Consider the following 55,279-nt stretch of genomic DNA (forward strand, 5'->3'; position numbering starts at 1 on the left):
GCTCCGCAGGCGGTCGCGAGTGAGCCAGCCGGCCCCCGCGTTCCAGTGCAGTCAGCACGGACGCCTCAGCCCACCGGCTGGCCACAGCGGCCCCCGCGGTCCTCCAGCAGGCCGGCACGGTCCTTCCCGACGGCGACGGGACTGGCCCGGGCGCGGGGGGACCCGTCCCCCTACCGGGCCCGGGGTTCTCCCCGGCCACCCCCCTGCCGGGCGCCGCGACCGCCCGGCTGACCACAGCGCGACCACGGCACCCAGCCGCTGGACGCCGTCCCCCGCACCGCCCCGAGCACGCCGTGACCGGTCACTCTCCTTCCCCGGGTGACCGCGACCGGGACTCGGCTCCGAGCACTTCCGCACCCTGCACGCGCACTTCCTGGCTCCGCCCCGACGGTGTTCCTCCTGCCGCCGACCGACTTCTCCGCAGTACGCATCTCGCCTCGACCCACCGCCGACTGCTCCTCGCAGCGCGCGGACCCTCCAGGGAGGCAGAGATCGACGCGGCGCCGTCGGCACGGCCGGCCGGATCCGTCGCCGCGGCGGACCACAGGTCCTTCCGGTGTCCGGGAGGGACGACGCGGTCGTCCCCGGATCTCTGACCGGACGGAACCTGGCCGGGCGGCGAACGTCGTGCAGACCGCCGGTCCCCCGACCGGACGGGACGGAAGCTCGAGCAGCCGGATCCGGTCCCTGGTCCGGCCGCCACGGGAGCGTCGATGCGCGGACGACGTCGGATCGGCCGGAACGACGAGGAAGACGCACCGCGAGGCGGGCGTCCATCCGGGAACGGACCCACACCGGGTCCGGCTCCGCGGAGGGGCGCCCGCCTCGGCGTCGTTCGGGGGCCGGGTCCACCACCCCGGGATCCCGACCCGACAGGCGTGCCCGGCTCCTGCGGGCCGGCGGATGCGGATGGGACGGACGTCCAAGGCACCGGGTGGTCCCCTGCGTCGCGTGTGGCGACCGGCCCGTTGTGGAAGGAACCACGGGTGAACGCCTCCGAGCCCGTCCCGGGCTCCGCCGACGAGGCCGGTGTCCGGGCCGAGGCGATCGTCGAGCGTGACCTCGACGCCCTGGCGACGGAGTTCGAGGCCCGACGGCTGCGGTTCGAGCTGGCGATCGAGGCGGCGGAGATCGGCAGCTTCGACTGGGACCTGGTGGCCGGGAGTCTGACGTGGGACGACCGGCTCATCGAGCTCTTCGGCTATGACAAGGGAACGTTCGAGGGCGCGATCGAGGCGTTCTTCGCCAGGCTGCACCCCGACGACCTGACGCGGACCCAGGACGCCATGCAGGCCGCGATCGCCGAGCAGGGTGCCCTCGACATCGAGTACCGCATCGTCCTGCCGACCGGTGAGACCCGCTGGGTGCAGGGCCGCGGGCGGGTCCTCGCCGATGACGACGGGGTCGCGGTGCGCCTGCTCGGTGCCGCCTACGACACGACCCGGCAGCGGCACGGTGACGCCCGGGTGGCCCGGGTGCTCGAGGCGATGAACGCCGCGTTCTTCGCCCTCGACCGCGACTGGCGCTTCACCTACGTCAACGCGGAGGCCGAGCGTCTGCTCGCCCGGGGACGCGAGGAGCTCCTCGGCGGTTCGATCTGGGAGCTCTTCCCCGCCGCGGTGGGGAGTGCCTTCGAGGTTCACTACCGGGGGGCCGCAGCCTCCGGCGAGGAGCGGGTGTTCGAGGCCCACTACCCGCCGCCGCTGGACGCCTGGTATGAGGTCCGCGCCTGGCCGAGTCCCGACGGGTTGTCCGTCTACTTCCTGGACGTCACCGACCGGCGGGCCGCCGAGGAGCGGGCCCGGCGCAGCGCCGCTCGGCTGACGTTGGTGGCCGAGGTGAGCGCGCTCATGACGAGGAGCCTCGGCTCAGGCGTCCGCGAGGACGACGCGAGCCTGCAGGTCGCCGAGGCGCTGGTCCCCGAACTGGGTGACTGGTCGGTCGTCGCGCTCCTCGAGGAGGACGGTCGCCTCCGGAACTACGGGACGTGGCATCGCGACGCCGCCGTCCGGCCGACGGTGGCCCGGTACGTCGAGCTGCGGGTCTCGTCGTTCCAGCCCACCCCCGAACTTCTGCAGATCCTGCATTCGGGGCAGGTGCTGCTGGTCCCGGACATGACCGAGATCGCGGCACGCCCCATTCCGGAGGCCGAGGCGCGGGAGCTGTTCGATCGGCTGGATCCCCGATCGGCGGCCTTGTTGCCGCTCACCGCGCGCGGGCGGGTGCTCGGCGCCGTCACCCTGTACAGCGGGGCCGACCGGCCACCCATGGACGACGAGGACGTCGCTGCCGCCCGCGAGGTGGCCGACCGTGTCGCGCTGGCGCTGGACAACGCACGGCTCTACGAGCAGCAGCGCCGCATCGCGGAGGGGCTGCAGCGCAGTCTGCTGACGGCACCGCCGGAGCCCGACCACGCCGAGATCGTGGTCCGCTACCGGCCGGCCATGGCGGCGGCGCAGGTGGGCGGCGACTGGTACGACGCCTTCCTGCAGCCGTCGGCGGCCACGGTGCTGGTCATCGGCGACGTCGTCGGGCACGACACCGAGGCGGCCGCGGCCATGGGCCAGCTGCGCGGGATGCTGCGGGGCATCGGCTACCGGGACGGCATCTCCCCGGCCGAGATCCTCACCGAGCTCGACGCGGCCATCCACGGGCTGGCAATGGGGACCATGGCGACCGTGGCGATCGCGCGGATCGAGCAGACCCCTGAGGATCGAGCGGCCGGCCGGACCCGGCTCCGATGGTCCAACGCCGGCCACCCGCCGCCGTTGCTGCTGCACCACGACGGCCGCATCGAGGAGCTGGCAGACGGGCGCGCGGAGTTGATGCTGGGCGTGGAGCCCTCGGCGCGGCGCACCGACTCGGTGGTCACGGTCCGCCGCGGTTCCACCCTGCTGCTCTACACCGACGGACTGGTCGAGGGCCGCAGGCTGTCCCTCGACGAGGGGACCACGCGGCTGCGCTCGGTCCTGGCCGAGCTCGCCGACGAGCCGCTGGCCGACCTCTGCGACGCCGTGATCGAACGGTTGCAGCCGGAGGGCCTGCAGGACGACGTGGCCCTCGTGGCCATCCGGCTCCACCTGGAGGACCGGCCGCGGCCCCGGGAGGCCGGCCCGGAGCGACTTCTGCCCGTGGACGGGTAGCCGCCGGTCAGTGCCGCGGCAGCAGGGCCCAGACGTGCTTGTGCGCATCGCTGACGTACCAGCCGTGCCGGGTGGACAGCTCGGCGATCAGGTACAGCCCGAGGCCCCCCTCGCTCGGATCACGGCCGACCGCCGGCGCCGGCGGGGCGGTCGCCGCCGAGTCGGACACCTCCAGCAGGTAGGCGTCGTGGGTCTGACGGACGCTGGCCTGCACGTTGCCCCCGCCGTGCCGCAGCGCGTTCGAGGCCATCTCGTCGAGGGCGAGGATCATCTGGTCGACCAGGTCGGGGTCCATCCGGCCGGCGGCCGGGCTGGTCGCATGCCGCCGCAGCTCCGCGCGGACCCGGGGGAGTTCCGCGACGTCCCGCAGCTCCCAGTGCAGGGCGGCCGTGGCCTCCGGAGGGGACGCCGACGGCCAGATCGGCTCAGCCGTCTGCCCTGTCACGTGGATTCCCCTTGCGCTCGGGCCACCGAGGAGGATGACCGGCCGAACAGTCCCGTATGCGTCTGCTGGCACGCTCCCAAACCTCCTGCGACGCGTGTCACCCCTCGGGGCGACGGCCGAGGCGGCGCGCGCCGGTCAGCCGGCGAGCTCCGCGAGCCTGACCACCGTGTTCCAGTTGCGGGCAGTCCCGGGCCGGCCGAGCAGCCGGTCCCACTTCCAAGAGGCCAGTGGCGTGTTCTGGATACCGTCGGGCAGCCACAGGTAGAGCTCGCGGCCACGGACCAGGTAGTCGCCGCTGTCGGTCTCGGGGAGGGCGTCCACACCGGCGGGGTCGGGCGGCTCGGTCATGAACGTGACCAGGTAGCGGGCCGGATCGGTGGCCACGGTGGCGAACGGATCGCCCGCCACCACGGCCGCCAGCTCCGTCCCGGTGCGGACGACGACCGGGACGTCGAAGCCGAACTCCTCGCCGATCACCGTGCTCACGTCGGCGGCGAGCTCGGCCTCGGCCAGCGGGCTGTCGAGGACGACGTTCCCGCTGCGCAGGTGGGTGCGGACCGCCTCGTGCCCGCGCGCCGTCAGGATCTCCCGCAGGCGGGTCATGTCCACCTGCCGCGCCCGGCCCAGGTTGATGCCGCGCAGCAGCGCCACGTAGCGGGTCGGGCTCACGAACGCACCGTAGCGCCGGTCAGCCGACGAAGATCGGTGACCACGCGCCGGCCAGCACGCTCAGCGTCACCGCGACCGCGCAGACACCCACGGTGCCCGCCACCAGGACGGCGTCCCGCCGGTGCAGCTCGGAGCCGCGGGCGTTCGTCCGGGGGATGCCGGAGTCGAAGCCCCGCGCGTCCATGGCCGTGGCCAGCCGGGAACCGCGGCGGACGGCACCCACGAGCAGCGCGAACGCGACGCCCGCGAGCAGCCGTGCCCGGGCAACCGGATTGCGGCCGGCCTCCACGCCGCGGGTGCGGCGGGCCAGCCGGACCGACTCGAACTCGGCGATCAGGAGCGGGACCAGCCGCATCGCCGCGAGCGCCCCGAACGCGAAGCGCGTGGACACCCGCCAGTGGATGGTGAGCGCGTCGGCCAGGCGCACGGGATCGGTGGCGGCCACCAGCAGGACCCCCGGCAGCGCCAGCCCGACGACGCGCAGGGCGAGCCCCACCCCGGTGACGACGGTCGCGTCGTCCCCGAGCAGCACGTTGACGATGCCGACCGATCCGGCGCCGAGCAGCAGCGGCCAGGTCCGCCGCCAGAGGTCGCGGAGGTCGGTGAGCCCCGCGGCGGGCAGCAGGCACAGCTCGGCGGCGACCACGACCGCGGGCGTGACGACGTCCAGGCTGGTGATCAGGACGAGCGTCACCACGATCATCGCGGTGAGCAGGGCGACCGGGTTCATCCGGCTCAGCGGCGTGCCCGCGACCGGCCCCAGCGTCAACGACGGGGTCACAGCGAGATCCGGTCGTCGGCGAGCACCTGGACGAGGTCGGCGTCGTGCGTGACGACGGCGACGGCGCAGCCGCGCGCCCGCTGCTCGGCGAGCAGGGTGACCAGCTCCCGCCAGGTCGCCGCGTCCTGGCCGAAGGTCGGCTCGTCCAGCACGAGGACCCGCGGCGAGGTGGCCAGCGCCGTGGCGACCGAGAGCCGGCGCTGCTGTCCCCCGGAGAGGGTGTACGGATTCGCGTCGGCGAACGCGGTCAGGCCCAGCCGTTCCAGCAGCTCCTCGGCCGTGGCCCGGGCCGCCGCGGCGTGCTCGCCCGACCGCAGCGGCCCGAGGGTGAGCTCGTCGTGCAGCCGGCCGGTGAGGAACTGCTGCTCGGGGTTCTGGAAGACGGTGCCGATCCGGGTCACCAGCTCCCCGGCCCGCCAGCGGTGCGGCTCACGGTGCCCCCGCCGCACCCCCTCGGTCAGCTCCGGCGCCGCCTCGACCCGCCCCGTGGTGGGCGCCCGAAGCCCGGCCAGCAGCAGGGCGAGGGTCGACTTCCCCGTGCCGTTGCTGCCGGTGACCGCGAGGGCCCGGCCGGCCCGCACCGGGACGTCGACCCGCGACAGGGCGGGAGCCGTCGCCCCCCGGTAGGTGAAGCCGGCCCCGAGTGCCGTGAGCAGGACCGGTCCGTCCGGGGGCGGCAGGAGGTGCAGGCCGGCCGTGCGCGACGCCGGGCGCCAGCCGGGGCCGTGCTCCACGACGCCGCCGGCCACGACCTCGACGACGCGGTCGACCAGCGGGAGCCAGGGAGCGGCGTCGTGGTCGACGACGATCGTGGTGGCGCTGCGGTCGGCGGTGGCCCGGGCCACCGCCGCGCGCACCAGGGAGGCGCCGGGCGGGTCGAGCTGGGCCGTGGGCTCGTCGAGCAGCACCAGGCCGGGCCGGCGGGCCAGCACGCCGGCCAGCACCAGTCGCTGCTTCTCCCCGCCGGACAGCGCCTGCGTGGGGCGGTCCCGGTCGTAGGGGAAGCCGACGGCGGCGAGCGCCTCGTCCACGCGCGGCCAGATCCGCTCGGCGGGGATGCCCGCGTTCTCCAGCCCGAAGGCGACGTCGTCCCCGGCGCGGGTCATGACGAGCTGGCTGTCCGGGTCCTGGGCGAGGATGCCGAGCCGGCCACGGGCGTCCCGGGGCGACGCGCCGTCGACCGTGAGCTCGCCGGCCACCTCGGTGCCCTCCGCCTCGAGGATGCCGGCCAGCGCCGCGAGCAGCGTGGACTTCCCCGCCCCGGACGCGCCGGTGAGCAGGATCCGCTCGCCGGGCTCGACGACCAGATCGACGCCGGTCAGCGCCCAGGCGTGCCGGGACGCGTGGCGGACGCCGAGGCCCCGGGCGACGATCCGGACGGGGCCGGCCTCCGTCCGGATCGGCGCGGGCCCCCGCGTGGTGGTCACCTGCCGGGTCAGGCGCGGGTGCGGCCTGCGGCGAACGAGCTGAGCGCTCCGGTGCGCGCCAGGGCACGGACGAGCAGCAGCCCGACGACGCCGGCCAGCAGCATGCTCGAGATCACGGTGAACACCGTGTACGGCAGCTGGTAGCCGAGGAAGGAGAGCTCGGCGTAGTAGAGGACGTTGTCGAGGATCGACGTCGACAGGCCCGCGGTCGCGGCGGCCAGGAGTGCGGTGCCCAGGCCGAAGGAGCGGTACCGGGTGAGCAGGAACCCGAGCTCGGCGCCCGCTCCCTGCACCAGGCCGTAGACCACGATGATCCCGCCGTAGGGCGAGCCGAGCAGGATGCTGACCGCCGCGGCGAGGGTCGAGGCGAAGATCGACGCGCCGGGCCGGCGGACCAGCAGCCCGGCGACCACGCCGGGCATCAGGTAGACGCCGTTGAGCATCGCCGACAAGGGCGGGAAGAAGTCGAGCGGCTCGGCGAGCACGCCGAACACGAGGTTCCACGCCCAGAAGACGACGCCGAAGGCGACGCCGAGGACGGCGGTGACGACGATGTCGACGGTGCGCCAGCGTGCTGCGCCGGCATCGGACGACGACGGACGGACGGCCTGACCGGCCATGATTCCTCCAGACTCCCTGCGCCGGCATGACCCGGATCAGGTTCGAGGGTCTGCGGTGTCCCGCACTCTCAGCGCCGAAGCGCTCCCCTGCTGTGAATGTTCGGTTGTGCCGCCGAGCGTAGCCCTGTCGTCCACGGCCGCGCTGATGAGCCCCTCGATGCGGCGGGCATGGGCGCCCTGCCAGTAGATCCGTCCGCAGGCGGCGCACCGGGAGAAGTCGTCGTAGCTGCGCCGGGTGCCCGGCTCGAGCCGGGCCGCGATCTCCGTCTTGGGGACCGGCTCCAGTCCGCCGCCGCACGCGGTGCAGCGGGTGAGCGGCGCCAGCGGGGGAGCGAACCGCGCGAGGACGTCGGCGAGCTGGTCGTCGGGACGGCTGCCACGGACCAGTGCGCCGGCGTGGAGCGCCCGCGGCATGAGCAGCCGGCGGTCCTGGGTGAGCAGCACCCGGTCCGCCGCGACCGCCCGGGCCACGAGTCCGGGGTCGTCGGCGTCGTTCGACCACTCCACGTCCAGCCCGAGCAGCCGCATCCGACGAGCCAGGGCGCCGAGGCCGACGTCGAGGAGGAAGCCGCCGGCCGCCGCCGGCTGCGGCCGGGGAACCTCGAGGACGTCGATCGTGGCGCCCGGCCGCGCCCGCGCGGCCACCGGTACGGGGTCGCCGTCCAGCCGGAGCCCGCCGGCCTCGGTCAGCGGCACGCCGGCGGCCTGCGCGAGGTGGCCCACGGTGGCGTCCGGGTCGAAGGCGAGCGCCCGCTCCCCCGACGCACGGTGCCGCGGCGGCAGCAGGAACCGGAGGTCCGGTGGGAGGCGCACGACGACGCGGTCGACCACGCGCCGGAGGTACCCACGGCCCGCAGCGGAATACTTGAACTCTAAAACATCTTGGAGGAGAGTGAACCCAGTCCCTCGACAGCAGGAGCCCGTCATGCCCGTGCAGCGCCTCAACCACGCCGTCCTCTACGTCCGCGACGTCGAGCGCAGCTTCGCGTTCTACCGCGACGTCCTCGGCTTCCGGGCGAAGGTCGAGATCCCCGGCCGCGCGGTCTTCCTGCAGGCGGAGGGCTCCACGAACGACCACGACCTGGGACTGTTCGCGATCGGCGCCGACGCCGGACCGTCGCAGGCCGGCCGCGGCACCGTCGGCCTCTACCACCTGGCCTGGGAGGTCGACACCCTCGCCGAGCTGGCCCGCATCCGCGGCGCCTTGCTCGAGGCCGGCGCCCTGGTCGGTGCCTCCGACCACGCCACCACCAAGGCCCTGTACGCCGCCGACCCCGACGGCATCGAGTTCGAGGTGTCCTGGCTGCTCCCGGCCGACCTGATCACCCCCGAGGTGTCCGCGCAGGGCGCGACCACGCGGCCGCTCGACCTCGACCGCGAGATCGAGCGCTACGGCGCGCAGACCCGCGGCGGCGTCGGGGTCTCCGTCCCCGCCTGACGCGTGGCCGTGGAGCGCACGGGGCAGGAAGGGGGCCGCTCCCGATCCCGCAGGAGGCCGCCGTGTCCGAGCCCGCCGTCCGATCGCTCGCCCTCGTCACCGGCGCCTCCAGCGGCATCGGCCTGGAACTCGCCAAGCAGTTCGCCGAGCACGGCTTCGACCTGTTCTGGCGGCGGAGGACGTCGAGCTCGACGACGCCGTCGAGGTGCTCCGGGGGTTCGGCGGGGCGGTGGCCCCGGTCAGCGTCGACCTGACCCGGCGGGACCACGTCGAGCGGCTCGTCGCCGCGATCCGGGGAGCCGGCCGGCCGCTGGACGCCGCGGCTCTGAACGCGGGGGTCGGGGTGGGCGGTGCCTTCGTCGAGACCGATCTGGACGCCGAGCTGTCTCTTGTCGAGCTCAACTGCGCCTCCACCGTGCATCTGGCCAAGCGGATCGCCCAGGACATGGCCGCGCGGGGCGAGGGGCGGATCCTCTTCACCTCGTCGGTCGTGTCCCAGGCGCCGGCCCCGTTCCAGGCCGTCTACGGCGCGTCGAAGGCCTTCGTGCACATGCTGGCGCTCGCCCTCCGCGAGGAGCTGTCGGACAGCGGGGTCAGCGTGACCGCCCTGCTGCCCGGCCCCACCGACACCGAGTTCTTCGACCGCGCCGGCATGCAGGACACCCGGGTGGGCGCCTCCGACAGCAAGGACGACCCCGCGCAGGTGGCCCGGCAGGGGTTCGAGGCTCTCATGGCGGGGGAGGCGCAGGTCCTCGGCGGCTCGCTGGCCAGCCGGGCGATGGGCGCCATGTCCAGGATCTCGCCGGACGCGCTCGCCGCGAAGGCCATTCGGAAGCTCTCCGAACCCGGGTCGGCCTGACCGCCCGCGGGGGCTCGGAGGCAGCAGGAGCCGGACCCGCAAGAATCGGGGCATGGACACCATCGAGCCGGTCGAGCTGGTCGCCGGCTCCCTGCGACTGCGGCCGTGGCGGCCGGACGACATCGACGACGTCTGGGCGGCACTGCAGGACCCGGACATCCGGCTGTGGAACGGTGGCGGCGTCGCCTCCCACGACGAGGCGGTGGCCCTGCTCGGGCGCCGCAGCGACTGGAGCTCGGGCACCCACGCCTCCTGGGCCGTGGTGGACGGGGCGGACGCCGTGCTGGGTTCGGTCTCCGTGCACTCGATCGACCGCGACCAGGCCGGCGCGGAGATCGGCTACTGGGTCGCCCCGGCCGCCCGGGGCCGCGGGGTGGCCGCCGTCGCGGTCGATACGGCCTGCCGGTGGGCCTTCCGGACGCCGGCGATCGACCGCATCGAGCTGTGCCACGCCGTGGACAACCCCGCTTCCGGGCGGGTGGCTCAGAAGGCCGGCTTCCGCTACGAAGGCCACCTGCGCCGCTCCTACCGCTACGGCGACGGGGTGAAACACGACGAACTGCTCTGGGCCCGGCTGTCCGACGACCCGGCTCCGCCGGCCCTCGGGCTGAGCTGCTAGAGAGGAACTGCCAGCCCTGCGGGACCGGTGCTGCGCGTGGCCTCGTCGATGTCGCGGCGCATCGGCTCGAGACCGGCCCCGGCCAGGACGACGTCCCGGACGAAGGTGTGCCAGACCTGTACGCGGCGGACCATGCTGTGCCCGCCCGCGACGGTGAACCGGGCCACGAGGGCGCCGGCCTCCTCCGCCCGGGCAGCGAACTCGGCGGACAGCGCCGCGGGCACCCAGCGGTCGCCCCGGCCGTGCAGGATCGCCACGGTCCGGCCGCGGAGGTGTGCGACCGGCTCTCCGGGCGGCGTCCACGGCGCGAGCGCGCACACGGCGGCCACCTGGTGCTCCCCGCCGGCCCGCAGCACCGCCCGGCCGCCCATCGAGTGACCGACGAGCACGATCGGCACGTCGGTGCCGTGCTCGGCGCGGATCCGGTCCAGGCTCCACCGGACGTCGGCGAAGGCGTCGGCGGCGAGGCCGTTCCAGCCGGCCACCCGGTAGCGGAGCAGCGAGGTGGCCACTCCCCGGGGGCCCGCTGCGGCGGCGACGAACTGCTCCATCGCGCGCATCCGCACCAGCGACAGCGCCCGCTCCCGGGGCGGCTCCAGGCTGGCCACCGTGCCGCCGTGGCAGAACAGGGCGACCGCCCGGGTGCCGGCGCCGGCGGGACGGCTCTCCAGGACGGGCTCGGTCACGGGACGCCCTCCCGTCCGGTAGGGGACGGGGATCAGTGTGCCCGGCGGCCGCGTCGCCGGGTCCGGTCGCCCAGCTCACCGGCCTTGAGCAGGGCCCGGCTGATCCCCGTCGAGCCGTTGCGCCGCTCGAGGGCGAGGCCGACCCGGCGCAGGATCCCGCTACCGAGCGGGACGAGGACGGTCAGGATCAGCCACATGCGCAGCCGGCGGGTGAAGAAGAGCCACATGACCCGGCTCTGCCCCGGACCGGGCGCCGGGAACCGGGAACCCCCGGAAGCTGTCGAAGATCACAGCCCGCCCACCGGCACGGTCAGTCGGCCAGCCGCACGATCATCTTCCCGGTGTTGCCCCCGCGCAGCAGGTCCAGGAACGCGGGGACGGCGTCCTCCAGGCCCTCGCGCACGGTCTCGCGGACGACCAGCTGCCCGGACCTCAGCCACCCCGGAACCGTTGCCTCGAACTCCGGGCGCAGGTCGTCGTGGTCGTAGACGAGGAAGCCGCGCAGGGTCAGCCGCTTGGCGACCATCATGGACATGTTCCGCGGGCCGGGCGGGGGAGTGACGGCGTTGTAGGTGGAGATCGAACCGCACAGGGCCGCCCTCCCGTTCAGGCGGAAGGCGCCGATCGCCGCCTCGAGGTGCTCCCCGCCGACGTTGTCGAAGTAGACGTCGATCCCGTCCGGGGCGGCTGAGGACAGCAGGTCGGCGACCGGGCCGTCGTGGTAGTCGAAGGCCGCGGTGAACCCGAGGTCCGAGGTCAGCCAGCGGACCTTGTCCGGGCTGCCGGCGCTGCCGATCACCGCCGAGGCGCCGCGGAGGCGGGCGAACTGGCCCACCAGGCTGCCGACGCCGCCCGCGGCACCGGACACGAACACGGCGTCGCCCTCGCGGAAGGCGGCGATCCGGAACAGCCCGGCATAGGCGGTGCGCCCGGGCATCCCGAGGACGCCGAGGTGGTAGCTGGGCGGGATGTCCGGGAGCTCCGGCAGCACGGCGACCTCGCGGGCACCGAGGACGGCGACGTCGCGCCAGCCCGCGTCGGTCAGCACCAGGGCGCCCTCGGGCACGTCGGGGGCGCGCGAGGCGACGACGCGGCCGACCGCGCCGCCCTTCATCGTCTCGCCGATCTGCCACGGCGGGGCGTAGGAGGGGGCGTCCCGCATGCGACCGCGCATGTACGGGTCGACCGACATGGCCAGCATCCGGACGACGACCTGCCCCTCGGCCGGGTCGGGTCGCTCACCTTCCACCAGGCGGAAGTCGTCGGGCGTGGGCTCGCCCTGCGGCCGGGCCGCCAGTTGCCACTCGCGGGTGGGCACGGGCATCGGAACCTCCTGCGTCGACGGCGACGGGCAGCCCGATCCTGCCCGGCGGGGATCCGGGCCGCCGTCCGGGGCCGGTCGGTGGCACGCAACCGGCTTGCGGCTCGGGCCTAGGCTTGGACCATGCTGTTCTCCCGGTCCAAGTCCCAGCCGGTGTCGGCCGACCAGGCCCTCCCCGGCCGTTCCGAGGCGTTGCCGCACGTGCCCGAGGTGCACGCGGTCAACGGCAACCGGATCCAGCCGCCCTTCCCGGAGGGCATGCGGACGGCGGTCTTCGGCGCCGGCTGCTTCTGGGGCGTGGAGAAGGTCTTCTGGCAGACCCCGGGCGTGTACTCCACGGCCGCGGGCTACGCGGGTGGGTTCACGCCGAACCCCACGTACGAGGAGGTCTGCTCGGCGCGCACCGGGCACACCGAGGTGGTCCTGGTCGTGTTCGACCCCGCGGTGATCTCCTACGAGCAGCTGCTCAAGGTCTTCTGGGAGGACCACGACCCGACGCAGGGCATGCGGCAGGGCAACGACATCGGCACCCAGTACCGCTCGGCGATCTACGTCGACGGTCCGGAGCAGGAGGCCGCCGCGCGGGCCACCCGCGACGCCTACCAGGAGCGGCTGACGGCGGCCGGCTACGGCGAGATCACCACCGAGATCGCGCCGCTGGGCGAGTTCTTCTACGCCGAGGACTACCACCAGCAGTACCTCTACAAGGTGCCGCACGGCTACTGCCCGGTGCACTCGACGGGCGTCTCCTGCCCGGTCGGCCTCCCGGGTGTCTGACCCCTCGACGGCCGAAACGGCCATGTCGGCCGTCGACCTGTTCGACCGGCTCCGCCGGGCCCCGGACGTCGAGGCGCCCGACCTCGTCGCCGTCGACGCCACCGACCGCCTGCTGCTCGACGAGGCCGCCGACCTCCTCGTGACCTGCCGGCCGGGTGAGGTCGCCGTCGTCGACGACAACTACGGGGCGCTCACCCTGGGGGCCGCGGCACTGCACCGGAACGCCGACGTGCGCGTCCACCAGGACCTCCTGGTCGGCGAGCTGGCGCTGGCGCGCAACGCCGAGCGCACCGGCCTGGCCGGCTGCTACCGGCAGCTCCCGCTGGGCCCCGAGCTGGGGGACGGCGCCCGCGTGGTGCTGGTGCAGGCGCCGAAGGGGCTCGAGGCCCTGCGCGAGATCGCCGAGGTGGTCGCGGCCTCGGCGGCCCCCGACGTGACCCTGCTGGTCGGCGGTCGCGTCAAGCACATGACGCACGCGATGAACGACGTCCTCGGGGCCTCCTTCACCGACGTCTCGGCCACGCTCGCGCGGCAGAAGTCGCGCGTGCTCGTCGCGCGCGGCCCCCGCCCCGGCTCGTCGTCCTTCCCCCGGCGCCAGGAGCACGCCGATCTCGGGCTGACCGTCTGCGCGCACGGCGCCGCGTTCGCCGGCACCAAGATCGACATCGGCACCCGCGCCCTGCTGGGCTCGGTGGACCGCATGGCGCCGTCCGCCGGCACCGCCCTGGACCTGGGCTGCGGGACGGGCGTGCTCGCCGCCGTCCTGGCCAGGAGCCGGCCCGGCCTCGCCGTGCTCGCCGTCGACCAGTCCGCGGCAGCCGTGGCCTCGGCGACGGCGACCGCTGCGGTCAACGGCCTGGGGGACCGGATCCGGGTGACCCGCGACGACGCCGCCGCGTCGATCCCGGACGGCAGTGTCGATCTCGTCGTCTGCAATCCGCCCTTCCACCTGGGTGCCGCGGTGGTTCCGACGGCGGCCGACCGGCTCTTCGCCGCCGCCGGGCGGGTGCTGCGGCCGGGCGGGGAGCTCTGGACCGTCTACAACTCCGCGCTGCGCCACAAGCCGACGCTGACCCGGCTGGTCGGACCCACCCATGTGGTCGACCGGACGCCGAAGTTCACGGTGACGGTCTCCACCCGGCGCTGACGGGCGGCCGGGATGCCCGCCGCCCAACGGGCGGAACCGTTGGTCTGATGATAAGTCCTTCGGCCGCGCAGGGAATGGGCGAGAGGACTTACCGGATCCGGGGCCGATCCCGGAACGAAAAGAACCACAGGAATTGCAGATTTCAAGTGTAGTGACTCAAGCCTTGGACCGAAGACAGCGCTGAACGGTGGTCCTCCCCCACCGGTGGCCCCTGGCGCTGGAGAGCTCCCATGGCACGCAACGTCTGGTCCGACCGCCCCCTCGGCGTCAAGCTCACCGCCCTCGTGGCCGCGGGCGGGCTGTCCCTGGGGGTCCTGGCGGTCGTGGCCGTCGAGGAGTTCCACGGCGCCGAGAAGCGCACCGACGTCCTGCTGGACACGACGCACGCCACGGCCGAGGCCCTCGAGGCCGACATGATGCACGACGCCGTCCGGGGGGACGTCCTGCAGGCCCTGCTCGAGAACTCCGGCCCGCTCTACCAGTCGGCGGTCGCCGATCTCGGCGAGCACTCGGGCCGCTTCCGCGAGCTCCTCGAGGCAATCCTCGCCGACGACCTGGGTGCCGACGTCGACACGGCGGTCGAGGAGGTCTCCCCGGTGGTCGAGGAGTACCTGGCCTCCGCCGACGGGGTGGTCGCGCTGGCCGGGACCAACGGCCCCGCGGCCGAGGAGTCCTACCCGGAGTTCCTCGAGGCCTTCTCGGCCCTCGAGGACGCGCTGCCCGTCGTCAGCGATGCCATCGCCTCGCACGCGGATGCCGCCGCGGAGGACAGCAAGGCGCAGCAGAGCACCGCGATCACCGTCCTGGTGATCGTCGCCGTGGTCGCGCTGCTGGTGCTCGGGCTGCTCGGCTGGGTGATCACCCGCTCCGTCGTCCGCCCGCTCCGCCGGGTCGCCGCCGTCATCGACGGGCTGGCCGACGGCGACCTGACCGGCTCGCCCGGGGTCGACAGCAAGGACGAGGTCGGCCGCATGGCCGCGTCGCTCGAGACGTCCATGGACAACATGCGAACGGTCATGGCGGCGATCGGTGACAGCTCCACCACCCTCGCCTCCGCCACGGAGCAGCTCTCCGCCTCCGCGCAGGACATGGCCCGGCTGGCCGACGAGTCCTCGACGCAGAGCTCGATCGTGGCCGCCGCCGCCGTGCAGGTGTCGACCAACGTGCAGACCGTCGCCGCCGGGTCCGAGCAGATGGGTTCCTCCATCCGCGAGATCGCCCAGAACGCCAGCGAGGTCTCCCGCGTCGCCGCCCAGGCGGTCGGCGCGGCGGACGCCACGACGGCGACGGTCGCCAAGCTGGGGGAGTCCTCCCTCGAGATCGCCAGCGTGGTCAAGGTGATCACCTCGATCGCTGAGCAGACCAACCTTCTGGCGCTGAACGCCACCATCGAGGCGGCTCGGGCGGGGGAGGCCGGCAAGGGCTTCGCGGTCGTGGCCAACGAGGTCAAGGAGCTGGCGCAGGAGACCGCCAAGGCGACGCAGGACATCACCGCCCGGGTGCAGGCCATCCAGACCGACACCGAGGGCGCGGTCACCGCTATCAGCGAGATCTCCTCGATCATCGCGCTGATCAACGACTCCCAGGGCACCATCGCCGCGGCGGTGGAGGAGCAGACCGCGACCACCACGGAGATGAACCGCAACGTCTCCGAGGCGGCGATGTCGGCCAACCAGATCGCCGACAACATCGAGGCGGTGGCCACAGCCACCGGCTCGACCACGCGGGCCATGGGCGACGCCCAGGCGGCCATCGACGAGGTGGCCCGCATGGCCACCTCGCTGCAGAGCTCGGTCGCGAGATTCCGGTACTGACGCGCTATCGGAGCGACCTGAGGAGCGGCGGCGGTGGGGGGCTTCCCACCGCCGCCGCTTTCATGTCCGGCACCCGGTGCGGCCATTCGACGGTCCCCCCGCGGCCAAAATGGCCATTTTGGCCGGATGATGGCCGGGGGAGTCAGTGGGCGGGGCGGTCGCTGCGGCGGACGACCGGCGGCAGCGTCGACCAGGGAAAGTCGATCCACCGGTCGGTCCGGCGCCAGACGTAGTCGCACGTCACGACCGACTGCGGCTTCTCGTAGACGACCGCCGTCCGCACCTCGGCCACGTAGCCCGCGCAGAAGTCGCGGACGAGCTCGAGCGTCTTGCCGGTGTCGGCGACGTCGTCGGCGACCAGCACGTTCGCCCCGGTGAGATCGACCTGGTCCAGGGTGGGCGGGAGGACCACGGGCAGGTCGAGCCGCTGGTCGACCCCGGTGTAGAACTCCACGTTCATCACGAAGAGGTTCTTCACGTCCAGCGCGTAACCCAGGGCGCCGGCCAGGAACAGCCCGCCCCGCGCGATGGAGAGGATCAGGTCCGGCTCGTAGCCGTCGTCGGCCACCTGCTCGGCGAGCTCGCGGGCCGCCGTCCCGAAGAGTTCGTAGGTCAGCGTCTCCCGCTCGTCGGTCACGGCCGGAATGGTGACAGCCCTGGGCAGCGGCATGCGAGGAGGGCATGGTGGGCCCATGACGACGTCCCGACCGCTTCCCCGCCCGGTTCGCAGGGCGCTGCCCTGGCTGGTCGGGGTGTTCGCATTCCACGCGCTGGTGGCACTCGTCGGCTGGGGAACCGCCTGGCGGCGGAACGAGGGCGACGAGACCTCGTTGAGCATCCGCCGGACGCTCACCCACTCCGGGCTGGAGCTGCGGCCCACGAATCCGCAGCTCAGCAGACTCCGCGTGGACCTGGCGATGTCGGGTGCGGAGATCGACCTGACCGGGATCCCGCAGCCGCCGACCGGCATCGACCTCACGGTGCACGTGCTGATGGCCGGGATGGCGGTGCGCGTGCCGGCCGGCTGGCGGGTCTGGTGGGAGTTCCGCGGCGTGGGGGGCATCGGCTCCGACGGGACCGTCCAGCGCACCCACGACGCACACGGCGCCGACCTGCGGATCTACGCCACCGTGGTGCTCGGCGGCATCGGGATCGAGGGCTCCGCAGGCTAGGGCTCGGATTGGCTCGGGGGCTCAGCAGAAGCCGGGAGTGCCCTGCCAGGCGACCTCGGCCGGAGGGACGTCGTCCCGCAGGACCGCCCCCTCGATGAGCCCGTACGGGCGGTCGTCGGCGTGGTAGACGACGTCGGGGTTGTCCAGGCCGAACGCCGACAGGTCCTGCAGGAAGTGGTGCTTGTTCGGCATGGACATCCGGATCTCCGCGACGTCCGGGTGCTGCGCGAGCACCGCCTCGCCCATCGCGTAGAGGGACTGCTGCAGCGCGAGCGAGTGCGTGGTCGCGAACGTCTCGAGCAGCACCGTGCGGACGCTCGCGAACGCCGCGCCGAAGTCCGGTGGGGTGCCGGTGTACCGCCAGCGCGCCGTCACCGCCGTGGCGAGGATGCGGTCGCGGGTCTCGGCGAGGGTCGTGTACCGGTCGCGGGGGAAGCCCCAGAACTCCGAGCCGGTGGTCTTGAGGACGACGAGGTCGGTGAGCCCGGCGACGACGTGGACCTCGTCGCCGTCCACCGTCACGACCGCGGTCCGCACCTCGCCGCCGGCCCGCCGGAACGAGTGCTCGTGCGGCTGCCCCCCGACGGAGATGCGCTCCCAGTCGAAGGACTCGACCGCCACCCGCGCCCCGGTGATCCAGTCGTAGGAGCCGGCGAAGTGCCGGGCCAGGCGCAGGCCGAACTCCTCCGGCGAGCCGACGCCGTCCCGGGCGAACGCGAACACGGTGTTCTTCTGGGCGTCGGTCGAGAGCACGTGGGCGTTGTCGCCGGCGGTGTGCGCCGCGGTGAAGTCGCCGCGGAGGCTGGAGCTGACGTTCAGCTCGACGAGGGTGTGCCGCGGGGTGCTCCGGTCCACCGCCACGACGCGGACCTCGGCCTTTCCGTACTGGTTCGGTCCGAGCACGATCGCCATGCCGCGCACTGTTGCACGTGGAACGTCTGTTGCGTCAGCTGCCGCGGTAGGTGGAGTACGCGAACGGCGCCAGGAGCAGCGGCACGTGGTGGTGCTCGGCCGGCTCGTGGACGACGAAGGCGAGCGACACCTCCGGGTAGAAGGCGTCGCGGCCCTGCTCGGCGAACCAGGGGCCGGTCGCGAACACCAGCCGGTGCGTGCCTACGGCGGTCGCGTCCTCGGTCAGCCGGACGCGGCCGTCGCGGTCGGTGACCCCCTCGGCCAGCAGGTCCTCGCCCACGAAGAGCCGGACGGCGATCCCGGCGGCCGGGCGGCCCGCCACCGAGTCCAGCACGTGCGTGGAAACGCTCATGTCACGAGTCCCCTCACGCGGAGCCCGGTGATCTGCGCCAGCTGCTCCATCACCTCGGCGCGCTCGGACTCGACGTCGTTGCCCAGCCGCCGGCGCAGCTCCGCGAGCATCTCCTCCGGAGACCGCCCGGCGGCGCGGATGAGGAAGACGTGTTCGAAGCGGTCCTCGTAGGCCCGGTTCCCCTCGACCAGCGCTGCCCGCACCTCCGCGTCGGCGTCCGACATGGCGCTCTGCTCCCGCCGCGACGCCTCCGCCTCGGCCGAGGCGCCGGCCACCCGGTCGCCGATCCGGGGATGGGCGGCCAGAGCCAGGGTGACCTCCCCCCACGGCAGCGCCCGGGCCACCTGCTCGGCGCGGGCCACCACGGCCTCGGTGTCGGGGTACGGGCGCCCGGCCAGCACCTCGGCGGCGAAGCGGGGAGCGGCGTTGCAGGTCCGGAGGGCCTCGGCCACCGTCCCCGCGGGGTCGGAGTTGAAGTCGTCGAGGGCGGCCACGGTGAGAGGATGCCAGCCTCCCGGGTTCCCGGGCCTGCGCAGCACGATCGGGAGGACGGCGCGTGAGCATGGACGAGGCCGTCCTCGCCGAGCTGGACCGTCGGCTCGCGCCCGTGGACGCCGCCCGGCTGGCGGCGTATCCCGGGGAGCGGCCGGCGCGGCAGCCGCTGCACACCTGCTACGTCCCCGCCGACGCCGTCGTCCCGGGGCTGGCCGGGGCCTGGGGCTCCGCGGCCCTCGCCGCCCTCGACGAGCACGGCCTGCCGGACCTCGGGCTCGACCCCGCCCTGGTCGAGCACGTGCTGCCGCGGGTCCGGCGCAAGCTCGCCGCCGAGCCGATCGAGGACCTCCGCGTCGACGCCGAGGACGGCTACCGCGGAGCGGCCGACGCCGAGGACGACGACGTCCGGCGCGCCGCGGCGACCGTGGCGGCCGACCGGGCGGCCGGCAGCGCGCCGCCGTCCCTGGGCATCCGGGCCAAGTCGCTGGAGGAGCCCACCCGCCGCCGCGGCGTCCGCAGCCTCGACCTCTTCCTCTCCGCTTTCGGTACCGAGAGCGGCCGCCACTCCTCCGCTTCCGGTACCGAAAGCGGGATCGTGGTCACGCTGCCGAAGGTGACCGACGTCGAGCAGGTCCGGGCCTTCCTGCCGGTGCTGGACGCGCTCGAGGCGGCGCACGGCGTCGCGCTCGCACTCGAGCTCCAGGTGGAGACGCCGCAGGCGGTCCTGGGCCCGGACGGCGTGGCGACCCTGGCCCGCATGGTGCACGCGGCCGGCCCACGCCTCACCGGCCTCCACTACGGCACCTACGACTACAGCGCGGCCCTCGGGATCGCCGCCGCGCACCAGTCCTCGGACCACCCGGCGGCCGACTTCGCCAAGCAGCTCATGCAGGTCGCCGTCGCCGGCACCGGGGCGCGGGCGGTGGACGGTTCGACGAACGTGCTCCCGGTCGGTCCGCGCGAGCACGTGCACGAGGCCTGGCGGCTGCACGCCGGGCTGGTGCGCCGCGCGCTGGAGCGCGGCTTCTATCAGGGCTGGGACCTGCACCCGGCCCAGCTGGTCACCCGCTACGTCGCCACCTACGCCTTCTTCCGGGCCGCCCTGCCCTCCGCGGCCGGCCGCCTGGCGGCGTACCTGGACCGGACCGGCGCGGGCATCCTCGACGAACCGGCGACCGCGCGGGCGCTCGCCTCCGTCGTCGTGCGCGGCCTGGACTGCGGAGCCGTGGACATCGACGAGGTCGGCGTGGCCGGCGGCCCCGACCGCACGCAGCTGAATACACTCGTGGGCCGGCGGCCAGGGGGATCCTGAGGGCCGCCGATCGTCGCCAGCCCCGCCAGCTCTCTCCGACGGCGCGGCCCGCACGAGAGGCACCACATGAGCGCGCTACCCCTTGTCGCCGTCCCGACCGAGGCCGAGCTCGAGTTCGACCGGCAGGTCGACGCCCTCGTGACCACCGGCCTGCCCGAGCACTTCGACCTCTCGGTGTCGTGCTTCCGCGCCCGGCTCGAGCCGCTGCGGGACCTGCTCCCGCCCCCCGCCGAGGACGGCACCGGGATCCCGTTCGTCGTGGTGGTCCCCGACCTGCCGGTGGCGCCGGTGCTGGAGACCGTGCACGGCACGGGCGGCGCCGGCTTCACCACGATGGAGCCCGACGACCTGGCCCGCTTCCGCCCGCTGCCGGAGCTCGACGTCCCCTCGACGCCCTATCTGCTGCACGACGTCGACCCGGGCCCGGACACGCTGAACCTGACGCCCGCGGAGGTCCTGCCACGGCTCACCGCTGCCGGCCGGTCGCCGCTCACGATCGCCGAGGGGCTCGCCGTCCTGGTGTCCGACCACGGCGTGCTGCGGACCCGCAACTGCTTCTCACTGCTCGGCTCCCGGGCGGGCGACAAGCGGGTCCCCGCCCTGTGGGTCAGCGAGCGCCGGCCCCGGCTCGGGTGGTGCTACCAGGGTGCTCCGCACACCTGGCTCGGCTCGGCGTCCTGCCGCGCGCGCCGCGGGCTGCCCCTAGGCGGCTGACACGCGGGGAGGGCCCGGTGCGGGGTCCGCGGGTGGAATGTCCCAGAATGGCCGGGGCATCCGGCTGAAGCAGATCGGCCGGGCGACGTCGAGGAGCCGGGTGGACGGACGGGCAGGGGACTGGTCGCCGCGGTCCACGATGCCCGCGTCCGCCGCCGCCGCGCATCACGACGACGTCTCCCCGAGCCACGGTGCGGCCGTCGTCGGCTCCGAGACCGAGCTGCTCGCGGCGGCCCTTCCGTTTCTCGAGGCGGGCCTGCGGGACGGCGACCTCGTCGCGCTGACGTGTCCGGAGGACACCGTCGCGCTGCTCTGCCGGGAGCTGGGCGCTCAGTCCTCCGCGGTCGTGTCCGACCAGCGGATGAGTCTGCTGGGCGCCCGGGCGCCGGACGCGCTGACGATGTGCAGCCGGTACCTCGAGCGCGCCATGGCCGCGGGGTCGGGCCGGCTGCGCGTCGTCGCCGAGGTGGACTTCGGCGACGAGCCGGCCGACTGGCGCGAGGGGCAGCGCTTCGAGTCGGTCTACAACCGCCTCATGGCCGGCGCCCCGGTCTCGGCGCTGTGCCTGTACGACCGGCGGCGGCTGCCCGCCCCGGTGATCGCCAGCGCCGCGGCCACCCACCCCCAGCTCGTCGGAGGGACGGCGTGGAGGGGGAGCGGCGCCTTCCAGGACCCCCGCACCTACGTCCCCTCCCTGCCCCTGCCCCGGGAGCCGGTCGAGGACGGCGAACCGGTCTTCGCCGTGGACGACGCCCCGACCCTGGCCGGCCTGCGTCATTCCCTGGGCGCCGTGATCGCCTCCCTCGTCCCGGACCGCGACCAGCAGGGTGACCTGCACCTCGCCGCCAGTGAGATCGCCGCCAACGCCTTCCGTCACGGCGTGCGGCCGGTGTCGGCGCGGGTCTGGGCGGAGGGGAACCGGCTGGTCTGCCTCATCAGCGACCACGGCACCACCTACAGCGATCCGTTCTCCGGCTTCGCCCCCGCCCACGGCCCGGACCTCTCACTCGGGGGCATGGGCCTCTGGCTGGCCCGGAAGCTGTGGGACCACGTCGACGTGCTGCCCACCGATGCCGGCCTGACCGTGCGGCTGAGCACCAGGATCCGCTGAACCGGCGGCATTCCGGTACCGAAAGTTCCGCGCAGGCCCGGTCGCCTTGACGGGGGAGATCTCTCACTGCTGAGCTACCGCTGTGATCGTGGTGACGGCGGCGGGCGGGCAGACCGGGGCCGCCGTCGTCCGGGCGCTGTGGTCCCGCGGCCACCGGGTGCGCGCCGTCGTGACCGGCAGCCGGGACCGGCCCGAGCTGACCGCGCTGGCCGCCGACGTGGTCGCGGCCGACCTCCGGGACCCGGTCTCGGTGGAGGTGGCGCTCGCCGGAGCCGAGGCGCTCTACCTGATCTGGCCCAACTTCGACCCGGATGAGGCGGCGGGCGTGACCGCGCTGCTGGCCGCGGCGCGGCAGGCCGGGATCGGCCGGTTCGTCTACCACTCGGTGCTGCGGCCCCAGGCGCGGTCGATGCCGCACCACGCCGCCAAGGACCGCGTCGAGGAGGCGCTCGACGCCAGCGGGCTCGCCTGGCGGGTGCTGCAACCGTGCGCCTACGCGGACAACCTCGACGGCCAGCTCGCCGACGTGGCGTCCGGCGGGCTCTTCCGCAGTCCGTGGGGGCTGACCGCGGCCCAGTCGCTGGTCGACCTCCGCGACGTGGCCGACGCGGCCGTCGTCCTCCTGACCGAGGACGGGCTGGACGGGGGCACCTTCGAGGCGGTCGGCCCGGAGCGGTTGACCGCCCCTCGCATCGCCGAGCTGCTCGCCGGCCGGCTGGGCCGCGCGGTCACGGCCGTGGACGCCGAACCGGGCGGACCGGTCCCCCCGGCGTCGGACTATCCGGCGCACTGCCGCCGGGTGATGTTCGATCACTACCGGGCGCACGGATTCACCGGTTCTCCCCGCGTGCTGGAGGCGTTGCTGGGCCGGCCGACACGGACCTTCGCCGAGCACCTCGCCTCGGTGCCCGTGCCCGACGCGGAGGAGGGGACGTGAGCGAGCCTGCGAGCTCCCCGAGGAACACAGCAGCGCCGCGGACGCGACCGACGAGGGCCGGCGAGGAGGACTCGTGAGCGACATCGAGGACGCCGTCGACCAGATCCTCGACCAGTGGCGACGGGAGCGGCCCGACCTCGACTGTTCCCCGATGGGCGTCATCGGCCGGATCACCCAGCTCCAGCGGGAGGTCTACCTCGCCCAGCGGGCCACGTTCGCCCGGCACGGACTCGACGCCCCCTCCTTCGACGTCCTGGCGGCGCTGCGGCGAGCCGGCCCCCCGTACCAGCTGACGCCGACCGCCCTCATGCGGACGGCGCTGGTGACGTCCGGCGCGATCACCCAGCGGCTGGACCGGCTGGAGGAGAAGGGGCTCATCACCCGGGAGCGGAGCATGGACGACGGGCGGGCGGTCGTCGTCACCCTCACCGACGCCGGGCGGGCCGCCCTGGACGCCGCGCTGCCCGATCACCTGGAGACGGAGCGTCAGCTGCTGGAGGGGCTGCCCGTCGCCGACCGTGAGCAGCTGGCCGCCCTTCTCCGGCGGCTCCTGGTGGCTCTCGGGCACCTGCCGCAGGACCCCTGAACCCGTCGCGGGAGCCGAACTCGGGAATGAGCGATACCCCACTAACTCGGTAGGGATGGTGTGGGTTAGAGTTCCCGCATGCCTCCGCTGCCCCTCCTTGTGGCTCGCCGCCACCTGGACCACGGGTTGCTGAGCAGCGCGCTCTGTATGCCGATCTGACCGCCGCCCCCTTCTTCCATCCTGGGCGCGCGGCTCGTCGGCGCGCGCCCCCGAAGCCCTCGTCGTCGTCCGTGTGCCTCCGTACCGACGAGGACCCATGTCGAACGACCGCACGACCGCCCCCCGCACCGTCCATCGCTCCGTCGCGCTGCTCGCCCTCCTGCCGGTGGCCGCCGTCCTGGCCGCCTGCGGCAGCAGCAGCGCCGCGGACTCCGCTGACACCGGCGGCGCCGCCGGCGAGCTCCGCCTGGGCTACTTCGCCAACGTCACCCACGCCGCCGCGCTGATCGGCGTGGAGGAGGGCTACCTGGCCGACGAGCTCGGGAACACCGAATTGAAGACGCAGGTCTTCAACGCCGGTCCCGACGAGGTGGAGGCGCTGTTCGCCGGCGCCCTGGACGCCGCGTACATCGGCCCCAGCCCCACGGTCAACGCCTACGGGCAGAGCAACGGGGATGCCATCCGCATCATCGCCGGGGCCGCGTCGGGCGGCGCCCAGCTCGTGGTGCGCGAGGGCATCGACGGCCCCGCGGACCTCGAGGGCGCCACGCTGGCCAGCCCGCAGCTCGGCAACACCCAGGACGTCGCCCTGCGCACCTGGCTGACCGAGCAGGGGCTCGAGAACAGCGTCGACGGCGGGGGTGACGTGACGATCGCGCCCACCGCCAACAGCGACGTCCTGAACCTGTTCTCGGCCGGCGAGCTGGACGGCGCTTGGCTCCCCGAGCCCTTCGCCTCCCGGCTGGTGCTCGAGGGCGGCGGCCACGTGCTGGTCAACGAGCGCGACCTCTGGCCCGACGGCGAGTTCGTGACGACGCACCTCGTCGTCCGCACCGAGTTCCTCGAGCAGTACCCGGAGTCCGTCGCCGCGCTGCTCCGCGGGCACGTTCGTGCCGTCGAGCTCGCCTCGGGCGACGCCGCGGCCGCGACGACCTCCGTCAACGCGGGACTGGAGGCCGCCGGAGGCTCACCGCTGGGCGCCGAGGTGCTCGACCGTGCGTGGGGCGAGCTGTCGGTGACCTACGACCCGATCGCCTCGGCGCTGGAGAAGTCCGCCGAGAACGGGGTCGCCGCGGGCACCACGGAGAACGAGGTGGATCTCGCCGGCATCTACGACCTGCGGCCGCTCAACGCGATCCTGGCCGACGCCGGCCTCGACCCGGTGTCCGCCGGCGGGCTCGGGGAGGACTGATGACCAGCACCATTCGCTCCCAGCAGGAGGTCGGCATGAGCACCCGGTCGCTGACGGAGGCACCGCCTCTCGAGCAGGCCCCACGGCCGGCCGAGGCGGTGCGCCCCGCGGTGCAGGTGGACGGCGTCTCCCAGCTCTTCCAGCGGGGTGGGCCCCCGGTCCTGCAGGGCGTGGATCTCACCGTCGCCCCGGGAGAGTTCGTCTGCCTGCTCGGCGCCTCCGGCTGCGGGAAGAGCACGCTGCTCAACCTGATCGCCGGACTCGTCCAGCCCACGGCGGGCCACATCGAGGTGACGGCCCGGCGACCGGCCCTGATGTTCCAGGAGCCGGCACTGCTGCCATGGCTCACCGCGGCCGGCAACGTCGAACTGGCCCTGCGGGCCCGTGGGGTCGGCCGCGGTGAGCGCCGGCAGGAGGCGCTCCGGCTGCTCCACCTGGTGAACCTCGACGGTCACGGGGGCAAGCGGGTGCACGAGCTGTCGGGCGGGATGCGGCAGCGGGTCGCCCTCGCGCGCGCCCTGGCCCAGGACAGCTCGGTCCTCCTGATGGACGAACCGTTCGCCGCGCTGGACGCCATCACGCGGGACGTGCTGCACCAGGAGCTCACCCGCGTCTGGGGCGAGCAGGGCCTGTCGATCGTCTTCGTCACGCACAACGTGCGCGAGGCCGTCCAACTGGGGCAGCGGGTGGTGCTGATGGGGTCGCGCCCCGGCCGCATCGTCCGGGAGTGGCAGATCGACATCTCGCACCCCCGGACCATCGAGTCCCCGGCGGTCGGGGCGCTCGCCGCGGAGATCACCTCCGAGTTGCACCAGGAGATCAGCCGCCATGGTCACTGACCTCTCCTCCCGTGGGATGCGGGCGGACGCGGCGGACCCGAACGTCGCGTCCGCCGCCGACCGGGCCGTCGTCGCGGGCCTGGACGCCCTCGACGCGGGCCCGCAGCTGCCGCCCCGGCCGGGGCTCGGCCGGCGCTTCGTCCGCTCGGTCCTGCCGCCGATCGTCTTCCTCGCCCTGCTCGTGGGCGTCTGGCAGCTGGCGTACGTGGCGGAGGTCAAGCCGCCCTACGCCCTGCCCGGACCCGCCGACGTCGCGGAGACGTTCTGGACGAACGTCCTGAGCGGCCGGGCATCGGAGGCGATCTGGACGAGCCTGAGCCGGGGTGCGATCGGGTTCGCCATGTCGTTGGTGCTGGGGACCCTGCTCGGTCTGGCCATGTGGGCGAGCCGATGGCTGCGCGCGGCCGTCGGGCCGATCGTCAGCGGCCTGCAGAGCCTGCCGTCGGTGGCCTGGGTGCCCGCGGCGATCATCTGGTTCCAGCTGTCCGACGCGGCGATCTACACCGTGGTCCTGCTGGGCGCCGTCCCGTCGATCGCGAACGGCCTGCTGGGCGGGCTCAAGCAGGTCCCGCCGCTGTTCGACCGGGTCGGCCGGGTGCTCGGGCTGTCGGCCGCCGGCCGGATCCGGCACGTGCTGCTGCCCGCCGCGCTCCCCGGGTACCTGGGCGGTCTGCGCCAGGGCTGGGCCTTCGCCTGGCGCTCCCTGATGGCCGCCGAGCTGATCACCTACTCACCCGCGCTGGGTCAGGGCCTCGGCCAGCTGCTGAACGTCGGCCGGGAGCTGTCGCAGATGTCGCTGGTGATCACCTCGATCACCCTGATCCTCGTCGTGGGCGTCGCGATCGAGCTGCTGCTCTTCGCGCCGCTCGAGCGCCGGGTCCTGACCCGCCGCGGGCTGACCATGCGCTGAGCGGTCAGGGCAGCGGGTCGACGTCCTCCGGCCGCAGGTCCGGACGCACCCGGACGTAGCGCAGCGGGTGCCGGAAGATCCCGGCCTGCAGGGCCGCGTCCGCGCTCACCTCGACGACGACGGCCGGCTCGACGCGGGTGAGCGCGACCGACAGCTTCCCGCCGCCGAACCGGCCGGTGCCGATCCGCTCGGGCCACGGGTGGTCGGGCCCGGCGGGCGTGAGGACGGCGGCCAGCTCGGCGGCCTGCTGCGGGTTCAGCGGGCTCGTCCGCCCGACCACGACGAGCTCTCCGTTCCGGATCCGGCCGGCCACCAGCTGGCTGGGCCGCTCGATCGGGCCGATCACCCCGCCGGCCACGACCTCGGTCGTCTCCCAGGACTTCACCTTGAGCCACTCCCGGCGTCCCGGTGCGTACCGCGTACCGGCGCCCTTCACGACCAGGCCCTCCACCCCGGCGGTCCGGAAGTCCTCGAACCACTGACGCGCCTCGGCGGGGTCGGACGTGGCGGGGGACAGCTGCAGCGGCGGCGCCCAGCGTCCGGCCAGCGTCTCCAGATCGGCCCGGCGGCGCGACAGCCGCTGCCCCCTGAGGTCCCGCCCACCGGAGGCGAGCAGGTCGAAGGCGACGTAGGACGCCGGCGCGGCGGCGACCAGACCCCGGATCCGTCCCACCGAGGCGGACATCCGCTGCTGCAGCAACCCGAAGTCCAGCCGCGAGCCGTTCCAGATGACGACCTCGCCGTCCAGCACCGTGCCGGCCGGCACCTGCGCGACCGCCGCTGCGACGACGTCCGGGAAGCGGTCGGTGAGGTCGCGACCCTGCTTGGACCAGACGCGCGTCGCGGAGCCGCTCCGGACGACGACCAGGCGGTAGCCGTCCCACTTGGGTTCGTAGAGGCAGCCGCCGGGCAGCGCGTGGGCCGCCGGGATCTCCCGCACCGGCTTGGACAGCTGCACCGCCACGGGCCCGGCGAGCTCGGGCGGCAGGCCCGGCAGGCCAGGGGCGGAGAGCGGCATCCGGCCAGCCTGCCGGGCACGCGGCGGACCTGCAGGTCCCGCGGTCGTGGCGTCACCCGATCGAGCCCTACCGGGGGCGCACCGCGGTCAGCCCCGGTCGAGCAGCAGGAGGCTGAACGCCGCGAGCGACGGCCCGTCGGTGAAGCGGCCGTCGGCGACCATCGCCCGCAGCTCCGTCTCGCGCACGAAGCGCGAGCGCATGTCCGCCTCGCTGGCCTCCCGGGCCGTGGGCCCGGCCGTCAGGCCGGTCGCCAGCCACACGTCGAACTCCTGCGTCGAGAGGCCGGGCGCCAGGTCGAGGTGGCCCAGCCGGCGCAGCTCGGCGGCCCGGAGGCCCGTCTCCTCGGCGAGCTCGGCCCGTGCCAGTTCCTCCGCCGAGCCGTCCGTGCCGTGGGTCCAGGTGCCCTGGGGGAACTCCCACGACCGCCGGCCGATCGGGTAGCGGAACTGCTCCACCAGCCAGAAGCCGTCGTCGGCCGCGGGGATGACCAGGGCGAAGTCGGGACGCTCGACCACCCCGTACAGGCCGGTCGAGCCGTCGTCGTGCTCGATCACGTCCTCCCGCACCCGGATCCAGGGATTGCGGTAGGCCTCCCGGCTGCTCGTGGTCCGCACGCCAGGAGCCTGTCACGATGGACGCCGATGACCGAACGCAAGCCGGCGGGGATGTCTTTCGAGACCTGGGTCGAGTCCCAGATCGCCCAGGGCATGGCACGCGGTGACTTCGAGGGTCTGGCGGGATCGGGCAAGCCGTTGCCGCGGCGTTCCGACGCCGACTCGATGGTCGACTGGGTGGTCGCCAAGGCGCGGCAGGAGAACCTCGACCTTTTCGGCATGCTGCCGCCCGGCCTGGCGCTCCGCAAGGAGCGGGAGGACCTGCCCCGCCGCGCGGCCGAGCTCATGTCCGAGACCGCCGTGCGCGCGCTCGCCGAGGACTACAACGCCCGGGTGGAGGCCTTCTGGCGCCGTCCCCAGGAGAGCCGCTGGTCGCCGGTCCCGGGCCTGGCCGACGTCGAGGCGCTGGTGGCCGAGTGGCACCGGAACCGTCCGCCGCGGCCTGCGCTCGCACCAGAGCCGGCTGCTCCGGAGCGGCGCCGGTGGCTCGACCGGTGGCGCGTCCGGCGGCGAGGATGACGGCATGCGTTTCGTGCTGGAGGTGGACCTGGAGGCCGGGCGGCTGGCGGGCGAGGACCGCGCCGCGGAGCTCGGCCGGATCCTGCGGTACTGGGCGGGTGCGATGAAGCAGATGCCACCGCTCGCGGCGGGGGACCGGCAGGACCTCTCCGACAGCGACTACACCGTCGTCGGCTCGTGGCGCGTCGAGGAGTGAGTCAGTCCGGCGAGCCGGGACGGACCAGTCCGCACTCGTAGCCGAGGACGACGGCCTGCACCCGGTCGCGCAGGTCGAGCTTGGCCAGCAGGTGCGCGACGTGGCTCTTCACGGTCGTCTCCGAGAGCACGAGGTCGGCCGCGATCTCCGCGTTCGACCGGCCGCGGGCCAGCTCGGTGAACACGTCGAGCTCCCGCGGGGTCAGCGTGCGCAGTTCCTCGGGCACGCCCGTTCCCGGAGGTGGCCGGCGCACCCAGTCCTCGATCAGCCGCCGGGTCAGGGCCGGGTCGAGGAGGGCCGAGCCGTCGGCCACCGTCCGGACGGCGTGCAGCAGCGCCGACCGGGGCGAGTCCTTGAGCAGGAAGCCGCTGGCCCCGGCACGCATGGCGGCGTAGAGGTACTCGTCCTCGCCGAAGGTCGTCAGGATGAGCACGCGCGGGCCGGGTCGGCCGCCCCGGAGCAGCCGCTCGGTGGCCTGCAGGCCGTCCATGACCGGCATCCGGATGTCCATCAGGACGACGTCCGGACGGTGCTCCGCGACCCCGCGCAGCGCCGCCTGCCCGTCACCGGCCTCGGCGACCACCTCGAGATCGGGCTGCAGGTCCAGGATCAGCCGCAGCCCCTCGCGGACCATCGCCTGGTCATCGGCGATCAGCACGCGGATCGTCACGGGGCGGGCACCCCCACCGGCAGGACGGCGGTCACCCGGAAACCGCCGTCCGGGTCCGTCCCGGCCTCGAGGGTGCCGCCGTAGAGCGCCGCCCGCTCGCGCATGCCCACGAGCCCGTGACCGGTGGACCTGCCCGCCGGACCGCGGCCGTCGTCGGTGATCTCGATCCGGAGGCTGACGGGGGTGTGGTCCAGTCGCACGCAGGCCCGGGTGGCGCGGGCGTGCCGGCGGGTGTTGGTGAGCGCCTCCTGCACGATCCGGAACGCCGCGAGCTCCAGTCCCAGCGGAAGGGCGGCCGGCTCGCCGGTCACCACGACGTCCACCGTGAGCCCGACCTCGGCCGCCTCGCGGACCAGCTCCGGGATCCGGCCGAGCGACGGTTGCGGAGAGGTCGACGCCTGGTCGCCGGCGGCCCGGAGCACGCCGAGCAGCCGGCGCATCTCCCCCAGCGCTTCGCGACCGGTGTCCTGCACCCGTCGCAACGGCTGGACGGCCGCGTCGGGGGAGGAGGCCAGCAGCGCCTCGGCGGCCTCGGCCTGCACGACCATGAGGCTGAGCCCGTGGGCGACGACGTCGTGCAGCTCGCGGGCGATCCGTGTGCGCTCCTGGGCGGCGGCGAGCTCCGCCTCCCGCTCCAGTTCGCCTTCCAGTGCGGCGGCCCGGTCCTCGACCGCGGACAGGCGCAGGGCCCGCTGCCGCACGAAGGCGCCGAGCCCGCCGGAGAGGCCGAAGTAGACCAGGGGATAGACGAACTCGAAGGTCTCGATCGGGTCGTCCCGCGCCTGGAGGACCGTGATGCCGGTGACCGCCACGGCGAGGACCGCATATCCGGCGGCGATCGTGACGGGAGGCGCCTCCCGGGCCAGCGTGTAGACGCAGATCATCGTCGCGACGAACGACGCGAAGGTCGCCGGTGCCCCGTCGGCGGCCACCACCTGGAGACCGACGCCGGCCGCGACGACGACGGTGACCGGAAGGGGGAACCGCCGGCGGACCGCGAGCGGCAGCACCGCGGCGAGAGCGCCCACGGTCACCAGGGCGGCGTTACCGGGGGGCTCGTCGGAGACCAGCTGGGTGATCGCGAGGACGGTCAGCAGGGCCGGGACGCCGACGTCGAGCAGCTGCCGGGTCGAGGCCGAGTGCAACGAGGTGCCCCGCACGGCCCCTCCTCCCGGACTTTCCGCGCGGAAAGTCCCCCTCGCGGCCGGGACCTTCGGCGCGGAAAGTCCCGAACGGTGGGAAGCCTCCCGTCCGGCCGCCCGGTCGCACCACCTCCGCGGGCACGGGTTCCCTCGTCCGTGCGGAGGAGACGGTTCACTCGCCCGGCCGGGGACGCGGGGTGCGGCGGCCCAGGAGCGTGCTCGGCGTCGGCCCACCGGGGGTCGCCACCGACAAGGAGCTCCTCATGGACATCCCCTCGTTCCTCCGGCCCCTCGCTCTCGCCGCCGGCCCGATCACGGTCGTCGCCATGGGCCTGGTGTTCGCCGCCGCGGCGACCGCAGGCCCGGACATCGAGTCCTCCCCGCTCGCCGTGGCCTCCTCGGCGCTGCTCCTCGCGGCGCTTCTCGGCATCGGCGCCGCCGCGTTCTCGGTGCTCGCCCGGGCGCGGGAGGTCGGTAGAGGTGCGGCGGCGCCGGCCCTGGCCGTCATCGGCTCCGTGCTCGTCGCCGGCGGCGCATGGGCCGCACTCTTCGTGCTGCCGTCGCTCGCCGCCGAGGCGCCCGACGTCCTCGAATCCGGGGCGCTGGGCAGCGTGATGGTCGGCTATGTCGCGTCCTACGCCGTCTTCGCGTTCGGCTGGGTGGCCACCGGCGTCGCGTCGATCCGCGCCCGGATGGTCCCGACGTGGCTCGGCGTCCTCGTGGTCGTCGGCGGTGCCGCCTCGATGGTGCCCGCGCCGGAGGCTCTCCGGCTGCTGGTCGTCGGCATCGCGGCGACCCTGGTCGCCCGCGGGCTGACGGCGCCGGTGCCCGGCCGCACCCGGGCCACGGTCTCGGCCTGAGCCGCCCCGAGCCTGCTCGCGACGCACGCCCGGGTGAGCGTCGCCGGCTACGACCGGAGGGCGGAGCGGCGGCGTCGTCGCTCCAGGGCGAGCAGCCCACCGGCAATCGCGACGGCGAGCGCCATGGCGAGAAGGGAGACGGGCAGCGCGGGTGGGTCCGCGTGGTCCGTCGGCTGCGACCTGAGGACGTCGTACTGCTCCACGACGGTGGTCCGCAGCTCGGCGAGCTCGGCGGGTCCGGGGAGGGCCTTCCGGGCCCAGTCGTTGAGCGGCCGCACGGTCGTGCCGGACAGGGCGTAGTAGGCCCCGTTGGGCGCGTCGTGGATCAGGAGCTCGGTGGCGGACACCGCCCCCAGCGCAGCGCCGAGAGCGACGTCGTCCGAGTAGCCGTTCGGTTGCGCGCGACCACCGTCGGGCCGCCACACGCCGAGGGTGCCGAGCACCTCGTCGCCGCGCTCGAGGGCGGCCACCCACTGGCCGGTCGAGACCACCGGCTCGGTCACCGGGCCCTCGTCGACGAAGGTCATCGAGAAGCGGAACAACTCATGGACGTCCTCGGCCCGGACGTCGCCGGAGAAGTCCGCACCCAGGCCCTCCGCCCCCGCCTGCGCCTGGCGGAGCCCCGCGCCCGCGGAGACCGCGCGGACGTCCTCCGGAACGGTCGGCACGGGCAGAGCGGACGCCGGTCCGCCGGTCAGGACGACGGTGACCAGCGCGGCCGCCGTCGCGAGCCATGTCCTGGACCACATCGCCGTCCGCCTCCCCGTGCTGCCGGGCGGCCAGCGTCCCCGCGCGCGAGCGGCTGATCAAGAGATGGACCCGAACCGCAACCGGGTCGTTGTCGCAGAGCAACCGAGGTCGACGAACTCCACCGGAGCAACCTGGGTTGCTCGTCCATGAGCGTCGGAACATTGGAGGCACGGGCCGCCGACACCAGTGACCCCATGCGGGCGCTGCGCGCCGTCGTCGCCCTGCGGCGGCTCGTCGACGCGCTGGAGCTGCGGCAGGTGCAGGCGGCCCTGGACGCGGGCCACTCCTGGCCCGCCATTGCGGACGCCCTGGGGGTCACCCGTCAGGCCGTCCACAAGAAGTACGTCCGCCGCGTCGACGTCCCCAGGGGGTCCTCATGAGCCGTACGCCGGACGAGCCGAAGGGCGAGCGCTGGCTCCTCCTCGTCACCGCGGCCGACGACGAGGCGGCGCGGGCCGGCCTCGACCTGGCGACCGCGCGCACGTCGCTCGTGGAGGGGCAGCGGCAGGACCTGTCCTCGCTCGGCGGCTCGACGCCGGTGCCGCCGGCGCTCGCCCATCACACCTACGGCGTCGCGACGGCCGCCCTGCCCTGGTCGGACCGGGCGCGCCGGGCGCTCCAGCCGATGACCGAGGGCGACCCGGACGCGTTGGCTCTCACGGCGCTGCTGGCCGACGAGCAAGGCCCCGCGCGCAGGCTGCTCGAGCAGGCGGGTCTCGATACCGGCGCCGTCCTGGCCGCCGCCCGCATCGTCGCGGGCTCCGGCGGCCCGCACTCCGTCGCCGGGGACGACTCCCGGGCCTGGACGTCCGCCCACACCAGCACCGTGGCGGTGCCGAGGACCGACCTCTGGCGGGTGGTGAGCGATCCGCGGCGGCGCGTGGAATGGGACGACACCGTGGCCCGCGTGCAGGTCCTGGACGACTGGTCCTTCCGGACGCTGGACGCCCTGTCCGGCGCGATCGCCGGTCCCGGTCGTCCCGTCGAGGACCCCGGCCTGGTGTTCACGCACATCGTGACGGAGACGGCAGAGGCCGGCTGGTCGAGTGGGAGGCGCGGTTTCCCAGCCGCGCGCACACCGAATGGCTGCGCGTCGAGATCGAGGACGACGGAGCTGGCAGTCGCCTGACGCTGCGCCATGCGTTCAGCCGGCCGCAGGGGACATTCCGGCGGTTTCTCCCCCCTCTACGCCTGGACGACGCACGAGCGGCTCAAGGTGCTGCCGCAGGCGATCGCGCAGGCGGCGGCCGTCTGAGTTGCACCGAGGAGTTGGTGCCGCGCCCACAACCGCAGGCGGAGCACCGGCTCTCGCGGAGCCGGGAGTCAGAGGACGTCGAACTCGTTGAACGCCGCTCCGCCGGAGAGGGTCGCGTAGCCGGGCCCGCGGTCGAAGAACGGCTCCTCACCGGTGCGGGCCGCCCGCATGGACGCCCTCAACTCGCCGGTGGCCGCGCCGTCCGCCGTGCCGTCGTCCTCGACGACGACGCCGTAGTCGGCTCGGGCGCCCTCGACCGACACCTTGCGCCAGGCGATGTCCCGCAGGACCTCCTCGACCGGCCGGTCCAGCGGGTCGCCCCAGCCGCCGCCGCCCGTCGTCCGGATGCGGACGACCGTGCCGGCCTTGAGCGGCTCGGCATCCGCGAGCGCGTCGACGTCGTGCTCGTCGGGGCCGCCCGGGTCGACCGTGACCTGGAAGGGCTTGCCGGCCTTGCCGCCCTTGACGCCCCAGCAGGCGAGGATCGAGCGGTCGGCGATCGACATGAAGTGCGCGTCGCGGAGCACCCGGATGTGCTTCTCGTACCCGCAGCCACCGCGGTAGCGGCCGGCGCCGCCGGAGTCCAGCGCCAGGCCGAGCCGCTCGACCCGCAGCGGGAAGCGGCCCTCGGTGAACTCGGTCGGCAGGTTCCGGGAGTCGGGGACGACGTGGATGGTGTCCTCGCCGTCCGCGTAGAACCGGCCGCCCGAACCGCCGCCCAGCACCTCGCGCATCAGGTAGGGCTCGCCGTCGAAGTCGGTGCCGTAGACGCCGGTGTAGCGGATCGTCTCCTGGTCGGCGGGCATCCGGCCGCCGGTGGCCTTCGCCAGCACTCCGGCCAGGACGCCGAGCAGCCGCAGGATGACGAACGTCCGGGCGTTGGTCGGTGCCGGGAAGATCGGGGTGAGCAGCGTGCCCTTCTCCGGGAAGCGCATCTCGATCAGCGGGACGACGCCCTCGTTGACGTCGAGCTGGGCCATGCGCTCGGGCGTCTCGGCCAGGTTGCGCAGGATCGGGGCCAGCCACTTCTTGAGGAAGTTGCCGTCGGCGTAGTCGCCGCAGTGGTTGATCGGGCCCTTGGCCTGCGGGCCGGTGCCGGTGAAGTCGATGACCAGCGGCGTCTCCTGGGTGGAGTCCATGGTCAGCGTGATCCGCTGGCGGTGCAGCCGCGGCTCGTCGACGCCGTCGTGCTCGGCGTAGTCCTCCCAGACGTAGGTGCCGTCGGGGATCTGGCTGAGGATCTCGCGCCGGTAGACCTCGGTGGAGCTGGCCAGGATCGAGTCGAAGCAGGCTTCCACCGCGGCCACGCCGTACCGGTCGAAGAGCTCGCCGAGCCGCCGCGCGCCGGCCAGGCAGGCCGAGCACTCGGCGTCCAGGTCGGCGGCCAGCGAGTCGGGCATCCGCGAGTTGCGGGTCATGATCTTCAGCGCCGACTCGTTGGGCACGCCGCGGTCCCACAGCTTGATCGGGGGGACCATCAGGCCCTCCTCGTACACGCTGGTCGCGGCGCTCGGCATGGAGCCGGGGACGGCTCCGCCGATGTCGTCGTGGTGGCCGAAGGCCTGGATGAAGGCGACGACGCGCTGCTCGCCGCTCTCCGGATCCGCCGCGAACACCGGCACCGTGACGCAGAGGTCGGGGAGGTGGCCGATCCCGCCCTCGGACAGGTAGACGTCGTTGTGGAAGTACACGTCGCCGACGTTCATCGTCTCGATCGGGTAGTCGCGGACGACCGGGTGCACCAGCGCCGAGTACGAGCGGCCGGTGAGCTTGCGCAGCTGCCGGTCGTGGATGCCGGCGCGGAAGTCGTGCGCGTCGCGGATCATCGGCGAGCGCGAGGTGCGGCCGATGGAGGTCTCGACCTCTTTCTCGATCGCGGCCAGCGTGCCGGCGACGATCTCGACGAGCACCGGGTCGGCGTCGACCTTGCCGTTCTGCAGGCTGGAGGTCACAGCGCCGACTCCTTCGTGAGCAGCAGGTTGCCGTAGGCGTCGACGGTGACGGCGAAGCCGGGGTGCACCGGGACGGTGGAGCCGAACTCCTCGATGACCGCGGGGCCGGTCACCACGTCACCCGGCGCGAGGTCGGGCCGGTTGTAGGTGGGGGTGTCCACCCAGTCGTCGAAGAAGACCCGGCGCGAGCCCGTGACGGCCCGGTCCGTCCCGCCGTCCTTCGGGGGCAGCTCCACCAGGTCGGGACGGCGGATCGGCCCGATCCCGCTGACGCGGAGGTTCACCCACTCGACGGCCTGGCGCGGGTCGGTGGCGAAGTCGTAGCCGTAGAGCTGGCGGTGCGCGGCGTGGAAGGCCTGCGCGACGTCCTCGGCCGCGGCCCGGTCCAGCTCGCCGTCCGCCACCGGGACGCGCACCTCGAAGGCCTGGCCCACGTAGCGCAGGTCGGCGGTGCGCTGCATCCGCTGCTGGGAGCGCTCGAAGCCCTCGCCGTCCAGCGCGGTCTGGGCCTGGGTCTCGAGCTCGCCGAACACCGACCGCACCCGGGCCAGGTCGAGATCGAGGTGCTTGGAGACGACGGTCTGCACGTAGTCGTTGCGGACGTCGACGGTGAGCAGCCCGAATGCGCTGACGTTGCCCGGGTTCGGCGGCACCAGCGTCCGGGGGAGGTTGAGGATGTCCATCAGCCGGCAGGCCAGCAGCGAGCCGGAGCCGCCGAACGTGGTCAGCGTGAAGTCACGGACGTCGAGGCCCTTCGCGACCGTCACCTGGCGCAGTGCGTTGGCCTGGTTCCACGCGGAGATCTCCAGGATGCCGGTGGCCGTGCGCTCCAGCGACAGGTCGAGCTTCGCGCCGAGCTGCCGGAGGCCGGCGGCTGCGTTCTCTATCGACAGCGGAATCTCGCCCCCCAGCAGGTGTGGGGGGATCCGGCCGAGGGTGACGTGGGCGTCGGTGACGGTCGGCTGGTCGCCGCCGTCCGGGTAGCACATGGGGCCGGGATCGGCGCCGGCCGATCTGGGGCCGACCTTGAGCGTGCCCTCGGGCGAGAGCCAGGCGATCGATCCGCCGCCCGCACCGACCGTGACGACGTCGATCATCGGGATCTTGGACGGGTAGTCGCCGACCGAGCCCTCGGTGGTGAGCGCGGGCTCGCCGTCGATGACGACCGTGACGTCGGTGGAGGTGCCGCCGCCGTCGCAGGTCAGCACGCGGTCGAAGCCGGCGGTGCCGGCGATCAGTGCGGCCCCCAGGGCGCCGGCGGCCGGGCCCGACAGCATCGTGGTGATCGGCTGGTGCACGACCTCCTGGGCCGACAGCACGCCGCCGTTGCTCTTCATCACGTAGAAGGGCACGTGCCGGGCGATCTCGTCCAGCCGGGTGCGGATGTTGGTGACGTACGCGCTCACCTTGGGCTTCACGGCGGCGTCGACCAGCGTGGTCACCGACCGCTCGTACTCGCGGTACTCGCGCAGCACCTCGGAGCTGATCGACACGACGGCACCGGGGTGCTCCGTCTCGATGACCTCGTGCATCGCGCGCTCGTGCGCGTCGTTCGCGTAGGCGTGCAGGAAGCAGACGCCGATGGTGGTGATCCCGGCGTCCCTGAAGAAGCGGGCGGCCGCGCGGGCGTCGTCCTCGGAGAACGGCCGGACCTCGGCGCCGTGGTGGTCCAGCCGGCCGCGCACCGTGCGCACGAGGTCGGCCGGGACGATCCGTGGCGGCTTGACCCAGAAGTAGCTGTTGCCGTAGCCGTCCGGCACGGACTGGCGGGCGATCTCCAGCACGGACTCGTAGCCCTCGGTGGTGATGAACCCGATGCGGTCGAGCTTGCCCTCGAGCAGCTGGTTGGTGGCGACCGTCGTCCCGTGGCTGACCGCGGTGATCGAGGTCCCGTCCAGGCCCATCAGGCCCAGCACCTTGCGGACGCCGGTCAGGAAGCCCTCGGCCGGGTCGGCGGGGGTGGACGGCGTCTTGGTGGTGGTGGTCTGGCCGCTGTCCTCGTCCACGGCCACGACGTCGGTGAACGTCCCGCCGGTGTCGATGCCGATGCGGACCCGGCGCTCGCTCATGCCGGTTACCTTAGCGATGAGATACCTGTCGGGGAAGGTGTGGCTCGCTCAGGGCGTCGGCCGGCCGATCCCCGCGGCGTAGAGGACCCCGAGGACGGCCCCGGGCGGGGCCGCCACGTAGAGCCACCACGGGTGGATGAACTGGCCGGTGGCCAGGCAGACGGTCGCCCGCGGGTGCGCGCGGACCAGGCCGACTGCACGCGCACGTCGAACTCGTGCAGGTCCAGCTGCCCGTCCCCGACCGCGCGGCGCAGCCGCTCCTGGACGACGGCGCGCTCGGCGTCCGAGACCCTCGCTCGGGCACGGAATGCCCGGGGTGCTGCGTGCGGGGTGAGGCGCCCCGCGGGCGGGATCAGCCGCGGGCGTGCATCAGCATGTCGGTGGTGTCGAAGCCCTGGCCGCGCTGGGCGGCGGAGGCTCCGCCGAAGGCGCGGTACGAGCGGGTGACCGCCGTGCCGACGGCGGCGAAGGAGCGGGCCACCCGCTGCGCCGGGGCGGCGAGGGAGATGGCGGGGGTGGCGCGGCGGACCTGCTGCGAAACGAACGTCGTCACGTCAAGGACTCCCATTAATGCGTGCTCAAGTTGTCATGATCACGTTAGTCCTGCGCGGCGTTCGTTTCCCGGGCTAATGGTGTGACCATAGCCACGGGCATGCCTGTCGGCATGAGCGGGCTCACACTCCGGGCGCCATTCTGTGACGGCGGCCACGCGAGGCGAGGTCGATCGTGACCGCGACCACGTTCGTCCTGCCTGCGCGGACGTCCATGGCGAAGCTGGCGTCATCCTCGGGAACGTGCCCTCCACGGAATGGCGGAAATGGCGGCGCGATCGTCGCCGGTGCAGATCAGCAATGTCGTGGCCGCTCATCCCAATTCGGATCAGGGCGTCCGCATGGGGCTCAGGAAGTGAGTGCCTCGGCCCGGCTGCGGCGGGGGGTGGGAATCGCGACGGCGGGCGCGATCTCGACCAGTGCCTCCGGCGGACCGGGGCGGCCGTAGTACCAGCCCTGGCCGTAGTCGACGCCCAGGGCCCGCAGGGCGGTGGCCTCGTCCGCGGTCTCGATGCCCTCGGCGACGACGCGCACGTCGCAGCCGTGCCCGAACGCGACCAGGGACTGCACCAGCTTGGTCAGGACCGGGTCGGTGTCCAGTCCCGCGACGATGCTCCGGTCGATCTTGATGACGTCGGGAGCGGTGACCACGATGTGGCGGAGCGAGGAGAAGCCGGCACCGACGTCGTCGATCGCGAGCCGCAGGCCGGCCGCCCGGAAGGGCGCCAGGGTGGCGGAGAGCGCGGCGTAGTCCTCGACCTGGTCGTGCTCCGACAGCTCCAGGAGCACCCGCTCGAGCGGCATCCGGGTCATGAGCTCGCTGAACTCGGGCGTCAGGAGGGTGGCGGGGGAGACGTTCATCGCGACGTAGCCGCCGACGCGGTCGAGATGGACGGCGGCCGCCTCGAGCGCGAGCAGTTCGAGCCGGTGGCCGAGGCCGACGCTGTGCGCCTCCGCGAAGCAGACGTCAGGAGCCATGCCCCACTCGGCCGGGAAGCGGCTGAGCGCCTCGGCACCCACCCGCTCGCCGGTGCCGATGTCGACGATCGGCTGCAGGACGACGACCGGGCCGCCGGCCTCGATCAGGGGGCCGAGCCGGTCGGAGATCTCGGTGCGCCGTTCCTGCGAGCGCACCTCGGGCTCGATGATGACCGCGGCGGCCGAGGCCAGCACGTCCATCAGGGCCTTGTCGCGCTTGGTCAGGTCCTTGTCCGACGTCAGCCCCGCCGCGCAGAACGTCCCGTAGAGCGAGCCGTCGCTGAGGGTCACGGGCACCGAGACGTAGCTGCGCAGGCGCGGCATGCGGGCCGCCGGCAGCTTCATCGCCTCGGGGAAGTCCTTGAGGTTCGGGATGACCTGCGGGAGCTTGCCGTCGAGGATGACCTGGCAGAGGGTCACCTCCTGCTTCTGCTGGTAGCCCTCCTTGAACAGGAACGGCGCCGAGGTGTCGACCACCTCCAGGTGCTGGGTGGTCCCGTCGAGCCGGCTCAGGAACGCGACGCTGAGGCGCAGCGACTTCCTCGCCGTGTGCAGCAGATCGGCGATCTGCTGCTCCGCGTCCGATCGGTTCCTGCCCATGGGTTCCTCTTCTCGATGACCTTCCTTCCCTGCTGATCGGCACGACCGGCACATCTCTGGAATCGCGGACGTGCAGCCCCCCGGACGGGGGCAGACGGAGGTGCCCTCGTGCGAGGTCAGAAGCTCCGCTGGGCGAGCACCGTGGTGACCGCGAAGAGCGTGAGGCTGAGCGCCGTGAGCCACATGGCGGTCACGCGGATCGCGGGCGGCCGGATGCGCCGACCGGCGAGGAGCGCCAGCGCCCCCGCCGCGAGCAGCAGCAGGCCCTGGCCGGCCCAGCCCGCCATGAACCAGTCGTTCGCGGTGGCGCAGGGCGCGCAGTCGGTGACGCTGCAGCTGTTTTCACTGGTGCAGGCGGTCATGCCGCCGAAGGCGGCGGCGAAGCTCCCGAACGTGGCGAGCAGGAGGGTCACGGCCAGGGCCAGCCGCAGCGGCCCCCGCACGGCGCGCGGCCTGCTGGACGGGTGCGGCGTCACGCGGACACTCTGACAGCTCGGGCGCCCGGATTCGTTGCGCACCCGTGTCGATGAGGACGGCGCCCGTTCGACGTCTCTACAGGGGCGGCGCCGGTCGCCCACCGGACAGGGGAGGTCCCATGCGCAAGCTCGTCGTCACCACGTTCGTGACCATGGACGGCGTCATGCAGGCGCCGGGCGGTCCGGGGGAGGACCCGTCGGGCGGGTTCTCCTACGAGGGATGGCTGGTGCCGCACTTCGACGACGACATCGGGGCGCAGATGGACGCCTGGTTCTCCGGCGCGCAGGACTTCCTGCTCGGCCGGACGACCTACGAGATCTTCTACGGATCCTGGCCGAAGATGATCAGCGACGACCAGGTTTCCCAGAAGATCAACTTCAACAAGAAGTACGTGGCGTCGCGCACGCTGAGCGACGTGGAGTGGGAGACCGCGGAGCTGCTGCAGGGCGACGTCGGCGACGCCGTCCGGAAGCTCAAGGCCGAGGACGGCGGGGAGCTGCAGGTGCACGGCTCGGCGGGCCTGATCCAGACGCTGCTGAAGGAGGACCTGGTCGACGAGCTGCGGCTGATCGTCTTCCCGGTCGTGGTGGGCTCGGGCAAGCGCCTGTTCGGGGAGGGCACCATCCCGCGCACGTGGAAGCTGACCTCGTCGAAGGCGTCGTCGACCGGGGCGCTGATCGCGAGCTACGAGCGCGTGGGCGAGGTGGAGACCGGCTCGATCGGCCCCGAGTACGAGTGAGCGCGGCGCCCCTCCGGCCGCGCGCTGCGATTGCGCACTCGTGCACCTGCCCCTGATACGTGCATGTGCGCGCAATCAGGAACGCCGAGTGCCCGCCCCGGACGTCCGGGACGGGCACTCGGCGGTTCAGCGTTCAGGTGCGCGAGGCACCCGACGGCGTCAGTGGGCGGTGTGACCCGCGGTGATGCGCTCGGTCGACCAGTCGTCGTCGCCCTCGGGCTCCTTGGCGAGCAGGAACGCGCCGACGGTCCAGACGATCGCGCCGACGACGCCCACGAAGGCACCGATCTCGGTGGACAGGTCGGCGGTGCGCTCGAAGGCGCCGGGGACGTCGAGGACGTAGGCCAGCGAGATGCCAGTGGCGGCGAGGCCGACGGCCATGGTGACGAGCGAGAGACCACGGTGCTGACGGCCGCGCGCGCGGTTCAGGGCGTACAGCAGTGCCGCAGCCAGGCCCACGCCGAGGAAGGCGAGCAGGGGAATGACGGTGTCGGTCTCGTAGCCGGAGCCGGTCGTCGCGGTGTCGCCGTTCGTGGACACCCAGTCCAGGAAGGTGGCGATCAGGAAGACGACGACGCCGGCGGTGGCCACGTAGGCGCCCATCGGGTTGGCCCGGTGGTCCCGGCGGACCTCACGGTCGGTCGAGTGCGCAGAAGTACTTGAGTTGGCCATGGGCAACGGTTACCCGCCGGTAGGTATGAGAACCGGAACGTGACCGGACGCACTCCGACCCGCTGGGGTCGCCGCCATCGCCGCTGTGCGGACGGCGCGCAGAGAACGCCGACGGCCGGCCCCGGAAGATCCACACTTTCGGCAGATTCCGCCGGTCGGCAGCGGATGCGCAGATCGGAAGGGTGCCGTCATGGAAGCCAGACCGGGATCCGGAGCGGGGGGCCCGGCGGTCGCGGGGCGTCGGTCCTCCGACGGTGGTGACGTCGCCGGGCAGGCGCGGAGGTGGGACCAGATCACGGCGATCGCCGGCCTCGTCTTCATCGCGCTCATCGTGGCCGGCTTCTTCACCCCGGACACGCCCTCGGCGGACAGCTCGACGGAGGCCATTGCCGCTCGGCTGAGCGCGGACCAGCCGGCCCACCAGGTCTCCCTGCTTCTCGGCTTCCTCGGTGACATCGCCTTCCTCGTGTTCCTGGCCGGCCTCTGGAGCAGGCTGCGCCGGCACGGGGGAGCCGGCGGCATGTTCGCCGGGCTCTTCGTCGTCGCGGGAGCGGTGTTCGCGGCCACGATCGCCGTGTCGGAGCGGCTGCACCTGGCGCTGGTCCAGGGCGCGGACACCGCGGGCGACGACCCGGCCGTGCTGCGCACGCTCGTCGTCCTCGACAACTGGGTCGGGGCCGCGACGGTCCCCGCCGGGGTGGCGATGTTCCTCGGGGCCGCGATGGCGATCCTGACGACGCGGGCGCTGCCTGCGTGGGTGGGCTGGCTGGCCGGCGTCACCGGGCTGCTACTCGTCGTCAGCCTCGGTGCGGTGTTCGACGACAGCGAGGAAGGCGTGCTCGGGTTCGCCGGCTTCGGCGGGTTCCTGCTCTTCCTGGTCTGGGTCCTGGCGACGAGCATCGTGCTGCTCCTGCGCGCCCGTCGGGAGTCCTCGCCGACTCCTCGCGAGCCGGGAGCCGCAGCCCAGGCCGCCTGACCGCCTTCCCGCGGGAACGTCGGCAAGCCTGGACGCTTGACCGCGTTCCCGCGGGAACGTTGCACCTGCGTTGTCGGCCACTCCGTGGCCGTGGTCTCATCCACGCGGCGCGACACCGTCGTCGTGCCGCGACGAGGAGGCTCTCTTGTCCCAGGTGCACGGCAGCTGCGACGACCGGTTCACCGCCGTCCGGGACGCGCTGGCGCGCAACCTCGACGGCGAGGAGCTGGGGGCGTCGGTGGCGGTCGACCTCGACGGGGAGACCGTCGTCGACCTGTGGGGCGGGTACCGCGACCAGGAGCGGACGACGCCGTGGACCCAGGACACGATCGTCAACGTCTGGTCGACGACGAAGTGCGTGCTGTCGCTCGCCGCGCTGATGCTCGTCGACCGCGGGGAGCTGGACGTCCACGCGCCGGTCGGGGACTACTGGCCGGAGTTCTCCGCGAAGGGGAAGAAGAACGTCGAGGTGCGGCACCTGATGTCGCACACCTCCGGCGTCCCCGCCTGGGAGCAGCCGTTCTCCATCCGGGACATGTACGACTGGGAGACGGCGTGCGAGCGGCTGGCCGCCCAGCGGCCGTGGTGGGAGCCGGGCACGGCCTCGGGCTATCACGCGGCGAACCAGGGGCACCTCGTAGGTGAGGTGATCCGGCGGATCACCGGACGGACGGTCAAGCAGTTCGTCGCCGAGCAGATCGCCGGCCCGCTGGGAGCCGACTTCCAGGTCGGGGCGCGCGAGGCCGACTGGGGCCGGATCGCGCCGGTCGTCCCGCCACCGCGGCCGGAGGCGGACCCCGACGCGGACCCGGCGTCGGTGGCGATGCGGACGTGGACGGGCCCGGTGATGTCGGCCAAGGCGACGACGACGCCCGAATGGCGGGCCGCTGACCTGGGGGCGCTGAACGGCCACTCGAACGCGCGGGGGGTGCTCGACGTGCTGCGGGTGGTCACGCTCGGCGGGGAGGCGGGCGGTCGCCGGCTGTTGTCGCAGGAGACGATCGACCTGATCTTCGACGTCCAGGCGGACGGCGTGGACCTGGTGCTCGAGGCGCCGTACACGTTCGGCATCGGCTACGCGCTCACCCCGGCGCCGTCAGTGCCGTACCTGCCCGAGGGCCGGGTGGCGTGGTGGGGTGGCTGGGGCGGGTCGCTGGTCGTGATGGACCTCGACCGGCGGCTGACGTTCAGCTACATGATGAACAAGATGGGCGCCGGCCTCCTGGGCTCCGAGCGCGCCGAGTCCTATCTCCGCGCCGTGTACTCCGCGCTCGACTGAGGCCCGGCCGGATGGACCTCGACGACCTGGTCCCGGTGGCCGATCACGTCACCCGCCAGTCGCGGGTCATCGAGGCGCCGCGGTCCGTCGTCTGGGAGGAGCTGCACCGGCTGAAGCTGTCCTCGCTCCCGGTCTCTCTCGTGCTGGGCGCCGTCCGAGCTCTGCCGGTGCTGCTGGCGGGCAAGGGACGCCGGGGACTCGACCGGACGTTCCTCGACGTCGTGCCCATACCGGTGCTGTCCTCGGAACAGCCGTCCGCGGTGGTCTTCGGTGGGGTGCTGCAGGCCTGGCGGCTCACCGGCGGCGAGCAGCCGCCGGCTCTGGACGCCGCAGGCGTGCGGGAGTTCGCGGAGCCCGGCTGGGTGAAGATCGGGATGGAGTTCCGCCTCACGCCCGCGGTCGGCGGCACGCATCTCAGCTCCGAGACCCGGGTCGCCGCGACGGACCCTGCGACCCGACGGCGGTTCAACCGGTACTGGCTAGTCGTCGGACCCGGAAGTTCGGCGATCCGGTGGGAGGTGCTCACCGCGGTCGCGCTGCGCGCCGAGGCGCCCGCCGGCTGAAAGGTTCTTGATCGACGCACGCTGAGGGCCCTCTCGATCCGATCGAGAGGGCCCTCGGCGGGTTTTCACCTTCAGCCGCGGGTGACGCGTCGTGGTCCCCTGGAGCCAGCAGCTCTCGAGAGGACCCGCATGCCCTGGACCGAAGCCGACATCCCCGACCTGAGCGGGCGCACCGCGGTGGTGACCGGCGCGAACGGCGGGCTCGGCTACCAGACGGCGCTGGCGCTGGCGGGTGCCGGCGCGCACGTCGTCCTCGCCGCTCGTGACCCGTCGAAGACGGCGGCGGCGGAGGCCCGGATCAGGGAGCGGTATCCGTCGGCGTCGCTGGCGGTGGTGCCGCTGGACCTCGGGGACCTGTCGGTGGTGTCGGCGGCCGCGTCGACGATCCTGGCCGGGCACGAGCGCGTCGATCTCCTGGTGAACAACGCCGGGGTGATGGCGATGCCGCAGCGGAGGACGGTCGACGGGTTCGAGATGCAGTTCGGCGTCGATCACCTGGGGCACTGGGCGTTCACCGCGCACCTGCTGCCGGCGCTGCTGCGGGCGCCGGCCGCGCGGGTGGTGACCGTGACGAGCACGGCGCGGCACCGGGCGCTGCGGGGTCTGGACCCGGCCGACCCGCACATGACGCGGAACTACGGGGCGTGGACGGCGTACGCGCAAGCCAAGATGGCCAATTTCCACTTCGGGCTGGGGCTGCAGCAGCAGTTCTCCCGCGCTGGCGTCGCGGCGCAGAGCCTCATCGCGCATCCGGGACTGTCGAACACCGATCTGCAGGCGCGGTCGGTGCGCGAGGGTGGGGCCGGCTGGGTGGGCGCGTTCTTCGAGGCGCTGACGGCGCGGTCGGGGATGACGCCGTTCGAGGGTGCCCGGCCGCAGCTCCGGGCCGCGACCGATCCGCGGGCGCGGGGCGGGGAGCTGTACGCGCCGCGGTTCGGCTCGCACGGACCGGCCGTGCGGCGGCCGATCCTGCGCCGCTGGGACCTGCAGGAGCAGATCGACGTGCTGTGGCAGGTCTCCGAGCGCGAGACCGGCGTCCGCCTCGACGTGACGGCCGGCTCGGCCGGGTGACCCGGTCGCCGACCGGCCGGGGCGTGGAACCGCTCCCGGCCGGCCGGCGACCTGGCCCGGCCAGGTCCTCAGTCCGTCGGCACCACGCAGGCATCCCCGACGAACGCGCCGGCGAAGTCCGGAGCGCCGAGCGCCGCCGCGGCCTCGGGGGTGAGGGTCAGCCCCGCCTGGACGCCGTCGCAGGACGGGACCTCACCGTTGATCGGCTGAGCCTCGCCGAGCACGAAGATGTCGACCTCACCGAGCTTCTTGCCGTTGAGCTTCGTCTTGTCGGCGCTGAGGACACCGTCGTCGAGCTCCACCTCGAACTCGGTGATCTTCAGCGAGCCGCCGCCGACCGGCGTGAACTGGAGGCCACCGCTGTGCTCGATCTCGTCGTCCTCCACCTCGGTGATCGGGAAGGACACCTGCGCCACACCGCCCGGAGCAGTGAGTTCTCCCGGCTCGATGGGCTTCACCTTCAAGGTGTCGACCAGAACCGGCACCAGCTCGGGATTGAGGACGACGGTCGTGGTGCCGGCCGAACGGTGGTCGTCGTCGGAGGCGCCGGCGGCAGGCGCGAGAACGGCGCTCGCCGCCAGTGCTCCGGCGGACAGGACCGTGGTGACGAGTACTCGGGTGATCTTCATGGCGTTCCTCGGGATGTGGCCCGCGGTACGGGCGTCGGGGGTCGGACACCATGACTTCCGCCGCGTCCGCCCACCCGGATGCGCCGGAGCCTCAGTTCGTCCGGTCTGCGATGGATCCGCAGACGTGACGGCCCAGAGCGAGCCGGGGTAGCACATCAGGTGCCACCGTGTGCGGATGGAGCGCACCGCCGTCAGAGAGCTCCGACAGAACGCGAGCCGGTACATCGCGCAGGTCAAGGCGGGCGAGTCCATCGAGGTCACCGAGCGCGGTGTTCCCGTCGCCCGGCTCGTGCCGCTGCACCCGTCGGAGTCGGCACGGAATCGGCTGGTCGCGGCGGGGAGGCTGATACCGGCCAAGGGGCCGCGGTACCTCCCCGAGCCGGTGAGCGTCGAGGGACCGTCGACCGGCACGGTGCTGGACGAACTCCGCGAGGACCGCCTCTGATCTACCTGGACTCGTCCGCCCTGCTCGAGCTGGTCCGCGCCGAGAAACACACCGCCGAGTCACCTCCTGGCCGGCCGACCCGGACGGATGCACCGCTGGTGAGCAGCGCGCTGGCGCAGGTCGAGGTGCTCCGCTCGTGTCGGCGCATCGACGAACGGCTGCTGGACCGGGGGCGCTCGGTGCTCGCCGTGCTGGGCGTCGTCCCCCTCGACGACGGGGTCCTCGGAGCAGCGGCCGGACTGCCCGATCCCGGCCTGCGGACTCTCGACGCGCTGCACTTGGCCAGCGCGGTCCCTCGATCCCGACCTCGAGACGTTCGTCGCACGACGCGCGGCTCGTCGCGGCCGCCGGAGCGGTGGGACTCGCCGTCGCCCAGCCAGGAATGTGACGCCGGAACGCGAGGGTCAGCGCCTGCGACCGAGGCGGTAGCCGACCAGGACGCCGAGCAGCGTCAGCACGGCACCGCCGGCGGCGCCGAGCAGCAGCGACTGGACGTCGCCGCCGAGCGGACCCGCGGCCGCCGCCCTGCCGGTGAACGTCCGGCCCACGGCCGGCGCGCCGACGGCCGCCAGCGCCGTGTCACTCGCGGCAGCTGCCGACGGCGCCGCAGCGACAGGCACAGCCACCCCGGTCAGCTCGGCGTCGATCGCCGTGAAGAACTGGCCGGCCATCCGCTTCGCGACGCCGGTCATCATCCGCTGCCCCACACCGGCCACCGGCCCACCCACCACGGCGTCCGCCGAGTAGGTCAGCGTCGTCCCCTCGCCGTCGGGCTGCAGGTTGATCGTCACCGTCGCGCGCACCTGACCGGGCGCTCCCGCACCCGACGCGTGCATCACGTAGGACGTCGGGCGCTGCTGGTCGGTCAGGTGGACCTCGCCGGCGTACGTCCCGCGGATCGCTCCGACACCGACGGACACGTTCATCCGGTACGAGTCATCCCCGACCTGCTCGAGCGACTCGCAGCCCGGGATCGTCCGCGCCAGCACCGCCGGGTCCGTGATCACCGACCACACGCGCTCGGGGTCGGCGTGCAGCACCGCGGATCCGTCGAGGTTCACGCCATCGCTCCTGTTCCGGAGCGCCGGGCACAGGCCGCGGTCAGCTCCGAGTCGTCGTTCCGCATCAGGTCGTACAGCTCGGTCGGGGAGATCGGCATGGACGCGATCCGCCGTCCCACCGCGTCCTCGATCGCCGACGCGATCGCCGCCGTCCCCGGGATGACGCCGGCCTCGCCGGCGCCCTTGATGCCCAGCGCGTTCAGCGGCGACGGCGTCTGCTGGTGGTCGATGTCGATGTCGGGCACCTCGGAGGCGTACGGCATCAGGAAGTCCATGAACGAGGCGTTCTGCAGCTGCCCGTCCTTGTCGTAGACCATCCGCTCGTACAGCGCCCCGCCCACGCCCTGCGCCACCCCGCCGTGCACCTGGCCCTCGACGATCATCGGGTTCACGACGTTGCCGCAGTCGTGCACCACGGCGTACTTCACGACGTCGATCTCCCACGTCGCCGGGTCGATCTCGACGATCGCCGCGTGCGCGCCCGACGCGAACGTCGACCGGATCGGTGAGTAGTAGTCGACGTGCTCCAGGCCCGGGGCGTCCCCGACCGCGACCGGCGGCTTGTCGTCCGACCCGGGACGGGCGAACTGGGTCGCCTGCTTGGCGGCCTCGTCGAACGCGTAGCGCAGCGGGTTGGAGACGACGGCGACCGTGCGCAGCGGCATCGATGCCCCCGGCGTCCCCTTCACCTGGACGACGCCGTTGTCGATCTCCAGGTCGCCCGGGTCCACCTCCAGGACGTCGGCCGCGATCCGCAGCGCCTTCTCGCGCACGCCCCGGGCCGCCAGCGCGATCGCGTTGCCGCTCATCACCGCGGCCCGCGAGGCGAACGTGCCCACCGCGTAGCCGAAGCGCCGGGTGTCGCCGGTGGTCACCTCGATGTCCTCGATCGGCACGCCGAGCTCGGAGGCCACGATCTGCGCGAACACCGTCTCGTGGCCCTGGCCCTGCGACGTCAGGCCGGTCGAGACCAGCACCTTGCCGCTGCCCAGGACCTGGACGTGCCCGCCCTCGTACGGCCCGGGCCCGGTGCCTTCCACGTACATGGCCATGCCGACGCCGAGCAGCTTGCCGCGCTCAGCGGCGGCGGCCCGCAGCTCCTCAGCGGCAGACCAGCCGACCAGCGCCTTCAGCTTGTCCAGCAGCCCCGGGTAGTCGCCCGAGTCGTAGATGACCGGTCGCCCGTCCTGGAACGTCAGGTGGTGGTCGTAGGGGAACTGGTCGGGCCGGATCAGGTTCCGCTCGCGCACCAGCGCCCGGTCGAGGCCGAGCGCGTCGGCGATGCGGTCCATCGTCCGTTCCATCGCGTAGCAGCCCTGGGGCCGCCCGGCCCCGCGGTACGGCGTCACGATGACGGTGTTCGTGTAGACGCTCTCCACGATCACCCGGTAGACCGGCAGCACGTACGGGCCGACCAGCTGGGTCGCCGTCACGATCGGCACGATGATCCCGTACGGCGTGTAGGCGCCGTTGTCGTGCCAGATGTGGACGTCGAGGGCGGTGATCCGGCCGTCGTCGTCGTACCCGACGGTGATCTCCTGGCGCTGCTGGCGCTCGTGGGCCGAGGAGATGAAGTGCTCGCGCCGGTCCTCCGACCACTTCACCTCGGCCTGCAGCGCGATGGCGGCCAGCGGCACCATCAGCTCCTCCGGCCACGGATGGTTGATCTTCACGCCGAAGCCGCCGCCGACGTCCGGCGCGATCACCTCGACCTTGTCCAGCGACAGCTCCAGCTTCGCCGCGATCGCCGCCCGCACCGACGTCGAGGCCTGGGTGCTGCTGTAGACCCGGAGTGAGGAGTCGGCGTCGTCCCAGCGCGCGTGCACGCCCTTGCCCTCCATGGGCATGCAGGCGCTGCGCTCGATGTACTGGGTGAAGCTCAGCGTGTGCGGCGACGCGGCCAGGGCCGGCTCGACGTCCCCGGTCTCCTGGTGGTGCCGGGCGGCGACGTTGTCCGGGATCTCGGCGTGCACCGCGTGGGTCGCGGAGCGGGCCGCGTCGACGCCGACGACGACGGGCAGCTCCTCGTAGGTGACGACGATCCGGTCGCAGACGTCCTCGGCGACGTACCGGTCGGTGGCCACGACCATGACGACCGGCTCGCCGACGTGGTTGACCTCCCCGTTGGCCAGCGGATAGCCGGTGCGCGGGGCGTGCAGCTGCGGGTGCGGGATGAGCACCGGCAGCGGCTCGGCCATCGGGCCGTGCAGGTCCTCGTAGGTGTAGATCGCGACGAGGCCCTCGACCTCCAGGGCGCCGTCGACGTCGATGTCGACGACGCGGGCGTGCGCGTGCGGGGACCGCACGAAGGCGGCCGCCAGCGCGTTCGAGCCGATGTCGTCGAGGTAGCGGCCCTTCCCGACGATCAGCCGGGCGTCCTCGCGCCGGCGGACCGGCTCACCGAACAGCTTGGTCGTCACCGCCGTCCACCTCCGGTCGCGAGAGCCGCCGCGCAACCGCGAGAGCCGCCCCGCAGCCCGGCTCTCGCGGTTGCCCCGCAGCCTGGGCGCCCAGTCATCGGGCGTCGTCCCCCCTTCCCGCTTTCGGTACCGAAAGCTGAGGGGGACGGTGCCGCTTTCGGTACCGGAAGCGGCATCAGGAGCCGTCCCGCATGGCGGCGTTGGCGGTGTGGACGGCCTTCTTGATGTTGGCGTAGCCCGTGCACCGGCAGAGGTTGCCGCCGACCATGTCGTCGACCTCCTCCTCGGTGAGCTCGGCGGAGTTGTCGCGCTTCTCCAGGCCCGCGGCGATCGTGGTCAGGAAGCCCGGCGTGCAGAACCCGCACTGCAGCGCATGGCATTCGCGGAAGGCCTCCTGCACCGGGTGCAGGACCTGTCCCCCGCGGTGGTCGTCGCGGGCCAGGCCCTCGACCGTGGTCACCGATGCCCCGTCCAGCTGGACGGCGAGCAGCAGGCAGGAGCGCATCGGCTCGCCGTCCACCAGCACCGTGCACGCCCCGCAGACGCCGTGCTCGCAGCCGACGTGCGTGCCGGTGAGCCCGAGGTCGTGGCGCAGGGCGTCGGACAGCAGCCGCCGCACGGGCACGGTGGCCTCGCGTGGGATCCCGTTCACCGTGAGGGTGATCGTCCGTTCCGTGTCGACATTCATTCGGTTCCCCCCAGCGCCTCGGCTGCCGCCGCGACGAGCGTGCGTTCCGTGAGGACGCCGACCAGCAGGCGGCGGTAGTCGGCGCTCGCGTGGATGTCGGTGTCCGGGTCGACGAGCGTGCGGGCGAGCGCCCCGGCGGCGGCCCAGTCGGCGCTGTCCGCGGGCTGCCCGACGACGGCGTCGGTGAGGTCGTGCACCTCGGGGGTCAGGCCGACCGAGACGTAGGAGGCGCGGACGGCGGCGACGCGGCGGTCGGCGTCCAGCGTGACGACGACGCCGGCGCCGCAGACCGCGTAGTCGCCCTTGCGGCGGGCGACCTCCGCGAAGGCGGTGCCGGAGCGGTCGGGGAGCGCCGGGAAGAAGGCGGAGGTGACGACGGCCGGGCCGTGGACCGAGGTCTCCAGCGGGCCCACGAAGAAGTCGCGCCACTCGACGGTGGAGACACCGGAGGGCGTGGCGACGGTGACGTGGCCGTCGGTGAGGGCGAGGACGGAGGTCATCTCGCCCGAGGGGTCGGCGTGCGCGATGGACCCGACCGTGGTGCCCCGGTTCCGGATCGCCGGGTGGGCGACGTTCGCCGTCGCCCGGGCCAGCAGCGGCTGGACCCGGGCGGCGGCGGCGTCGTGGAGCAGTGCGTTGTGCCGGACCAGCGCTCCCACCGTCACGCCGTCCCCGGTGGCCTCGACGGTGTCGAGGCCGGGCACCCGGTTGATGTCCACCAGCGTGGTCGGCGCCGCGAGCCGCATGGAGAGCAGCGGGAGCAGCGACTGGCCACCGGCGAGCACCTTGGCGCCCGCACCCTCTGACGAGAGAACCGCGATGGCTTCCTCGAGGGTGCCGGGGTCGGCGTAACGGAAGGGAGCTGGTTTCACCGGTTGTGCTTGCCCTCTCCCGGCGTGTGCCCGCCGGGAACGCCGGGGCGGCCGACCTCGTCGACCGACGACGGGTCGGGGCTCTCGCGCAGCGGGGTCTCGCCGCGACGGGCGGCGGCGTCGGCGAGCAGAGGCTCCTCACCGTGCACGTGCCCGAACGTGGTGCCGGCGGCCGGGTGCCGACCCTCGCGCAGGAGGGCCTCCTTCATGTCCGCCGGCGCCAGCGCACGAGCGACGTGCCAGGCGACGACGGCGACGATCGAGCCGAGCGCGATCCCCGCGAGGGAGAAGTTCTCGGTGAAGGTCAGCGTCACGTTGCCGATGCCGATGATGATGCCCGCGGCGAGCGGCACTAGGTTGATCGGGTTGGCGAAGTCGACCCGGTTCTCCTTCCAGATCTTGGCGCCCAGCAGGCCGATCATCCCGTAGAGGACGACGGTGATGCCGCCGAGGACCCCACCCGGGACGATGTTGATCAGCGCGCCGAACTTGGGCACCAGGCCCAGCAGGATCGCCACGATCGCGGCCACGTAGTACGCCGCGGTCGAGTAGACCCGGGTGGCGGCCATGACACCGATGTTCTCGGCGTAGGTCGTGGTGGGCGAGCCGCCGACGGCGGTCGCGACCACCGTGCCGACACCGTCGGCGAACACCGCCCGGCCGATGACCGGGTCGAGGTCGCGCTTGGTCATCTCGGCGACGGCCTTGACGTGCCCGGCGTTCTCGGCCACCAGCGCGATGACGGCGGGCAGCACCAGCAGGCTGAAGTTCAGCGAGAAGGTCGGGAAGGTGAACTCCGGCAGGCCGAACCAATCGGCCTGGCCGACGGTGTCGAAGTTGATCCGGTCGCGGGTGGACACCGTGCCGGTGCCGTCGGGGGACGTGATCTGGCCGGCCGTGACGTCGAGCAGCACCGACAGCAGGTAGCCGAAGATCAGGCCGAGCAGGATGGCGATGCGCGCGAGGAAGCCGCGCAGCGCCAGCGAGCAGACGATGACGAACGCCATCGTGGCCAGGGCGACCCACTGGTCCTGGGGCCAGTAGATCCCGGCGGCCACCGGGGCCAGGTTGAACCCGATGAGCATGACCACCGCGCCGGTGACGGCCGGGGGCAGCACCTTGTTCACGACGCCGACGCCGGCGAAGTGGATGATCAGGCCGACGATGGCCAGGACGACACCGGCCACCAGGATCGCGCCCACGACGTCGCTGGAGTCACCGCCGTTGGCGCGGATCGCGACGACACCTCCGACGAAGGAGGCGCTGGTGCCCAGGTAGCTGGGCACCTGCCCCTTCACGATCAGCAGGAACAGGATCGTCGCGATCCCGCTCATCATGATCGCGAGGTTCGGGTCCAGCCCCATGATGAGCGGGAAGACGAAGGTCGCGCCGAACATGGCGACGACGTGCTGCGCACCGATCCCGACGGTCCGCGGCCAGGACAGTCGCTCGTCCGGGGCGACCGCCTCACCCAGGGGCGGCGTCTTGCCGTCCCCGTAGAGCTTCCAGCTGAACGCCATCTGCGTGCCTCCTCGACGTGCACCAACCGACTCGATCCGGTGCGCGACGACGGCGTCGGAGGCCCCGGGAGGCGCCACTGTGTCACTCGACACCCCGGGGCGGAAGTACCTCAGTGCTAAATCGTTATTGCTCTTTGGAGGCGATACTTCACCGCTGAGACATCTGTCGGTACGGTCGGCACGCGGGCGAGGTGGCACGCCCGCCGGACAGCGCAGCACCCCGAGCGGTCGCTGTCCGACGAGCGTCAGCGTGGAGGAACAGTGACCGCCTCACCAGCCCTGTCCGGCACCGCCGGCGTGCGGTCGGTCTCCCTGCGTTCCGGCGTCTACGCCGACTCCGTCCGCCTCATGCAGGTGAGCCGCACCGTGTCCGCGCTGCCCGGGGTGACCGGCGTGATCGTCGCGATGGCGACGCCGCTCAACCTCGAGCTCGCGGGCAACATGGGCCTGGCGCCGGAGGAGGTTCCCTCGCCGGAGCAGCTGCTCATCGCCGTCCGCGCCGAGGACGACGCCGCACTCACCGCCGCGGTCGCCGCCGTGGACGCCGCGCTGGCCGAGCGCGAGCGTTCGGCCGGCACCGCCGACGCCGTCCGGCACCGCACGATCGGGGCCGGCCTGGACGAGCTGCCGCCCGACGCCTCGGCCCTGGCGATCGTCTCCGTGCCGGGGCAGTACGCCGTCGCCGAGGCCGCGGACGCCATCGCCGCCGGCCGCAGTGTCCTGATCTTCTCCGACGGCGTCCCGGTCGAGCACGAGGTGGCCCTCAAGCGGGCGGCCCGCGACGCCGGCGTGCTGGTCATGGGCCCCGACTGCGGAACGGCGATCGTCTCCGGCGTCGCCCTCGGGTTCGCCAACGTGGTCCGACCCGGTCCCGTGGGCCTGGTGGCGGCGAGTGGCACCGGCGCCCAGCAGGTCTCCTGCCTGCTCGACATGGCCGGGGTCGGGGTCTCGCACGTGCTCGGCGTCGGCGGGCGCGACCTGTCCGAGGCCGTCGGCGGGCTGGCCACGCTCGACGCCCTCGCGGCGCTCGATGCCGACCCGGCCACCGAGCGCGTGCTGCTCGTCTCCAAGCCCCCGGCGCCGTCGGTCGAGGAATCCGTCTCCGCCGCCGCTGCCGAACTCTCCGTGCCGGTGCGCTCCGCCGTCCTGTCGCCGGAGACCCCCGACCTGACCGCCGCCGTCGAGGCGCTGCTCACCGACATGGGCATGGACGTGCCCACCTGGCCGTCGCGCCCGGGGCCTGTCGAATCCTCGGTCCCGGGCGCGACCTTGAAGGGCCTCTACTCCGGCGGCACGCTCGCCGACGAGGCCATGCTGATCGCCGCCCCGGCGCTCGGGGACATCCGCTCCAACACCCCGCTCAGACCCGAGCTGGACCTCGGTACGGACCTGTCCGCCTCCGGCCACGTCGTCATCGACTTCGGGGACGACGCCCTGACCGTGGGCCGCGCGCACCCGATGATCGACCCGACGCTGCGGCTCGAGGCGATCGCGGCGCTGGCCGCCTCCGACGAGCCGGCCGTCCTGCTGCTCGACGTCGTCCTCGGGTACGGGGCCGATCCCGATCCGGCGGGCGCGCTCGTTCCGGCGCTGCACGCCGCCCGGGCGAGGAAGCAGCTGCCCGTCGTCGTCGCGCTCGTCGGCACCGAGGCCGACCCGCAGGGCTGGAGCCGCCAGGCCGATGCCCTCGCCGCCGCCGGGGCTGTCGTCTTCGCCAGCAACGCTGCCGCCACCCGGCACGCCCTCAGACTGCTCGGAGTGGCCCCGTGACGTCTTCCTCCAACTCCGCCGCCACGCGGTACGCCCTCGACCTGCTGGGAGCCGACCAATGAGCGAGCTTGCGAGCTCATCGCTGAAAAGAGCAGCCCGGGTCACGCAGACGACGAGCGCCAGCGAGGAGACGAAGTGAGCCTGGGCGGCCTGCTGTCCTCCCCGCCCGCGATCGTCTCCGCGGGCGTCGACGTCTTCTCCGACGCGCTGCGCGCCCAGGGCGCCGAGGTGCACGACGTCGACTGGCGGCCGCCGGGCTTCGGCGACCCGGCCGACCTGTCCGCGATCGCCCTCGACCCGCGCCGGGCCGCCGCCAACCGGACGGCGGTCGAGCGGCTGCTGGCCGCGGGCTCGGAGCTGGTCGACGTCCGCCCGGCCCGGGACGTGATCGGCCTGGCCGACCGCACGCTGCTGCACTCCGGGCCGCCGCTCAGCTGGGAGATGGCCTCCGGCCCGATGCGCGGCGCCCTGATCGGCGCCTGCCT

60 protein-coding genes, 1 pseudogene and 1 riboswitch (2 of these 62 cut by a window edge) are annotated in these 55,279 nt (G+C 73.5%); of the genes and pseudogenes, 31 read left to right on the forward strand and 30 right to left on the reverse strand.

The window, feature by feature from the left end; genetic code table 11:
• Both E4P39_RS15840 and E4P39_RS15845 read left to right on the forward strand, forming a co-directional pair.
• Positions 1-231 carry the end of a hypothetical protein gene (locus E4P39_RS15840; protein WP_135137539.1) on the forward strand. Its footprint begins 744 nt before the window's first position, so 231 of the gene's 975 nt are visible here — the last part of the coding sequence; its start codon lies beyond the left edge, outside the window; it ends in the stop codon at positions 229-231.
• A gap of 755 nt (positions 232-986) precedes the next feature.
• The gene (locus tag E4P39_RS15845; RefSeq protein ID WP_245159874.1) at positions 987-3,143 is read left to right on the forward strand and encodes a SpoIIE family protein phosphatase; all 2,157 of its coding nucleotides are present in this window, start codon (positions 987-989) and stop codon (positions 3,141-3,143) included.
• A gap of 7 nt (positions 3,144-3,150) precedes the next feature.
• On the opposite strand, the gene E4P39_RS15850 is transcribed toward E4P39_RS15845, so the two are convergent.
• The 6 genes and pseudogenes from E4P39_RS15850 to E4P39_RS15875 all read right to left on the reverse strand — a co-directional run.
• Positions 3,151-3,588: an ATP-binding protein gene (locus E4P39_RS15850; protein WP_135137541.1), complete on the reverse strand. Its 438-nt coding sequence runs from the start codon at positions 3,586-3,588 to the stop codon at positions 3,151-3,153.
• 135 nt (positions 3,589-3,723) lie between these two features.
• On the reverse strand, positions 3,724-4,257 hold the full coding sequence (locus E4P39_RS15855; protein WP_135137542.1) for a DUF1697 domain-containing protein: 534 nt from the start codon (positions 4,255-4,257) through the stop codon (positions 3,724-3,726).
• 19 nt (positions 4,258-4,276) lie between these two features.
• Positions 4,277-5,038 (reverse strand): energy-coupling factor transporter transmembrane component T, encoded by a 762-nt coding sequence (locus tag E4P39_RS15860; protein WP_209306565.1) that lies wholly within the window; start codon positions 5,036-5,038, stop codon positions 4,277-4,279.
• A complete protein-coding gene (locus E4P39_RS15865) occupies positions 5,035-6,465 on the reverse strand; it encodes an ABC transporter ATP-binding protein (RefSeq protein ID WP_245159875.1) in 1,431 nt (476 codons plus the stop codon). The genes E4P39_RS15860 and E4P39_RS15865 overlap by 4 nt, the downstream gene beginning before the upstream one ends.
• A gap of 8 nt (positions 6,466-6,473) precedes the next feature.
• Positions 6,474-7,085 carry an ECF transporter S component gene (locus E4P39_RS15870; RefSeq protein ID WP_135137543.1) on the reverse strand — a complete coding sequence of 204 codons (612 nt, stop codon included), beginning with the start codon at positions 7,083-7,085 and terminating at the stop codon, positions 6,474-6,476.
• Positions 7,081-7,184: riboswitch (TPP riboswitch) on the reverse strand. (Overlaps the previous gene by 5 nt.)
• A 111-nt stretch (positions 7,185-7,295) precedes the next feature.
• Positions 7,296-8,012 (reverse strand): annotated as a pseudogene (locus E4P39_RS15875) (Mut7-C RNAse domain-containing protein); the annotation flags it as partial.
• On the opposite strand from E4P39_RS15875, the gene E4P39_RS15880 reads away from it, so the two are divergent.
• The 4 genes from E4P39_RS15880 (at position 8,011) to E4P39_RS15890 (ending at position 10,001) form a co-directional block, all read left to right on the forward strand.
• Positions 8,011-8,523 (forward strand): VOC family protein, encoded by a 513-nt coding sequence (locus E4P39_RS15880; RefSeq protein ID WP_135137544.1) that lies wholly within the window; start codon positions 8,011-8,013, stop codon positions 8,521-8,523. The pseudogene E4P39_RS15875 and the gene E4P39_RS15880 overlap by 2 nt on opposite strands.
• A gap of 62 nt (positions 8,524-8,585) precedes the next feature.
• Positions 8,586-8,777, forward strand: coding sequence for an SDR family NAD(P)-dependent oxidoreductase (locus tag E4P39_RS22990; RefSeq protein ID WP_245159876.1), 192 nt, complete (start codon positions 8,586-8,588; stop codon positions 8,775-8,777).
• Positions 8,753-9,382 carry an SDR family NAD(P)-dependent oxidoreductase gene (locus tag E4P39_RS15885; RefSeq protein ID WP_245159877.1) on the forward strand — a complete coding sequence of 210 codons (630 nt, stop codon included), beginning with the start codon at positions 8,753-8,755 and terminating at the stop codon, positions 9,380-9,382. The genes E4P39_RS22990 and E4P39_RS15885 overlap by 25 nt, the downstream gene beginning before the upstream one ends.
• Before the next feature lie 52 nt (positions 9,383-9,434).
• Entirely contained in the window at positions 9,435-10,001 is a 567-nt protein-coding gene (locus E4P39_RS15890) for a GNAT family N-acetyltransferase (protein WP_245159878.1), read from the forward strand.
• On the opposite strand, the gene E4P39_RS15895 is transcribed toward E4P39_RS15890, so the two are convergent.
• The 3 genes from E4P39_RS15895 to E4P39_RS15905 form a co-directional block, all read right to left on the reverse strand.
• Entirely contained in the window at positions 9,998-10,687 is a 690-nt protein-coding gene (locus E4P39_RS15895; protein WP_135137545.1) for an alpha/beta fold hydrolase, read from the reverse strand. The genes E4P39_RS15890 and E4P39_RS15895 overlap by 4 nt on opposite strands.
• A gap of 32 nt (positions 10,688-10,719) precedes the next feature.
• Positions 10,720-10,914, reverse strand: a complete 195-nt coding sequence (locus E4P39_RS15900; RefSeq protein ID WP_135137546.1) for a hypothetical protein — start codon at positions 10,912-10,914, stop codon at positions 10,720-10,722.
• An 83-nt stretch (positions 10,915-10,997) separates the two neighbouring features.
• The gene (locus E4P39_RS15905) at positions 10,998-12,011 is read right to left on the reverse strand and encodes an NADP-dependent oxidoreductase (protein WP_135137547.1); all 1,014 of its coding nucleotides are present in this window, start codon (positions 12,009-12,011) and stop codon (positions 10,998-11,000) included.
• 120 nt (positions 12,012-12,131) lie between these two features.
• Between E4P39_RS15905 and msrA the strand changes: the two genes are divergently transcribed.
• The 3 genes from msrA to E4P39_RS15920 all read left to right on the forward strand — a co-directional run bounded on the left by msrA (position 12,132) and on the right by E4P39_RS15920 (position 15,746).
• On the forward strand, positions 12,132-12,785 hold the full coding sequence (gene msrA, locus E4P39_RS15910; RefSeq protein ID WP_135137548.1) for a peptide-methionine (S)-S-oxide reductase MsrA: 654 nt from the start codon (positions 12,132-12,134) through the stop codon (positions 12,783-12,785).
• Positions 12,778-13,932: a methyltransferase gene (locus tag E4P39_RS15915; protein WP_245159879.1), complete on the forward strand. Its 1,155-nt coding sequence runs from the start codon at positions 12,778-12,780 to the stop codon at positions 13,930-13,932. Before msrA ends, E4P39_RS15915 begins: the two co-directional genes overlap by 8 nt.
• Positions 13,933-14,162: 230 nt before the next feature.
• On the forward strand, positions 14,163-15,746 hold the full coding sequence (locus E4P39_RS15920; protein ID WP_135137549.1) for a methyl-accepting chemotaxis protein: 1,584 nt from the start codon (positions 14,163-14,165) through the stop codon (positions 15,744-15,746).
• A gap of 142 nt (positions 15,747-15,888) precedes the next feature.
• On the opposite strand, the gene E4P39_RS15925 is transcribed toward E4P39_RS15920, so the two are convergent.
• Entirely contained in the window at positions 15,889-16,383 is a 495-nt protein-coding gene (locus tag E4P39_RS15925) for a phosphoribosyltransferase (RefSeq protein WP_135137550.1), read from the reverse strand.
• Between the two features lie 55 nt (positions 16,384-16,438).
• Between E4P39_RS15925 and E4P39_RS15930 the strand changes: the two genes are divergently transcribed.
• Positions 16,439-16,918, forward strand: a complete 480-nt coding sequence (locus E4P39_RS15930; protein WP_135137551.1) for a hypothetical protein — start codon at positions 16,439-16,441, stop codon at positions 16,916-16,918.
• 21 nt (positions 16,919-16,939) lie between these two features.
• Here E4P39_RS15930 and pucL read toward each other — a convergent pair whose 3' ends face one another.
• The 3 genes from pucL to uraD are packed head-to-tail and all read right to left on the reverse strand — an operon-like array spanning position 16,940 to position 18,676.
• Positions 16,940-17,830, reverse strand: a complete 891-nt coding sequence (gene pucL / locus E4P39_RS15935; protein ID WP_135137552.1) for a factor-independent urate hydroxylase — start codon at positions 17,828-17,830, stop codon at positions 16,940-16,942.
• 34 nt (positions 17,831-17,864) lie between these two features.
• Positions 17,865-18,182 (reverse strand): hydroxyisourate hydrolase, encoded by a 318-nt coding sequence (gene uraH, locus E4P39_RS15940; RefSeq protein WP_135137553.1) that lies wholly within the window; start codon positions 18,180-18,182, stop codon positions 17,865-17,867.
• Positions 18,179-18,676 (reverse strand): 2-oxo-4-hydroxy-4-carboxy-5-ureidoimidazoline decarboxylase, encoded by a 498-nt coding sequence (gene uraD / locus E4P39_RS15945; protein WP_135137554.1) that lies wholly within the window; start codon positions 18,674-18,676, stop codon positions 18,179-18,181. Before uraD ends, uraH begins: the two co-directional genes overlap by 4 nt.
• Positions 18,677-18,744: 68 nt before the next feature.
• On the opposite strand from uraD, the gene E4P39_RS15950 reads away from it, so the two are divergent.
• The 8 genes from E4P39_RS15950 to E4P39_RS15985 all read left to right on the forward strand — a co-directional run bounded on the left by E4P39_RS15950 (position 18,745) and on the right by E4P39_RS15985 (position 26,437).
• Entirely contained in the window at positions 18,745-19,989 is a 1,245-nt protein-coding gene (locus tag E4P39_RS15950; protein ID WP_135137612.1) for an aldolase, read from the forward strand.
• 66 nt (positions 19,990-20,055) lie between these two features.
• A complete protein-coding gene (locus E4P39_RS15955; RefSeq protein ID WP_135137555.1) occupies positions 20,056-20,703 on the forward strand; it encodes a DUF5701 family protein in 648 nt (215 codons plus the stop codon).
• A gap of 100 nt (positions 20,704-20,803) precedes the next feature.
• Positions 20,804-21,814: a sensor histidine kinase gene (locus E4P39_RS15960; protein ID WP_167761897.1), complete on the forward strand. Its 1,011-nt coding sequence runs from the start codon at positions 20,804-20,806 to the stop codon at positions 21,812-21,814.
• Positions 21,815-21,896: 82 nt separating this feature from the next.
• The gene (locus E4P39_RS15965; protein WP_135137557.1) at positions 21,897-22,751 is read left to right on the forward strand and encodes an NmrA family NAD(P)-binding protein; all 855 of its coding nucleotides are present in this window, start codon (positions 21,897-21,899) and stop codon (positions 22,749-22,751) included.
• Positions 22,752-22,824: 73 nt separating this feature from the next.
• Positions 22,825-23,337, forward strand: a complete 513-nt coding sequence (locus tag E4P39_RS15970) for a MarR family transcriptional regulator (protein WP_245159880.1) — start codon at positions 22,825-22,827, stop codon at positions 23,335-23,337.
• A gap of 256 nt (positions 23,338-23,593) precedes the next feature.
• Positions 23,594-24,688, forward strand: a complete 1,095-nt coding sequence (locus E4P39_RS15975; protein ID WP_135137558.1) for an ABC transporter substrate-binding protein — start codon at positions 23,594-23,596, stop codon at positions 24,686-24,688.
• Complete coding sequence (locus E4P39_RS15980; protein WP_245159881.1) at positions 24,688-25,527, forward strand: ABC transporter ATP-binding protein; 840 nt, start codon at positions 24,688-24,690, stop codon at positions 25,525-25,527. Before E4P39_RS15975 ends, E4P39_RS15980 begins: the two co-directional genes overlap by 1 nt.
• Positions 25,517-26,437, forward strand: a complete 921-nt coding sequence (locus E4P39_RS15985) for an ABC transporter permease (protein ID WP_245159882.1) — start codon at positions 25,517-25,519, stop codon at positions 26,435-26,437. The genes E4P39_RS15980 and E4P39_RS15985 overlap by 11 nt, the downstream gene beginning before the upstream one ends.
• Positions 26,438-26,441: 4 nt before the next feature.
• On the opposite strand, the gene E4P39_RS15990 is transcribed toward E4P39_RS15985, so the two are convergent.
• Positions 26,442-27,455, reverse strand: coding sequence for an ATP-dependent DNA ligase (locus E4P39_RS15990; protein ID WP_135137559.1), 1,014 nt, complete (start codon positions 27,453-27,455; stop codon positions 26,442-26,444).
• An 87-nt stretch (positions 27,456-27,542) separates the two neighbouring features.
• Entirely contained in the window at positions 27,543-28,070 is a 528-nt protein-coding gene (locus E4P39_RS15995; RefSeq protein ID WP_135137560.1) for an NUDIX hydrolase, read from the reverse strand.
• Between the two features lie 27 nt (positions 28,071-28,097).
• On the opposite strand from E4P39_RS15995, the gene E4P39_RS16000 reads away from it, so the two are divergent.
• A complete protein-coding gene (locus E4P39_RS16000) occupies positions 28,098-28,589 on the forward strand; it encodes a DUF1992 domain-containing protein (protein WP_135137561.1) in 492 nt (163 codons plus the stop codon).
• Between the two features lie 4 nt (positions 28,590-28,593).
• Positions 28,594-28,785 carry a hypothetical protein gene (locus E4P39_RS16005; protein ID WP_135137562.1) on the forward strand — a complete coding sequence of 64 codons (192 nt, stop codon included), beginning with the start codon at positions 28,594-28,596 and terminating at the stop codon, positions 28,783-28,785.
• 1 nt (position 28,786) lies between these two features.
• Here E4P39_RS16005 and E4P39_RS16010 read toward each other — a convergent pair whose 3' ends face one another.
• Together E4P39_RS16010 and E4P39_RS16015 are read right to left on the reverse strand one after the other, a co-directional pair.
• Positions 28,787-29,455 (reverse strand): response regulator transcription factor, encoded by a 669-nt coding sequence (locus E4P39_RS16010; RefSeq protein WP_135137563.1) that lies wholly within the window; start codon positions 29,453-29,455, stop codon positions 28,787-28,789.
• A complete protein-coding gene (locus E4P39_RS16015) occupies positions 29,452-30,615 on the reverse strand; it encodes a sensor histidine kinase (protein WP_135137564.1) in 1,164 nt (387 codons plus the stop codon). Before E4P39_RS16015 ends, E4P39_RS16010 begins: the two co-directional genes overlap by 4 nt.
• Before the next feature lie 179 nt (positions 30,616-30,794).
• Between E4P39_RS16015 and E4P39_RS16020 the strand changes: the two genes are divergently transcribed.
• Positions 30,795-31,457 carry a hypothetical protein gene (locus tag E4P39_RS16020; protein ID WP_135137565.1) on the forward strand — a complete coding sequence of 221 codons (663 nt, stop codon included), beginning with the start codon at positions 30,795-30,797 and terminating at the stop codon, positions 31,455-31,457.
• Between the two features lie 47 nt (positions 31,458-31,504).
• On the opposite strand, the gene E4P39_RS16025 is transcribed toward E4P39_RS16020, so the two are convergent.
• Entirely contained in the window at positions 31,505-32,206 is a 702-nt protein-coding gene (locus E4P39_RS16025) for a hypothetical protein (RefSeq protein WP_135137566.1), read from the reverse strand.
• Between the two features lie 147 nt (positions 32,207-32,353).
• Here E4P39_RS16025 and E4P39_RS16030 point away from each other — a divergent pair, with 147 nt between their 5' ends.
• Both E4P39_RS16030 and E4P39_RS16035 read left to right on the forward strand, forming a co-directional pair.
• On the forward strand, positions 32,354-32,587 hold the full coding sequence (locus tag E4P39_RS16030; protein ID WP_135137567.1) for a hypothetical protein: 234 nt from the start codon (positions 32,354-32,356) through the stop codon (positions 32,585-32,587).
• Complete coding sequence (locus tag E4P39_RS16035) at positions 32,584-33,336, forward strand: hypothetical protein (protein WP_135137568.1); 753 nt, start codon at positions 32,584-32,586, stop codon at positions 33,334-33,336. The genes E4P39_RS16030 and E4P39_RS16035 overlap by 4 nt, the downstream gene beginning before the upstream one ends.
• A gap of 194 nt (positions 33,337-33,530) precedes the next feature.
• Here E4P39_RS16035 and E4P39_RS16040 read toward each other — a convergent pair whose 3' ends face one another.
• The 5 genes from E4P39_RS16040 to E4P39_RS16065 all read right to left on the reverse strand — a co-directional run bounded on the left by E4P39_RS16040 (position 33,531) and on the right by E4P39_RS16065 (position 40,088).
• Positions 33,531-35,414 (reverse strand): hydantoinase B/oxoprolinase family protein, encoded by a 1,884-nt coding sequence (locus E4P39_RS16040; protein WP_245159883.1) that lies wholly within the window; start codon positions 35,412-35,414, stop codon positions 33,531-33,533.
• Positions 35,411-37,483 (reverse strand): hydantoinase/oxoprolinase family protein, encoded by a 2,073-nt coding sequence (locus tag E4P39_RS16045; RefSeq protein WP_135137569.1) that lies wholly within the window; start codon positions 37,481-37,483, stop codon positions 35,411-35,413. Before E4P39_RS16045 ends, E4P39_RS16040 begins: the two co-directional genes overlap by 4 nt.
• Before the next feature lie 352 nt (positions 37,484-37,835).
• Positions 37,836-38,036 (reverse strand): hypothetical protein, encoded by a 201-nt coding sequence (locus tag E4P39_RS16055; protein WP_135137570.1) that lies wholly within the window; start codon positions 38,034-38,036, stop codon positions 37,836-37,838.
• A 346-nt stretch (positions 38,037-38,382) separates the two neighbouring features.
• On the reverse strand, positions 38,383-39,612 hold the full coding sequence (locus E4P39_RS16060; protein ID WP_135137571.1) for an EAL domain-containing protein: 1,230 nt from the start codon (positions 39,610-39,612) through the stop codon (positions 38,383-38,385).
• A 116-nt stretch (positions 39,613-39,728) separates the two neighbouring features.
• Entirely contained in the window at positions 39,729-40,088 is a 360-nt protein-coding gene (locus E4P39_RS16065) for a hypothetical protein (RefSeq protein ID WP_135137572.1), read from the reverse strand.
• 119 nt (positions 40,089-40,207) lie between these two features.
• Here E4P39_RS16065 and E4P39_RS16070 point away from each other — a divergent pair, with 119 nt between their 5' ends.
• On the forward strand, positions 40,208-40,828 hold the full coding sequence (locus tag E4P39_RS16070; RefSeq protein ID WP_135137573.1) for a dihydrofolate reductase family protein: 621 nt from the start codon (positions 40,208-40,210) through the stop codon (positions 40,826-40,828).
• 159 nt (positions 40,829-40,987) lie between these two features.
• Here E4P39_RS16070 and E4P39_RS16075 read toward each other — a convergent pair whose 3' ends face one another.
• Entirely contained in the window at positions 40,988-41,500 is a 513-nt protein-coding gene (locus tag E4P39_RS16075) for a hypothetical protein (RefSeq protein ID WP_135137574.1), read from the reverse strand.
• Positions 41,501-41,690: 190 nt separating this feature from the next.
• On the opposite strand from E4P39_RS16075, the gene E4P39_RS16080 reads away from it, so the two are divergent.
• The 4 genes from E4P39_RS16080 (at position 41,691) to E4P39_RS16095 (ending at position 45,389) form a co-directional block, all read left to right on the forward strand.
• Positions 41,691-42,476, forward strand: coding sequence for a hypothetical protein (locus tag E4P39_RS16080; RefSeq protein WP_135137575.1), 786 nt, complete (start codon positions 41,691-41,693; stop codon positions 42,474-42,476).
• Between the two features lie 154 nt (positions 42,477-42,630).
• Positions 42,631-43,755 carry a serine hydrolase domain-containing protein gene (locus tag E4P39_RS16085; RefSeq protein WP_245159885.1) on the forward strand — a complete coding sequence of 375 codons (1,125 nt, stop codon included), beginning with the start codon at positions 42,631-42,633 and terminating at the stop codon, positions 43,753-43,755.
• A gap of 11 nt (positions 43,756-43,766) precedes the next feature.
• Positions 43,767-44,318 carry a hypothetical protein gene (locus E4P39_RS16090; protein WP_135137577.1) on the forward strand — a complete coding sequence of 184 codons (552 nt, stop codon included), beginning with the start codon at positions 43,767-43,769 and terminating at the stop codon, positions 44,316-44,318.
• 129 nt (positions 44,319-44,447) lie between these two features.
• A complete protein-coding gene (locus E4P39_RS16095; RefSeq protein ID WP_135137578.1) occupies positions 44,448-45,389 on the forward strand; it encodes an oxidoreductase in 942 nt (313 codons plus the stop codon).
• A gap of 68 nt (positions 45,390-45,457) precedes the next feature.
• On the opposite strand, the gene E4P39_RS16100 is transcribed toward E4P39_RS16095, so the two are convergent.
• Positions 45,458-46,018, reverse strand: a complete 561-nt coding sequence (locus E4P39_RS16100; protein ID WP_135137579.1) for a hypothetical protein — start codon at positions 46,016-46,018, stop codon at positions 45,458-45,460.
• A gap of 175 nt (positions 46,019-46,193) precedes the next feature.
• On the opposite strand from E4P39_RS16100, the gene E4P39_RS16105 reads away from it, so the two are divergent.
• Positions 46,194-46,463, forward strand: a complete 270-nt coding sequence (locus E4P39_RS16105; RefSeq protein WP_135137580.1) for a type II toxin-antitoxin system prevent-host-death family antitoxin — start codon at positions 46,194-46,196, stop codon at positions 46,461-46,463.
• Between the two features lie 404 nt (positions 46,464-46,867).
• Here the strand turns inward: E4P39_RS16105 and E4P39_RS16115 are convergent, their stop codons facing one another.
• The 5 genes from E4P39_RS16115 to E4P39_RS16135 form a co-directional block, all read right to left on the reverse strand.
• Positions 46,868-47,524 (reverse strand): carbon monoxide dehydrogenase subunit G, encoded by a 657-nt coding sequence (locus E4P39_RS16115; RefSeq protein ID WP_135137581.1) that lies wholly within the window; start codon positions 47,522-47,524, stop codon positions 46,868-46,870.
• Entirely contained in the window at positions 47,521-49,944 is a 2,424-nt protein-coding gene (gene cutA / locus E4P39_RS16120) for an aerobic carbon-monoxide dehydrogenase large subunit (RefSeq protein WP_135137582.1), read from the reverse strand. Before cutA ends, E4P39_RS16115 begins: the two co-directional genes overlap by 4 nt.
• Before the next feature lie 175 nt (positions 49,945-50,119).
• Positions 50,120-50,596, reverse strand: coding sequence for a (2Fe-2S)-binding protein (locus tag E4P39_RS16125; RefSeq protein WP_348633820.1), 477 nt, complete (start codon positions 50,594-50,596; stop codon positions 50,120-50,122).
• Between the two features lie 32 nt (positions 50,597-50,628).
• Positions 50,629-51,504: an FAD binding domain-containing protein gene (locus E4P39_RS16130; protein WP_135137584.1), complete on the reverse strand. Its 876-nt coding sequence runs from the start codon at positions 51,502-51,504 to the stop codon at positions 50,629-50,631.
• On the reverse strand, positions 51,501-53,024 hold the full coding sequence (locus tag E4P39_RS16135) for a solute carrier family 23 protein (protein ID WP_135137585.1): 1,524 nt from the start codon (positions 53,022-53,024) through the stop codon (positions 51,501-51,503). Before E4P39_RS16135 ends, E4P39_RS16130 begins: the two co-directional genes overlap by 4 nt.
• Before the next feature lie 261 nt (positions 53,025-53,285).
• Here E4P39_RS16135 and E4P39_RS16140 point away from each other — a divergent pair, with 261 nt between their 5' ends.
• Complete coding sequence (locus tag E4P39_RS16140; protein ID WP_245159884.1) at positions 53,286-54,794, forward strand: FdrA family protein; 1,509 nt, start codon at positions 53,286-53,288, stop codon at positions 54,792-54,794.
• Positions 54,795-54,929: 135 nt separating this feature from the next.
• Positions 54,930-55,279: the 5' portion of a DUF1116 domain-containing protein gene (locus tag E4P39_RS16145; RefSeq protein ID WP_135137586.1), read on the forward strand. It continues 1,060 nt past the right edge of the window; only the first 350 of its 1,410 coding nucleotides appear in the window; the start codon lies at positions 54,930-54,932; its stop codon lies beyond the right edge, outside the window.

Origin of the sequence: Blastococcus sp. CT_GayMR19, from assembly GCF_004570385.1 — a bacterium.
GTDB lineage: Bacteria > Actinomycetota > Actinomycetes > Mycobacteriales > Geodermatophilaceae > Blastococcus_B.

Bases quoted from the DNA above. Each gene is read 5' to 3' on its own strand.
- E4P39_RS16025 (WP_135137566.1), bottom strand. From the start codon at position 32,206: ATGTGGTCCAGGACATGGCTCGCGACGGCGGCCGCGCTGGTCACCGTC.
- E4P39_RS16105 (WP_135137580.1), top strand. From the start codon at position 46,194: ATGGAGCGCACCGCCGTCAGAGAGCTCCGACAGAACGCGAGCCGGTAC.
- E4P39_RS15890 (WP_245159878.1), top strand. From the start codon at position 9,435: ATGGACACCATCGAGCCGGTCGAGCTGGTCGCCGGCTCCCTGCGACTG.
- E4P39_RS16080 (WP_135137575.1), top strand. From the start codon at position 41,691: ATGGAAGCCAGACCGGGATCCGGAGCGGGGGGCCCGGCGGTCGCGGGG.
- E4P39_RS15990 (WP_135137559.1), bottom strand. From the start codon at position 27,455: ATGCCGCTCTCCGCCCCTGGCCTGCCGGGCCTGCCGCCCGAGCTCGCC.
- E4P39_RS15880 (WP_135137544.1), top strand. From the start codon at position 8,011: ATGCCCGTGCAGCGCCTCAACCACGCCGTCCTCTACGTCCGCGACGTC.
- E4P39_RS15920 (WP_135137549.1), top strand. From the start codon at position 14,163: ATGGCACGCAACGTCTGGTCCGACCGCCCCCTCGGCGTCAAGCTCACC.
- E4P39_RS15905 (WP_135137547.1), bottom strand. From the start codon at position 12,011: ATGCCCGTGCCCACCCGCGAGTGGCAACTGGCGGCCCGGCCGCAGGGC.
- E4P39_RS16005 (WP_135137562.1), top strand. From the start codon at position 28,594: ATGCGTTTCGTGCTGGAGGTGGACCTGGAGGCCGGGCGGCTGGCGGGC.
- E4P39_RS15985 (WP_245159882.1), top strand. From the start codon at position 25,517: ATGGTCACTGACCTCTCCTCCCGTGGGATGCGGGCGGACGCGGCGGAC.
- uraH (WP_135137553.1), bottom strand. From the start codon at position 18,182: ATGAGCGTTTCCACGCACGTGCTGGACTCGGTGGCGGGCCGCCCGGCC.
- E4P39_RS15930 (WP_135137551.1), top strand. From the start codon at position 16,439: ATGACGACGTCCCGACCGCTTCCCCGCCCGGTTCGCAGGGCGCTGCCC.
- E4P39_RS16070 (WP_135137573.1), top strand. From the start codon at position 40,208: ATGCGCAAGCTCGTCGTCACCACGTTCGTGACCATGGACGGCGTCATG.
- pucL (WP_135137552.1), bottom strand. From the start codon at position 17,830: ATGGCGATCGTGCTCGGACCGAACCAGTACGGAAAGGCCGAGGTCCGC.
- E4P39_RS15975 (WP_135137558.1), top strand. From the start codon at position 23,594: ATGTCGAACGACCGCACGACCGCCCCCCGCACCGTCCATCGCTCCGTC.
- E4P39_RS16030 (WP_135137567.1), top strand. From the start codon at position 32,354: ATGAGCGTCGGAACATTGGAGGCACGGGCCGCCGACACCAGTGACCCC.
- E4P39_RS16045 (WP_135137569.1), bottom strand. From the start codon at position 37,483: ATGAGCGAGCGCCGGGTCCGCATCGGCATCGACACCGGCGGGACGTTC.
- E4P39_RS16090 (WP_135137577.1), top strand. From the start codon at position 43,767: ATGGACCTCGACGACCTGGTCCCGGTGGCCGATCACGTCACCCGCCAG.
- E4P39_RS15870 (WP_135137543.1), bottom strand. From the start codon at position 7,085: ATGGCCGGTCAGGCCGTCCGTCCGTCGTCGTCCGATGCCGGCGCAGCA.
- E4P39_RS16095 (WP_135137578.1), top strand. From the start codon at position 44,448: ATGCCCTGGACCGAAGCCGACATCCCCGACCTGAGCGGGCGCACCGCG.
- E4P39_RS16135 (WP_135137585.1), bottom strand. From the start codon at position 53,024: ATGGCGTTCAGCTGGAAGCTCTACGGGGACGGCAAGACGCCGCCCCTG.
- E4P39_RS15955 (WP_135137555.1), top strand. From the start codon at position 20,056: ATGAGCGCGCTACCCCTTGTCGCCGTCCCGACCGAGGCCGAGCTCGAG.
- E4P39_RS16035 (WP_135137568.1), top strand. From the start codon at position 32,584: ATGAGCCGTACGCCGGACGAGCCGAAGGGCGAGCGCTGGCTCCTCCTC.
- msrA (WP_135137548.1), top strand. From the start codon at position 12,132: ATGCTGTTCTCCCGGTCCAAGTCCCAGCCGGTGTCGGCCGACCAGGCC.
- E4P39_RS16100 (WP_135137579.1), bottom strand. From the start codon at position 46,018: ATGAAGATCACCCGAGTACTCGTCACCACGGTCCTGTCCGCCGGAGCA.
- E4P39_RS16075 (WP_135137574.1), bottom strand. From the start codon at position 41,500: ATGGCCAACTCAAGTACTTCTGCGCACTCGACCGACCGTGAGGTCCGC.
- E4P39_RS16060 (WP_135137571.1), bottom strand. From the start codon at position 39,612: ATGGGCAGGAACCGATCGGACGCGGAGCAGCAGATCGCCGATCTGCTG.
- E4P39_RS15980 (WP_245159881.1), top strand. From the start codon at position 24,688: ATGACCAGCACCATTCGCTCCCAGCAGGAGGTCGGCATGAGCACCCGG.
- E4P39_RS15950 (WP_135137612.1), top strand. From the start codon at position 18,745: ATGGACGAGGCCGTCCTCGCCGAGCTGGACCGTCGGCTCGCGCCCGTG.
- E4P39_RS16000 (WP_135137561.1), top strand. From the start codon at position 28,098: ATGACCGAACGCAAGCCGGCGGGGATGTCTTTCGAGACCTGGGTCGAG.
- E4P39_RS15900 (WP_135137546.1), bottom strand. From the start codon at position 10,914: ATGTGGCTCTTCTTCACCCGCCGGCTGCGCATGTGGCTGATCCTGACC.